Source organism: Meiothermus hypogaeus, from assembly GCF_003574035.1.
GTDB lineage: Bacteria > Deinococcota > Deinococci > Deinococcales > Thermaceae > Meiothermus > Meiothermus hypogaeus.
In genome coordinates this window covers 1-55271 of record NZ_QWKY01000016.1, presented here as the reverse complement: position 1 = coordinate 55271, position 55271 = coordinate 1, and the positions used below count along the sequence as shown (strand labels likewise).

At 60.8% G+C, this 55271-nt stretch carries 66 protein-coding genes, 1 tRNA gene and 1 other RNA gene; 49 read left to right on the top strand and 19 right to left on the bottom strand.

Annotated features, from left to right (window positions below):
- The 9 genes from Mhypo_RS18070 to Mhypo_RS06150 form a co-directional block, all read left to right on the top strand.
- Positions 1-1216 (top strand): phage tail protein (locus Mhypo_RS18070; protein WP_170148226.1); only part of this gene is annotated, 1216 nt, incomplete at its 5' end.
- Positions 1209-1832, top strand: a complete 624-nt coding sequence (locus tag Mhypo_RS06185) for a hypothetical protein (protein WP_119340429.1) — start codon at positions 1209-1211, stop codon at positions 1830-1832. The genes Mhypo_RS18070 and Mhypo_RS06185, both read left to right, overlap by 8 nt.
- Positions 1832-2491: a hypothetical protein gene (locus tag Mhypo_RS06180; RefSeq protein ID WP_119340428.1), complete on the top strand. Its 660-nt coding sequence runs from the start codon at positions 1832-1834 to the stop codon at positions 2489-2491. Before Mhypo_RS06185 ends, Mhypo_RS06180 begins: the two co-directional genes overlap by 1 nt.
- The gene (locus Mhypo_RS06175) at positions 2481-2966 is read left to right on the top strand and encodes a hypothetical protein (RefSeq protein WP_051529430.1); all 486 of its coding nucleotides are present in this window, start codon (positions 2481-2483) and stop codon (positions 2964-2966) included. The genes Mhypo_RS06180 and Mhypo_RS06175 overlap by 11 nt, the downstream gene beginning before the upstream one ends.
- 2 nt (positions 2967-2968) lie before the next feature.
- On the top strand, positions 2969-3337 hold the full coding sequence (locus Mhypo_RS06170) for a GPW/gp25 family protein (RefSeq protein WP_027878159.1): 369 nt from the start codon (positions 2969-2971) through the stop codon (positions 3335-3337).
- Positions 3327-4403, top strand: a complete 1077-nt coding sequence (locus tag Mhypo_RS06165) for a baseplate J/gp47 family protein (protein WP_119340427.1) — start codon at positions 3327-3329, stop codon at positions 4401-4403. The genes Mhypo_RS06170 and Mhypo_RS06165 overlap by 11 nt, the downstream gene beginning before the upstream one ends.
- Before the next feature lie 2 nt (positions 4404-4405).
- Positions 4406-5008, top strand: coding sequence for a phage tail protein (locus Mhypo_RS06160; protein WP_119340426.1), 603 nt, complete (start codon positions 4406-4408; stop codon positions 5006-5008).
- Positions 5009-5016: 8 nt separating this feature from the next.
- Entirely contained in the window at positions 5017-6384 is a 1368-nt protein-coding gene (locus Mhypo_RS06155) for a hypothetical protein (RefSeq protein ID WP_119340425.1), read from the top strand.
- Between the two features lie 8 nt (positions 6385-6392).
- Positions 6393-6866, top strand: coding sequence for a hypothetical protein (locus Mhypo_RS06150; RefSeq protein ID WP_119340424.1), 474 nt, complete (start codon positions 6393-6395; stop codon positions 6864-6866).
- 592 nt (positions 6867-7458) lie between these two features.
- Here Mhypo_RS06150 and Mhypo_RS06145 read toward each other — a convergent pair.
- Positions 7459-8184: a S24 family peptidase gene (locus Mhypo_RS06145; RefSeq protein ID WP_119340423.1), complete on the bottom strand. Its 726-nt coding sequence runs from the start codon at positions 8182-8184 to the stop codon at positions 7459-7461.
- A 21-nt stretch (positions 8185-8205) separates the two neighbouring features.
- On the opposite strand from Mhypo_RS06145, the gene Mhypo_RS18880 reads away from it, so the two are divergent.
- The 12 genes from Mhypo_RS18880 (at position 8206) to Mhypo_RS06085 (ending at position 15617) form a co-directional block, all read left to right on the top strand.
- On the top strand, positions 8206-8469 hold the full coding sequence (locus Mhypo_RS18880; RefSeq protein ID WP_119340422.1) for a helix-turn-helix domain-containing protein: 264 nt from the start codon (positions 8206-8208) through the stop codon (positions 8467-8469).
- Between the two features lie 508 nt (positions 8470-8977).
- Positions 8978-9679, top strand: a complete 702-nt coding sequence (locus tag Mhypo_RS18330; RefSeq protein ID WP_240637139.1) for an integrase catalytic domain-containing protein — start codon at positions 8978-8980, stop codon at positions 9677-9679.
- Positions 9660-10457: a hypothetical protein gene (locus tag Mhypo_RS06130; protein WP_240637138.1), complete on the top strand. Its 798-nt coding sequence runs from the start codon at positions 9660-9662 to the stop codon at positions 10455-10457. Before Mhypo_RS18330 ends, Mhypo_RS06130 begins: the two co-directional genes overlap by 20 nt.
- A gap of 11 nt (positions 10458-10468) precedes the next feature.
- Positions 10469-10711, top strand: a complete 243-nt coding sequence (locus Mhypo_RS06125; protein ID WP_119340421.1) for a hypothetical protein — start codon at positions 10469-10471, stop codon at positions 10709-10711.
- Between the two features lie 378 nt (positions 10712-11089).
- Entirely contained in the window at positions 11090-11392 is a 303-nt protein-coding gene (locus tag Mhypo_RS06120) for a hypothetical protein (RefSeq protein WP_119340420.1), read from the top strand.
- Between the two features lie 33 nt (positions 11393-11425).
- Positions 11426-12430: a phage protease gene (locus Mhypo_RS06115; protein ID WP_222592814.1), complete on the top strand. Its 1005-nt coding sequence runs from the start codon at positions 11426-11428 to the stop codon at positions 12428-12430.
- Positions 12423-12833, top strand: coding sequence for a hypothetical protein (locus Mhypo_RS06110; protein ID WP_119340419.1), 411 nt, complete (start codon positions 12423-12425; stop codon positions 12831-12833). Before Mhypo_RS06115 ends, Mhypo_RS06110 begins: the two co-directional genes overlap by 8 nt.
- An 8-nt stretch (positions 12834-12841) precedes the next feature.
- Complete coding sequence (locus Mhypo_RS06105; RefSeq protein WP_119340418.1) at positions 12842-13741, top strand: Mu-like prophage major head subunit gpT family protein; 900 nt, start codon at positions 12842-12844, stop codon at positions 13739-13741.
- Between the two features lie 11 nt (positions 13742-13752).
- On the top strand, positions 13753-13968 hold the full coding sequence (locus Mhypo_RS06100; RefSeq protein WP_119340417.1) for a hypothetical protein: 216 nt from the start codon (positions 13753-13755) through the stop codon (positions 13966-13968).
- On the top strand, positions 13968-14435 hold the full coding sequence (locus Mhypo_RS06095; RefSeq protein WP_119340416.1) for a phage protein Gp36 family protein: 468 nt from the start codon (positions 13968-13970) through the stop codon (positions 14433-14435). Before Mhypo_RS06100 ends, Mhypo_RS06095 begins: the two co-directional genes overlap by 1 nt.
- Positions 14436-14535: 100 nt before the next feature.
- Positions 14536-15096: a hypothetical protein gene (locus Mhypo_RS06090; protein ID WP_240637137.1), complete on the top strand. Its 561-nt coding sequence runs from the start codon at positions 14536-14538 to the stop codon at positions 15094-15096.
- A complete protein-coding gene (locus Mhypo_RS06085; RefSeq protein WP_119340415.1) occupies positions 15093-15617 on the top strand; it encodes a phage virion morphogenesis family protein in 525 nt (174 codons plus the stop codon). Before Mhypo_RS06090 ends, Mhypo_RS06085 begins: the two co-directional genes overlap by 4 nt.
- Here the strand turns inward: Mhypo_RS06085 and Mhypo_RS06080 are convergent.
- Positions 15594-16745 (bottom strand): RNA-guided endonuclease InsQ/TnpB family protein, encoded by a 1152-nt coding sequence (locus tag Mhypo_RS06080; protein WP_206074896.1) that lies wholly within the window; start codon positions 16743-16745, stop codon positions 15594-15596. The genes Mhypo_RS06085 and Mhypo_RS06080 overlap by 24 nt on opposite strands.
- 134 nt (positions 16746-16879) lie before the next feature.
- On the opposite strand from Mhypo_RS06080, the gene Mhypo_RS06075 reads away from it, so the two are divergent.
- From Mhypo_RS06075 to Mhypo_RS06015, 14 genes are read left to right on the top strand one after another with little or no spacing between them, the layout of a single operon-like run.
- Entirely contained in the window at positions 16880-17152 is a 273-nt protein-coding gene (locus Mhypo_RS06075; protein WP_119340414.1) for an HU family DNA-binding protein, read from the top strand.
- 1 nt (position 17153) lies between these two features.
- Positions 17154-17654 (top strand): hypothetical protein, encoded by a 501-nt coding sequence (locus Mhypo_RS06070; RefSeq protein WP_119340413.1) that lies wholly within the window; start codon positions 17154-17156, stop codon positions 17652-17654.
- A gap of 8 nt (positions 17655-17662) precedes the next feature.
- Positions 17663-17875 (top strand): hypothetical protein, encoded by a 213-nt coding sequence (locus Mhypo_RS06065; RefSeq protein ID WP_119340412.1) that lies wholly within the window; start codon positions 17663-17665, stop codon positions 17873-17875.
- Positions 17872-19299 (top strand): DUF2586 family protein, encoded by a 1428-nt coding sequence (locus Mhypo_RS06060; protein ID WP_119340411.1) that lies wholly within the window; start codon positions 17872-17874, stop codon positions 19297-19299. Before Mhypo_RS06065 ends, Mhypo_RS06060 begins: the two co-directional genes overlap by 4 nt.
- Positions 19300-19309: 10 nt before the next feature.
- Complete coding sequence (locus tag Mhypo_RS06055; RefSeq protein ID WP_119340410.1) at positions 19310-19741, top strand: hypothetical protein; 432 nt, start codon at positions 19310-19312, stop codon at positions 19739-19741.
- 50 nt (positions 19742-19791) lie between these two features.
- The gene (locus tag Mhypo_RS06050) at positions 19792-20169 is read left to right on the top strand and encodes a hypothetical protein (RefSeq protein ID WP_119340409.1); all 378 of its coding nucleotides are present in this window, start codon (positions 19792-19794) and stop codon (positions 20167-20169) included.
- A 16-nt stretch (positions 20170-20185) separates the two neighbouring features.
- Positions 20186-20323, top strand: coding sequence for a hypothetical protein (locus tag Mhypo_RS18065; RefSeq protein ID WP_170148225.1), 138 nt, complete (start codon positions 20186-20188; stop codon positions 20321-20323).
- A complete protein-coding gene (locus tag Mhypo_RS06045) occupies positions 20320-22413 on the top strand; it encodes a phage tail tape measure protein (protein WP_119340408.1) in 2094 nt (697 codons plus the stop codon). Before Mhypo_RS18065 ends, Mhypo_RS06045 begins: the two co-directional genes overlap by 4 nt.
- Positions 22413-22994, top strand: a complete 582-nt coding sequence (locus tag Mhypo_RS06040) for a hypothetical protein (RefSeq protein WP_119340407.1) — start codon at positions 22413-22415, stop codon at positions 22992-22994. Before Mhypo_RS06045 ends, Mhypo_RS06040 begins: the two co-directional genes overlap by 1 nt.
- Positions 22991-23653 carry a hypothetical protein gene (locus Mhypo_RS06035; RefSeq protein ID WP_119340406.1) on the top strand — a complete coding sequence of 221 codons (663 nt, stop codon included), beginning with the start codon at positions 22991-22993 and terminating at the stop codon, positions 23651-23653. The genes Mhypo_RS06040 and Mhypo_RS06035 overlap by 4 nt, the downstream gene beginning before the upstream one ends.
- Positions 23654-23662: 9 nt before the next feature.
- Complete coding sequence (locus tag Mhypo_RS06030) at positions 23663-24124, top strand: hypothetical protein (RefSeq protein WP_240637136.1); 462 nt, start codon at positions 23663-23665, stop codon at positions 24122-24124.
- A gap of 4 nt (positions 24125-24128) precedes the next feature.
- Entirely contained in the window at positions 24129-24503 is a 375-nt protein-coding gene (locus Mhypo_RS06025) for a GPW/gp25 family protein (protein WP_119340405.1), read from the top strand.
- On the top strand, positions 24496-25578 hold the full coding sequence (locus tag Mhypo_RS06020; protein ID WP_119340404.1) for a baseplate J/gp47 family protein: 1083 nt from the start codon (positions 24496-24498) through the stop codon (positions 25576-25578). The genes Mhypo_RS06025 and Mhypo_RS06020 overlap by 8 nt, the downstream gene beginning before the upstream one ends.
- Positions 25579-25583: 5 nt before the next feature.
- Entirely contained in the window at positions 25584-26231 is a 648-nt protein-coding gene (locus tag Mhypo_RS06015; protein ID WP_119340403.1) for a phage tail protein, read from the top strand.
- A gap of 1319 nt (positions 26232-27550) precedes the next feature.
- Here the strand turns inward: Mhypo_RS06015 and Mhypo_RS18325 are convergent.
- The 4 genes from Mhypo_RS18325 to Mhypo_RS05990 all read right to left on the bottom strand — a co-directional run bounded on the left by Mhypo_RS18325 (position 27551) and on the right by Mhypo_RS05990 (position 29628).
- A complete protein-coding gene (locus tag Mhypo_RS18325; RefSeq protein ID WP_206074895.1) occupies positions 27551-28153 on the bottom strand; it encodes an HNH endonuclease signature motif containing protein in 603 nt (200 codons plus the stop codon).
- Positions 28154-28320: 167 nt separating this feature from the next.
- Positions 28321-28666, bottom strand: an RNA gene (rnpB, locus tag Mhypo_RS06000) — RNase P RNA component class A.
- Positions 28667-28676: 10 nt separating this feature from the next.
- Positions 28677-29240, bottom strand: a complete 564-nt coding sequence (locus Mhypo_RS05995) for an NUDIX hydrolase (RefSeq protein ID WP_119340401.1) — start codon at positions 29238-29240, stop codon at positions 28677-28679.
- Positions 29233-29628, bottom strand: a complete 396-nt coding sequence (locus tag Mhypo_RS05990; protein WP_119340400.1) for a GatB/YqeY domain-containing protein — start codon at positions 29626-29628, stop codon at positions 29233-29235. Before Mhypo_RS05990 ends, Mhypo_RS05995 begins: the two co-directional genes overlap by 8 nt.
- A gap of 563 nt (positions 29629-30191) precedes the next feature.
- Between Mhypo_RS05990 and purH the strand changes: the two genes are divergently transcribed.
- A complete protein-coding gene (gene purH / locus Mhypo_RS05985; RefSeq protein ID WP_119340399.1) occupies positions 30192-31700 on the top strand; it encodes a bifunctional phosphoribosylaminoimidazolecarboxamide formyltransferase/IMP cyclohydrolase in 1509 nt (502 codons plus the stop codon).
- Between the two features lie 305 nt (positions 31701-32005).
- Here purH and Mhypo_RS05980 read toward each other — a convergent pair whose 3' ends face one another.
- From Mhypo_RS05980 to Mhypo_RS05970, 3 genes are all read right to left on the bottom strand, one after another.
- The gene (locus Mhypo_RS05980) at positions 32006-32905 is read right to left on the bottom strand and encodes an EamA family transporter (protein ID WP_119340398.1); all 900 of its coding nucleotides are present in this window, start codon (positions 32903-32905) and stop codon (positions 32006-32008) included.
- Between the two features lie 36 nt (positions 32906-32941).
- A complete protein-coding gene (locus Mhypo_RS05975; RefSeq protein WP_119340397.1) occupies positions 32942-33559 on the bottom strand; it encodes a uracil-DNA glycosylase in 618 nt (205 codons plus the stop codon).
- Between the two features lie 83 nt (positions 33560-33642).
- Positions 33643-34011, bottom strand: a complete 369-nt coding sequence (locus tag Mhypo_RS05970) for a hypothetical protein (RefSeq protein WP_119340396.1) — start codon at positions 34009-34011, stop codon at positions 33643-33645.
- A gap of 311 nt (positions 34012-34322) precedes the next feature.
- Between Mhypo_RS05970 and Mhypo_RS05965 the strand changes: the two genes are divergently transcribed.
- Positions 34323-35435 carry a hypothetical protein gene (locus Mhypo_RS05965; RefSeq protein WP_119340395.1) on the top strand — a complete coding sequence of 371 codons (1113 nt, stop codon included), beginning with the start codon at positions 34323-34325 and terminating at the stop codon, positions 35433-35435.
- Between the two features lie 92 nt (positions 35436-35527).
- Positions 35528-37054 carry a glutamine-hydrolyzing GMP synthase gene (gene guaA, locus Mhypo_RS05960; RefSeq protein WP_119340394.1) on the top strand — a complete coding sequence of 509 codons (1527 nt, stop codon included), beginning with the start codon at positions 35528-35530 and terminating at the stop codon, positions 37052-37054.
- 187 nt (positions 37055-37241) lie between these two features.
- On the opposite strand, the gene Mhypo_RS05955 is transcribed toward guaA, so the two are convergent.
- From Mhypo_RS05955 to Mhypo_RS05915, 9 genes are all read right to left on the bottom strand, one after another.
- Positions 37242-37835 carry a protoglobin domain-containing protein gene (locus Mhypo_RS05955; protein ID WP_119340393.1) on the bottom strand — a complete coding sequence of 198 codons (594 nt, stop codon included), beginning with the start codon at positions 37833-37835 and terminating at the stop codon, positions 37242-37244.
- Positions 37836-38269: 434 nt separating this feature from the next.
- The gene (gene secD / locus Mhypo_RS05950) at positions 38270-40549 is read right to left on the bottom strand and encodes a protein translocase subunit SecD (RefSeq protein ID WP_119340392.1); all 2280 of its coding nucleotides are present in this window, start codon (positions 40547-40549) and stop codon (positions 38270-38272) included.
- Positions 40550-40725: 176 nt separating this feature from the next.
- A complete protein-coding gene (locus Mhypo_RS05945; RefSeq protein WP_119340391.1) occupies positions 40726-41046 on the bottom strand; it encodes a hypothetical protein in 321 nt (106 codons plus the stop codon).
- Positions 41047-41076: 30 nt separating this feature from the next.
- Entirely contained in the window at positions 41077-41811 is a 735-nt protein-coding gene (locus tag Mhypo_RS05940; RefSeq protein WP_119340390.1) for a SecDF P1 head subdomain-containing protein, read from the bottom strand.
- Positions 41812-42165: 354 nt separating this feature from the next.
- Positions 42166-43881 carry a translation initiation factor IF-2 gene (gene infB, locus Mhypo_RS05935; RefSeq protein ID WP_119340389.1) on the bottom strand — a complete coding sequence of 572 codons (1716 nt, stop codon included), beginning with the start codon at positions 43879-43881 and terminating at the stop codon, positions 42166-42168.
- Between the two features lie 36 nt (positions 43882-43917).
- Positions 43918-44208, bottom strand: coding sequence for a YlxR family protein (locus tag Mhypo_RS05930; protein WP_119340431.1), 291 nt, complete (start codon positions 44206-44208; stop codon positions 43918-43920).
- A gap of 77 nt (positions 44209-44285) precedes the next feature.
- Complete coding sequence (gene nusA, locus Mhypo_RS05925; protein WP_119340388.1) at positions 44286-45470, bottom strand: transcription termination factor NusA; 1185 nt, start codon at positions 45468-45470, stop codon at positions 44286-44288.
- 60 nt (positions 45471-45530) lie between these two features.
- Positions 45531-46028: a ribosome maturation factor RimP gene (gene rimP, locus Mhypo_RS05920; RefSeq protein WP_170148223.1), complete on the bottom strand. Its 498-nt coding sequence runs from the start codon at positions 46026-46028 to the stop codon at positions 45531-45533.
- Between the two features lie 177 nt (positions 46029-46205).
- Positions 46206-46292 (bottom strand) — tRNA-Leu (locus tag Mhypo_RS05915).
- Between the two features lie 254 nt (positions 46293-46546).
- Between Mhypo_RS05915 and Mhypo_RS05910 the strand changes: the two genes are divergently transcribed.
- The 10 genes from Mhypo_RS05910 to Mhypo_RS05865 all read left to right on the top strand — a co-directional run bounded on the left by Mhypo_RS05910 (position 46547) and on the right by Mhypo_RS05865 (position 54629).
- On the top strand, positions 46547-47689 hold the full coding sequence (locus Mhypo_RS05910; protein ID WP_119340386.1) for an ABC transporter ATP-binding protein: 1143 nt from the start codon (positions 46547-46549) through the stop codon (positions 47687-47689).
- The gene (locus tag Mhypo_RS05905) at positions 47682-48545 is read left to right on the top strand and encodes an ABC transporter permease (RefSeq protein ID WP_119340385.1); all 864 of its coding nucleotides are present in this window, start codon (positions 47682-47684) and stop codon (positions 48543-48545) included. The genes Mhypo_RS05910 and Mhypo_RS05905 overlap by 8 nt, the downstream gene beginning before the upstream one ends.
- Positions 48542-49321: an ABC transporter permease gene (locus Mhypo_RS05900; RefSeq protein ID WP_119340384.1), complete on the top strand. Its 780-nt coding sequence runs from the start codon at positions 48542-48544 to the stop codon at positions 49319-49321. The genes Mhypo_RS05905 and Mhypo_RS05900 overlap by 4 nt, the downstream gene beginning before the upstream one ends.
- Before the next feature lie 19 nt (positions 49322-49340).
- On the top strand, positions 49341-50366 hold the full coding sequence (locus Mhypo_RS05895; RefSeq protein WP_119340383.1) for a polyamine ABC transporter substrate-binding protein: 1026 nt from the start codon (positions 49341-49343) through the stop codon (positions 50364-50366).
- A gap of 177 nt (positions 50367-50543) precedes the next feature.
- The gene (locus Mhypo_RS05890) at positions 50544-50993 is read left to right on the top strand and encodes a c-type cytochrome (protein WP_170148227.1); all 450 of its coding nucleotides are present in this window, start codon (positions 50544-50546) and stop codon (positions 50991-50993) included.
- A gap of 42 nt (positions 50994-51035) precedes the next feature.
- Positions 51036-51467 carry a c-type cytochrome gene (locus Mhypo_RS05885; protein WP_119340381.1) on the top strand — a complete coding sequence of 144 codons (432 nt, stop codon included), beginning with the start codon at positions 51036-51038 and terminating at the stop codon, positions 51465-51467.
- 60 nt (positions 51468-51527) lie between these two features.
- The gene (locus tag Mhypo_RS05880) at positions 51528-52076 is read left to right on the top strand and encodes a PadR family transcriptional regulator (protein WP_240637135.1); all 549 of its coding nucleotides are present in this window, start codon (positions 51528-51530) and stop codon (positions 52074-52076) included.
- A 47-nt stretch (positions 52077-52123) separates the two neighbouring features.
- The gene (gene modA, locus Mhypo_RS05875) at positions 52124-52978 is read left to right on the top strand and encodes a molybdate ABC transporter substrate-binding protein (RefSeq protein ID WP_119340380.1); all 855 of its coding nucleotides are present in this window, start codon (positions 52124-52126) and stop codon (positions 52976-52978) included.
- Positions 52978-53658 (top strand): molybdate ABC transporter permease subunit, encoded by a 681-nt coding sequence (gene modB / locus Mhypo_RS05870; RefSeq protein WP_119340379.1) that lies wholly within the window; start codon positions 52978-52980, stop codon positions 53656-53658. The genes modA and modB overlap by 1 nt, the downstream gene beginning before the upstream one ends.
- On the top strand, positions 53625-54629 hold the full coding sequence (locus Mhypo_RS05865; RefSeq protein WP_119340378.1) for an ABC transporter ATP-binding protein: 1005 nt from the start codon (positions 53625-53627) through the stop codon (positions 54627-54629). Before modB ends, Mhypo_RS05865 begins: the two co-directional genes overlap by 34 nt.
- Here the strand turns inward: Mhypo_RS05865 and Mhypo_RS05860 are convergent.
- A complete protein-coding gene (locus Mhypo_RS05860) occupies positions 54626-54805 on the bottom strand; it encodes a twin-arginine translocase TatA/TatE family subunit (protein ID WP_119340377.1) in 180 nt (59 codons plus the stop codon). The genes Mhypo_RS05865 and Mhypo_RS05860 overlap by 4 nt on opposite strands.
- Positions 54806-54941: 136 nt before the next feature.
- Between Mhypo_RS05860 and Mhypo_RS18320 the strand changes: the two genes are divergently transcribed.
- Positions 54942-55271 (top strand): hypothetical protein (locus Mhypo_RS18320; protein ID WP_206074894.1); only part of this gene is annotated, 330 nt, incomplete at its 3' end.

The following is a 55271-nucleotide window of genomic DNA, read 5'->3' as shown; positions in this document are numbered from 1 at the left end:
CCTCACGGCGGGGCTGGGTGGGGTGGTGCTGGCCGCTGGTGGGGGCATCGCCGCCCTGGCCGGGGTAGGTATGGTGGCGGGCCAGGCTCGGATGGGCCTGCTGCTGCTGCGGGAGGGCATGAGCGCCCTGGCTTTGAGGGCGTTTGACCTGGCCGGGGCGCTGGATCGGGCCATCCTGCGCCTGCGGGCCCTGGGCGGCCCCATTCCGGCGGCCCGTGCGGCGGTGCTGGGGCTGGCCGGGGCCTTCCGGGCCCTCACAGCGGCGATGCTGGCCAATCCGGTGGGGGCTTTGCTGGCCGGGCTGCTGGCGCTGGGCGCGGCGTTTGTCTGGGCCTGGCAGCACGTGCAGCAGTTCCGCGATCAGGTGCGGCTGGCCCTGGTGCCCTTAGTGGCGGCGTGGAATGGTTTTCGCCAGGCCATCGCCGGGCTGGCCCTGCAGTTCGGCCCGGTGGGCGAGGTGATCGCAGCCGCTCTAGGGCGGGCCTATGGGGCGCTGGATGCGCTGGGCTATGCCTTTGGCTTCGTGCTGGGGTTCATTATGACCCTCACCATCAACGTCTTCGCCCGCATTGGGGCCAGCATCGTCAGCGCCCTCACCGGCCTAGTGAACCTGGTGCGGGGGCTGCTCGAGGTGCTGGTGGGCCTGTTTACGGGTAATTTCGAGCGGGCCCGGGCGGGGGTGGAGCAGATCATGCAGGGGGTGGTGCAGGTGATCACAGCCCCGCTTGCCCTGTTGGGCCAGCAGGCTGTGGAGTGGGGCCGCAACATCATGGGCGGCCTGGCCCAGGGCCTCTCCGCCGGGCTCTCGGGGGTGGCCGAGCGCATCGCCCAGGGCGGCGAGGCCATCAAGAACTGGTTCCGCAGCCTGTTCCAGATCAGAAGCCCCTCGCGGGTCTTTGCGGGCTACGGCCTGATGCTCTCGCTGGGCCTGGCCCAGGGCATCGAGGCCGGGATGCCGCAGGTGGCGGATGCGGTCGCCGGAATGGAGCAGTCGCTCCAACCCCGGGTGGAGCTGCCACAACCGGGCCTCACACCCCCACCGGCTCAGGCCCGCCCCAGGGCCGAGCGCTCAATCACGGTCAGCATCAACATCGAGCAGATTCAGATCGGCAGCGGCCAGCCGCGCCAGGTGGTGCAGGAGTTGCAGCCGGCCATCAAAGAGGCGGTGCTGCTGGCGCTGGAGGAGCTGGCGCTGGAGGAGGGCGTGGATGGCTAAAATCCCCAGTCCCTGGGAAGCGCCGGAGGTGTGGGAGACCCTGACCCTGCTGGGCCCGCAGGGCCGGGTGGCCATCCCCAACGTCACCGTGAATGTGCGGGGGGGCGGCCTGGAGGAGGATTCCGCTCCCATCGCGGGCGAAAACGGGGCCGAGCGCACCTTTCTGCGCTACCGCGACGCTGAGGTGGAGGTGGAGGCGGTGGCCGATTCCAAGGCCGAGTTTGAGCGACTCCTGGCGGTGCTCAACCTGTACCGCAACCGGCGCGATAAGAAGCCGGTAATTTTGCAGGCCGCCCACCCCAACCTGCAGCTTCACGGGGTGCGCTATGTCTACCTATTTGATCTGGAGAGCCCGGACTTCAGCCGGGAAAGCGGGTTTGTGCTGCGCTTCAAGCTGAGGGAGTGGCAGTCCAAGGAGCGCCGGAGTGGCACAGTGGAAAAGCTCGACGGCCCCGCGCCGGGCAGCCTGGCCGGCAGCGGCAGCGGCGGCGCTGGCGGAGGCAAGCCCAGCGCGCAGAAGGCGGGCGAAAACAGGCCCAGCACGGTGGGGCTATGGTCCGTGGCGCGAGGGCTTCCGGATGGCTCCGTGACGGCGAATCGGATGGTAGGTAGATAATGGCGCTGCTCTCGATCAACTCCAGCAAAATCTCGGATGGGCAGATCAGCCTGCCCCGCACGGGCCGGTGGGTCGCCGCGCTGCGGGCCACCGAGCCGGTGCCGCTGGGTGAGCTGCTGCAGATGGAGTTTGAATCTGGCGAGCGCCTGGCGGCTACCTGCGTGGCTGCGGGCCGGCAAGGGGGCTTCTGGAGCCTATCCCTGGTGGGCGGGGCGGGCCGGCTGGATCGGGCGCTGCGCCCAAAGTATTACGAAGGGGTGCCGGCCTACCTCATCATCCGCGACCTGCTGACCGAGGTAGGCGAGGCCGCAGGGGAGATCGACGGCCCCGAGGTTTTCCTGCGCTACACCCGCCTGGGGTATCCCGCCTGGCAGGAGTTGCGCCGGGTGCTGCTGTTGCTGCCGGAGCGCAGCTGGCGGGTGCAGCCGGATGGCCGGGTCTGGGTGGGGCGTGAGGCCTGGCCCTCTTACCCAAAGCGGCTAGCCTCTATCGAGTTCGACTTTGCACGGGGGCATTTCTGGTTCTCTTTGGAGCCCGGCCTGCAGCCCGGCGTGCGCCTCGAGGGCCGGGCGGCTGGGGCCGACGTGGTGTTCGGCAACGTCGAGCGCGTGGTGCACCACATCGGCCAGTATCGCACGGAGGTGTTTTGTGCCCGGTGAGCGACTGAAGCGCCGCCTGCAGCAGCTAATCTGGGATGGCCGCCTGGACACCCTGGCCCTCTACCCCTGCCAGATTCTGCGCGACCACGGCGATATGCGGCTCGATCTGCAGCCGGACAAGCCCGATCTGCCCCTGCTCACGCGGGTGCCCCTGCGCACCATGCTGCCCGGGGTGGAGGTGCGGGTGCAGGTGGGCACGCGGGTGCTGCTGGGCTTCGAAAATGGCGATCCGGCCCGCCCGGTGGCGTTGTTGTTCGACGCGGGCAGCCTGCGGGAGCTGATAATTCACGCCACCGTAAAGGTGAACCTGGTGGCGCCGGAGGTCAATGTAAATGGAGATGTGGTCAATCTCGCCGGCGGGGGCCCCGCGGTGGCCCGGGTGGGCGACCAGATTCGCATCACCGGCGTGGCCGCAGGCTCGGCTACCCTCACCGGAGAGATCATCAGCGGCTCCGGCAAAACATTTTCGGGATAACTATGGTGGACCTCGGAACCGACTACAGCCTGATCGAGCGCCGCCGCAAGAGCGGCCTGGAAAACCTGCTGGGGGCTTTAGTGCGGCGGCTACAGACCCCACGCGGGGGGCTCTTTTACGACCCGGCCTACGGCTTTGACCTGCGCGAGATGGTGCAGGCGCCCTGGAATGCCCAGACCCAGTACGAGCTGGAAACCTTCGTGCAGGCCGCGGTGGAGCAGGACCCGCGGGTGGCCGAGGTGGAAGTGGAGGCCGAGCAGATGGATTTGAATCGAGTTCGCGTCAGCATTCGCGGCCTGACGGCCCAGGGCCCGTTTGCGCTGGTTTTGGCCGTCAGCGGCGTATCGGTGGAGGTGCTGCGTGCTACTTGAGCAATTACTCCAGCCCCGATCGCAAAGCCAGGTGCTGGCCCGGCTCATCAGTATTTTGCAGAGCAAGGGCTACGCCCCCAACGACTGGATAGCCGGCTCCGAGCAGCGCACACTGATCGAGCTGTACGCCGAGGCCATCGCCGAGCTGGAGGCGGTGCGCCTGGCCATTACCCAGGGCGGATACCTGGAAAGCGCCACCGGCCCATTCCTGGATCTGTATGCCTACAACGTTTATGGCCTCCTGCGCAAAGAGGCCACCTTTGAGCGGCAGCGCTTTACCCTGACCTGCAGCAGCGGGTTTGGCCCCTATACCATCCAGCCCAACCAACTTTGGGCCGGGGTGGGTAATCTGCGATTTAACAATGTGGCCGGCGGTGTGCTCAATCCGGGCGGCACGCTGTCGCTGGAGTTCAGGGCCGAGAGCCCCGGCACGGCCTATCGGCTCGCGCTGGGTAGCGGCACAACCCTGTTTACCCCGCTGCCCGGCGTAACCATCGTTAACGACCAGGTAATCGAGGCTGCGATTGATCAGGAAACCGACGCGCAGCTACGCGAGCGCTGCCGCCTGCGCTGGGCAGAGCTGGGCTATGGCGGCACCGCCGCCGCTTACCGCTCCTGGGCGCTCTCGGCTGACCCCAGCATCACTAAGGTGCGCGTTTTGGATCAGAATCCGCGCGGCCAGGGAACAGTCGATGTGGTCGTGTGGGGTGAGGGGGGCCTGGGCAGCGGGGCGGTAGCGGCGGCCAACAACATCATCCAGCAGAAAAAGCCGCTCACGGCGGATGTGCAGGTATATGCAGCCACGGCCGTCAACGTCACTATTACCGCCACCATCCGGGTACGCACGGGATTCCTGAGCCAGGCGCAGGGGCAGGCCGCAGCAGCCCTGGCGGCTCTGCAAGCGGGTGTGCCGATTGGCGGGATAATCTACAGATCGGCCATCATCGAAGCGCTGTTCGTGCCCAATGTGATTGATGTGGCGTTGTCGGCTCCTGCAACCGATGTCACCCTGAGCAGCGTGCAGGCCGCGCAATTCAACGCAAACCTGACCTGGATTGAGGTGTAGCCGTGATTCCGCTATACGAGATTCGCCTGCTGGAGGATTGGTTACGGGATCGGGCTCCGCCCTGGTTTCAAGATGCCCCGGTCGGGCCGGAAATCGAGGCCTATGGAGCGCTTGCCGATGAGCACCTCGAGTATGTGGCTACCGCCTTGCGCGCGAGATATGCCGAGCTGACCCCGGAGGATGGTTTGAACCTGCTTGGGGCTGAGCGCAATTTCGTGCGCTATCCTGCCGAGAGCCTGGACGCCTTCCGGCAGCGCATTATTGGCGCCTGGGAATTTTGGCAATGGGCGGGCACCGAGTACGGCCTGGGCCTGGCCCTCTCTCAGCTCGGCTACAACAGCGCCATAGTGCCGGTGCGCAGCTACGACAACACGCGCTGGAGCGAGTTCGACGTATACCTGTACGCTGGCACCCGTAGCTACGATGGCTCGGTAGAGGAGAAAAACCGCATCCTTGCAATCATTAATCAGGTCAAACCAGCGCATACCCGATTGGCAACGCTGCGATACGTGCCATCAGGGCCGTTGAACTGGAACCCGGCGGGCCTTACCTGGAACCCACCAGGGCAGGTCTGGGGCGCGCCGCCTGTCGTGCTTTATCCGTAGGAGGAACCATGCCCAAAACTCTTAACCCTCAAAACACTTTCCCGACCAACATCCCCAATTTTCCCATATCGGGGAACAACGAGCCCATCGCCATAGAGCCGCTGGAAAACGCCATCCAGGCTGTGCTCAACCGCAGCGAGAACCTGCACGTGCGCCTGAGCGAAGCCGAGACTCAGGGCGTGAAGCGGGTGCGGACGGTGGCCTCGCTGGCCGCGCTCTCAGCGGCAACTGGCTTCAACAATGGCGATGTGTGCGATGTGGAAGGCTATGGGCGCTACCGGCTATACAACCCCTCCGGGCTTACTGCCGACGGCTTGTGGGTGCTCAACGCCGCTGGGGGCGGGCGGTGGGTGCATACCCTACGGGATATGCGGGGCGCTGGCAATGGATTGGCTACGCTGGACTCGAGCCAGCGGCTGGCGCAGGATGTGCGGGATGCAAGCATCCTGACCCAACACATTGCTAATCAGGCCGTGGCTGCGGCCAAACTGGCCCCTGGCAGCGTGGTGGGGCATCTTGGGTACACCCCGCTGAATAAGGCGGGGGATATCATGACCGGACTGCTCAACATCAACAATGAGCGGCTGTTCAATGTGTTTGTGGCCCAATACGATACGACCGTTCGCTACTATTATCTAGGCCGTATTAGCAGCGGAGTCGGAATCCTAAAAATAAACGGCATCTTGGGAGGCCACACCCCTGGTGAGGGTCGAGCCAATGTCGATTTGCAATTTGCATTTCGCGATGGCTTCCGCGCCGATGGCTACATCATGGGCACAGTAGATCGCGCCGACGTATTGGTAAGAGACGGCGGCGACGGCTGGGCGTATGTTTACCTGGTTACTAAACAATATGCATTAGTCAACTTGGAACTCTCTTCATCCCATAATGCACAACAAATAACGTACAACGGCACATATTCGACATCTGCGCCTAGTGGAACTACTCTGTATCAGTTAAGCGACGATTTTACTAACGACACGCATCCCAACACGCTAAAAATGAATGGCGGAGTGCTGCAAGCCCGCTACAACCACGCAAACAGATTTTCGATTAGTGAACATGCCCCCCAGGCGGTAGGCATAAGTCCCGGTGGCATTACAGATTTGGCTAGAGGAAGGATAAATGTTCCCGCCGGAAAGAGTTTGTATATCCGTCGGGTGCGCTATATGTTCTTAGATCCATTGCGATTGAGGATCGGCACTTCTCAAGCTGTTTGGACAGCAAGCAATGCGAATATGGATGCAGACGTAAATTTTGCGATATTTGCGGGTTCAGGAACCACTGATTTAAGTATAGTTGTTACCAATGTAGGGACGAGTAACCAAACTTTGCTTTATGCTCAAGGGGTGTGGGTAGAGTTTGAAATCCGTTAGGAGGCTGCATGAATACTGCAATCAGTAAACTGCTACCCTACTCTGAATCAGGCATCGTCAGCCGCCACAGCGACGACACGCTAATCATCAGCGGCTTCCGCAACGATATAAACCTCGAGGCGCTACAAGCCGAAATCGAGGCCGAATGGCTCGAGCTTGCCAAGGAAGAGGCGGCCATTCAAATCAAAAACGCCCTAACCGCCGCCCAGGAATCCCGTCGCCCAGCAAATTTCTCTGATCTGACTGTCAAACTACAGCTCGGCAGAATCACCCCTGCCGAGCGTGAGCAGTTGAATGCCTACTACGACGCGCTGGATGAGCTGGAGCGGGAGGCAAAGGCGCTGCTCCAGAAGCTGGAAAAGGCCGAAAGCGTAGAAGTGGTAAATAAAATCCCTTGGCCGGAATGGGTAGGGTGGGAGGCGTTGCCGCTCCGGCTCAAGCTGGAGGTGGAGCAAACTTATCCTGAAGCTTCTAATAAATGACTTATTTATCTCATGCGTATTTCACTGGTTGCTAATCCATTCAAAGCCAAAACTGGTGACATTTAGCGTGTTTCTCATCTTTCAAGTGGTGACATTTAGCGTGGCGTAAAATGGGCAAATAGCGTGGCGCGTGACAGGAAGAAAGTGGGGGCATCCGGGACTTTGTGAAAAACGAGACGATTTCAAAATAGAACGACATAAAGGTAAAATTTGAAAACGGTGAGAGCTGAAAAAATAAACTTGTACTAAGTACAAATGGGCATAGATGATCCAAGCCATGCGACTTTGCCCGTTTGAAAAAACGCGTTCCTAAGGCTATTGGCAGGCCAGATGCCCAGCTATACCAGGCCCATCCTCAGATAAACCTGAGCCTCCGTGAAACATTTTTCGACGGTGTTTGGTATACCATGTATTGATTCCATCTTAATGTAACTAAGGGGGGGTGCGGACAAAATTACAAAAATCGTAACGACATGCGGACATCGATTGGCATCGTAAAACTCGACAGATGTAGTTTGTATCACAAATGTCCGCACCCCTAGTGCGGACAGGGGTGCGGACAGGGGTGCGGACAAATAAATATGCAAATCAGCTAAGGGGAATCAGGTGACCTCACCTCAATCACCTTACCGACTATTTCCTGGACAGAAGATGTGGGGATAACAACAGGGTAGGAGTTATCAGAAGAAGGGTTGGTGCTAACTAAATAGTTGCCAGTGGGGCCGTGCTTCAATAGCTTACAAACAAAGCCGCCATCAACCAGGCGAGCGACAACCCTCGAACCAACCCTACCTTTGTTTTGACAATCCACTATGATTACATCGCCATCACATATCGGTTTCGGACCAGCGCACATGGAGTTGCCCTTAACCTTAAAGGCCACCACGTTGCCCCGTAAAGCCAGATTCATATCGACTGGAACATATTTTTCTTGGATATCCTCCTCTCTTCCACTTCCCGCACCTACCCAACCAATAATCGGAACCTGTGGCCAGAGGGCATCTGTGTTATCTAAATCGTCGTAAAACTGCTCGATCAGGTAGACCAATGGGACATCTAGCGCCTTGGCGAGTCGCCACAAAGTCCGAACATCAGGGCGAACCCACGTTCCGGACTGTGATTGTCGTCCCACCATTGCAGTGCGAAGGGCGGTTCTACCTATGCCCCACTTGTCAGCCCACTCGTTGGGCTTAGAGATCCCGTCGCGCTTCATGGCGGCGAAGATTAAATCGTTGACGGGTCCATTTAAGATCGGGTATTTTCTAGGTCTACCCATACCGTTTGCGCCTATTTGACGTCTCTTGACCAAAAGGCTCATAGGAGACTATCATAATCTCCTATGAGAGAACACCCAAACGAAATTGCACAAGCTCTATCTGAGCTGATGGAGCGAAGAAAGATGAGTGCAAATGCGCTTAGTAAGGCATCGGGTGTTGCAAATGGATATATCTACGACCTGCTATCCGGGAAAAAAGGGGAACAGCTTGGCCTGCACGTTTTACGCAGGCTAGCACGAGGGTTGCGGGTGAAAACTAGCTACCTGGTTCACCGTATCGAAAAAATCTCCGTGGAGAGAACTCGTGATACGAACAGTCGAGCGTAAACTTCACACCACTAAAGAGATTGCGGTGGCCTGGGGTCGGAATGAAAGGGTCGTCAGGCGCTTACAATCCACCCCTGGCGTGTATTGCGAACGAGTTATCGAGGGCGGCCGCCCGATTTTACTATTCGATCCCGCCACCATCGAGCAAATCTGGGGCCCCCCTGTTAATCCTCTACCTGAACCGGAGCCCATAACCGACGTAATCCTGCCATCTCCGACGGCAATCGTCCACTATACAGACGCCCCATATACCGCTGAACCAACCCCAAGCGCCCTGGCCAATCGGCCGTTGCTCCCTGACCTGCGCCGGATTGATCCAGAAGTTCGGGCCCTGTGGGAGTGCATTGAGCAACTGCGACAGCAGCTGGCCCAGGCCCGACGCGGCGAGCGCACTGCGATTATCGAGGCATTCGCAAAACATGAGAGCGTATCCACAAAAACCGTTTATGCATGGCTCAAAATGTCGGCCCGCAAATTCTTCAAATCGCACCGTGCTGACACGGGCTCGATGCAAATTCCTACCGAGCTGGTGGAGGCTACCACCAGCCTGTGGCTACACCACCCTAAGGCCAGCGCCTGGATGATCCACCGCTGGCTACAGATAGCGAACCCCAACATCCTTATATACAGACACGGAAACTACGAGCGGCGGTTCAGTGTACGGGGAGTACGCGACATTCGAAAACGCCTCGAGGCCAACCCCATCACACGGGCCGCTCTGATGAATGAGGATGAGCGCCGGGAGTTTATTCGTACCTGGTCGGGCGCAGTAGTGGCCACGTACCCCAATGAACTGTGGCAGATGGACATGACCCGCTGCGATACGTTCGTGTGGGGCTACGCCCGGCCCACAGACACCGAGCCCAGCGCCTTCCGCCTGCGCATCCACGACTGCATCGATCACTACACCGGCGCCATCCCTGCCCTGGTCTTCTCCCGGGAGGAAAGCCGGCGCCCCACTACCCGCCTCCTGATCCTGGGATTGTTCCCCAAACCCGGCGGATGGAACATATACGGGAAGCCCACGCGGATATACCACGACAACGGCTCCGCCTATATCGCCGAGGCCACCCAGCGCGGCCTGGCCACCCTGGGCATCGAGACCAGCACGTCCCCGGCCTGGGTGAGCCACACCCGGGGCAAGGGTGCTGGACTCGGGTACCACCCCCATCTGCCGGGGCCTGAACGGCGTGATTCGACCAGCAGATGACCCCATATGGGAGCGCATCTACCCCCCCAACCACTTCGGCTGCAGGGCGGGGGTGCGGAGCCTGACCGCGCGGGAAGCGGAGGCCAGGGGAGGGGTAAGCCCACTGCCTCCCGGCCTGGAGGTGCCGCCAGGATTCGCCCGGCCCCCCACAGCAAGATGGGAGCCAGACCCAGCCAAATACCCACCCGAGCTTTGGGAAGCCCTGCAAGGCAAGCTAGCCGAGCGGATTGAGATTGGCCGGGAGATTCTGGAGCTGCGGGGGCGGGTAAGCGCCCGGGAGAAAGACCAGATTTTGCGGGGTCTGGAAGGGTTGAGATTAAGCCGCTGGATGGAACAAAATCCTATCAGGACGCTCGAGATTGCCTCAAACCTTGCACAGACGCGCAACCGGATGGGCGACTACGACCGACTTACGCAGAGTATCCGGCTGCTATATCCCAGACCCGAGGGAAGTTGGGCCGACGAAAAGCCGTTGGGCCAACTGCGGGCGGTTTCGACCAAAGGCAGCTCGGCCCTTCAGGCCGCAGCAATCACTCTGGTACACGAGTTCGGGCATCACCTGTACGAAGCGATGCGAGAAGAGACGGAGAACCGACTTTTTGCCAGGTACATTCAAGCCAAAAAGGAGGGCCGATTTGTCTCGCTTCGGGCAAGAGACGGAGTGCTTGAGTGGTTTTCCGAGTCTCTGGCTGCCCACCGGTTCTTTCGCAGGGATTTTCGCAAGTTTGACCCGGCGACATCTGCTATGATTGAGGATGTGTTGGCTCGTCTGCGTTGAGGGGTGCGCCTATGGAACATAAACCGACCGTCGGAGACCTGAACGACGAGATTTACATCCTGCACCGTGAAGGCCGGTATACGCGAGAGGATTTCGAGCGGCTCTGGCCCCAACTGGTAGAGGCGGCGGGGGATGACCTGGAGGCGCTTGAGACGGTATGGATTTTGTCTCCAAAGGATTGGTGGGAAGAGAAGCGCCGCGCCCTGGAGGAACTGAGCTTGCAAAACGCGCTCCCACCCCGAGAGCGCTTTTAAAAACGGTGCCCCAGGAGCAATCCTGAGATCCAAGCGGGCCGCCTGGCGGTGATCGAGCGACCCTACAGGCGCAGGCGTGGATTTTTGTTGTGGGGGGCGGATTAAAAAAGGCGTCCCACCGTGCTCGGTCACGAGGGAGTCGCGTGCGGTATTGGGAGTCCGAGCCCACCGCAGTTGTTTCAATAATAAGTATACCACAAAAAACACCCGGAGCAATCCTGAGATCCAATCGCTTCCCGGCTCAGCCCACCCGTCGGGCAATCAGGGCCAGAATCTTGGCCTGCTGGCCAGCAAAAAATCCGCTATAATCACCGTAGTATCGGCAAACTACCCCCGACCCCGGTCGGGGGTTTTGTTTTGCCCTGAAAGGAGGTGTACGTGGACACGTGTAAAGTTCTGGGCTTCGCCGCCTGGCTGCTGGGCCAGGGCCCGGTGGTTTCATTTCTGGTAGACGCCCTCAAGCGCATCGCCTGGGTGCAGCAGAACCCCCGCAAGGCGGTGGTGATTCTGAACGCGGTGGCGGCCCTGACCACGGGGCTGACCCTGTGCGGGCTGGGGATCGAAAATCTGCTGCTCCAGATGGCCGCCGGCATTGCCGGCTCGGTGGCGACCTACGAGTTTATCAGCAAGCCCCTGGCCGAACGGCTGGCTCATCCCGAGCGACCGGAGCCGCTCGAGTAGCTCCGAAAATCCACCCCGAGGAGGACGCGCCGTGTGAGACGAAGATACACCGGATTCAACATATTCCCATCCCAGGAGCCGCCCAGGGAGTTTTTGATCTGGCCCTACGGCCCGGTGACCTTCCGCTGGGCGGACGGCACCCAGATCGACCTGCTGTTTACCCCGGAGGACGCCCAGGAGGTGATCCGGCGGGCCCAGATGCCCGAACTGCCCATCGACTACGAACACCGCAATCAGAACCCAGTGGACAACGGCCCTGTACCGGCCGCCGGCTGGTTCCAGCTGGAGGCCCGCCCAGACGGACTTTGGGCGATCAACGTGCGCTGGACCGAGACCGCGGCTAACCTGCTGCGGGCGGGCGAGTACCGCCACTGGTCGCCGGTGTTCTGGGACGAGGACGGGCACATCCGGCAACTGGATATGATCGGGCTGACCAACCAGCCCGCCACCGTCAACCAGATGCCCCTGGTGGCATCAGCATTAGGAGACCCCATGCGAGAAAAACTAATCACCCTGCTCGGTCTGGCGGCCGACGCCAGCGACGAGCAAATCGAAAACGCCCTGACCGAGTTGCAGAACCGGGCGGGGCAGCTCGAGCAGGCCCAGGCCCTGCTGGCCGAGGCGGGCATCCAGGCCCCCATCGGGAGCGTCGAGGCCCACGGCCAGGCGATGGCCGCCGCGGCCAACGCCCTGCTGGCGGCCCGGGTGAGCGAGCTCGAGGCCGAACTATCCACCCTGCGGGCCCAGACAGTGGACGCTGAGGCCGAGCGCACGGTGGATGCCGCGCTCAGCGAAGGCCGCATCCACGCCGCCAGCCGCGACTACTGGCTGGAGAAATTTCGCAAAAACCCCCAGGCCGTTCGGGCGCACCTGGCCAGCCTGCGGGCGGGGGCGGCCGTACCGACCGGGCCCATTGCCCCCCCGCAGGGGCCGAGCGATGCCCTCAGCGAGCTCGAACGCGCCATCATCGCGCAAACCGGCGTGAGCGCGGAAGCCTACCTGGCCACCAAACGCCGACGGGAGGAACACCATGCCTGAACGCAACACGCTTCAACGGGGCCTGGGCCCCATTCTGGAATACCTCGACCTGCCGGTGGAGGCCAACACCCTGATCGAAGCCGGCAACCTGGTGGTGCTGAACGCTGCCGGCTACGCCGTGCACGGCAGCACCGCCACCAACCTGCGGGCTGCAGGCCGGGCTGAGCAGACCGTCAACAACCAGGGCGGGGCCCAGGGGGCCCGCCTGGTGCGGGTGAGCCGGGGGGCCTTCAAGTGGCAGAACTCCTCGGCCGCCGATCAGATCACCCAGGCCGACTGTCTCAACGACTGCTTCATCGTCAACTCGACTACCGTGGCCAAGACCAACGGCAGCAATACCCGCAGCCGCGCCGGAAAGGTGGTCGGCGTGGAGGCCGACGGGGTCTGGGTCGAGACCTATTAAGGAGAGCCATGCGAATCACGACTGCTGCACTACAAGCCCTGCGGGTCTCCTTCGAGACCCGCTACAACCAGGCCTACGAGGCCGCTCAACCCCTGTGGAACCGCGTCGCCACCGAGGTGCCCAGCACCACCAAGGAAAACACCTACGGCTGGCTGCTGAAAATGCTCAAAATGCGGGAGTGGCTGGGCGAGCGGGTCTTCCAGAACCTGGCCGAAGCCTCCTACACCATCCAGAACCGCAACTTTGAGGCTACCGTTGCGGTAGATCGCAACGATATCCAGGACGACAATCTGGGCATCTACAACATGCAGTTCGACCAGATGGGCCAGGCCGCCCGCATGTACCCCGACGATCTGGTCTTCTCACTGCTGCTGAATGGCCAGTCCAATCTCTGCTTCGACGGCCAGAACTTCTTCGACACCGACCACCCGGTTTCCACCGTGGACAGCAGCCTCGGCGTATACAGCAACTACGCCACCGGCCGGGCCCTGACCACCACCAACTACGAGACCACCCGGGCCGAGATGATGGCCTTCCGGGGGGACGATGGCCAGCCCCTGGAGGTGATGCCCACCCTGCTGGTGGTTCCGCCGCAGCTGGAGGGCGCTGCCCGCCGCATCCTCAACGCCGACTTCATCGCCGGCGGGGACACCAACATCTGGAAGGGTAGCGCGGATCTGCTGGTGGTGCCCAAGCTGGCCAGCCAGCCCACCGCCTGGTACCTGCTGGACACGAGCCGCCCCATCCGGCCCTTTGTCTTCCAGAATCGCCAGAATCCCGAGTTTGTGAGCAAGGACGACCCCACCGACGACAATGTATTCATGCGCCGCCAATTTGTTTATGGCGTGGACGCCCGGGGGAATGCGGGCTACAGCCTGCCCTTTCTGGCCTACAAGTGCGTCGGCTAGGAGGTGCGGCGATGACCTACCGCGTCAAAGTCAGCACGCCGCAGCAGCGGGGTCGCTGGCGCATCGGTCGGCAGTGGTGGCCCGCGCCGCAGGAGGCCGAGGTCTCGGCCGAGGAACTGGCCCGCCTGCAGGCCGATCCCCTGCTCAGGGTGGAGATATTGGCGCTCGAGCCCGCCGAAGGGGCGCCCGAGGCGGAGACAGCCCGGCCCAGGCGCAGAGGGAAATAATGCCCTACCTCAACACTGCCGAGCTCAAAACCCGCAAGCGGGAGGAGGCCATGCGCTACGCCCTGGATCCGGAAGCCAGCACCTGGACGGCGCTGGCCGAGGAGCGGGCGCAGGCGGCCCTGCAGGATGCCGCCGATATCATCGACAGCTTCGTGGGCCAGCGCTACACCCTGCCCCTGCCCCCAGTGCGGGCCCTCAAGCGCATCAACGCCGACATCGCGTTTTATCTCATCCTGGCCCGCCGGGGCTTCCAGGAGGGCACGGCCGACGACGTGGTGGTGCGCGACTACGAGGAGGCCCTCAAATGGCTGCGCCTGGTGGCGGAGGGCAAGGCGCAGATCCCTGCCGACGATGGTTCGCCCATCCCCCCCGGGGCCACCCAGGGGGGGGTGGTGGTCTCGGAGGCCCAGCCGGAGATCGAGTCTGCAGGCCGGGTGTTTGGAAGGGACAAACTAAAGGGCTGGTAAGCGAGCCAGTGGGGTCAATTTTGCGCAGCCCCGCCCTTGCCATACCCACGGATAGGGGGACGGCCTCAAACAGCCGTAAAAGCGATTTTACAAGGAGGAGGTGAATAATATCACAAACACCAGTAAAGTTACTGAAATCGCCCTGCAGGCCGTCCGCCGGGAACTGCCCGGCTTTGTGACTGCCCCGGGCTGGTGTGTGGCCTTCGCCTTCGAGGCCATTGCGCGGGCCTACCAGACCAACCGCTGGCTGCTCTATAGCCGCATCCTGGACTCGGTGCGGGCCGACCCTGACCGCAGCCGCTGGGCGACGGCAGTGGAGCGGGCCATTGACCGGCTGGACTGGGATGTGACCGGCGTGGATCGGGACCCGGCCCGGGCCGCCGAACGTGCGGCCCTCCTCAAAATCATCAAGCCGGGCGACCTGCTCTTCAGCAGCCTGCCCTATGACGAGGCGCCCCGATCCCCCCGCACCGCCCCAGACCGCGAGGGGCACATCGGGATTTACGTGGGCGAGGTGGACGGGGTGCCCAGTGTGGCCGAGAATACCCGCGCCGATCGCGGGCGCTGGTTCGTAAGGAAAACAGCTTTGCGCCTGACCCCGCTGCAAAACTGGGACACCGTGACCACCGTTGGGCGCATCCCCTCCCGCTGGCGGCCATGAGCATCACCGGGTCTTTCCGCGAGCTGGATCGGCTGATCCGATTTGCCGATAGGCTGCGCCAGCCGCAGTTTGCCGAGGGCCTGGCGAAGAACCTGGGCCAGGCGGCGCTGAACCAGATCGACGAGTCCTTCGCGGGGCAAAAAGACCCCTGGGATCGGCCCTGGAAGCCCTCGGCGCGGGCTGAAGCCACCGGAGGCCAGACCCTGCGCAAGACCGCCCGGCTGCAGCGCTCCATGACCTCGCAGTCGGCCCTAAAAACCGATCCCCAGGGCTTCGAGATCGGCACCAACGTGGTGTACGCGGCCACCCACCAGTACGGCGCCACCATCACCCCGCAAGAGAAAAAGGCCCTGCGCTTCAAAGCAGGCAAACGTTGGGTGACGGTCACAAAGGTAAAGATTCCTGCCCGGCCCTTCATGCCCGAGCCTGAACTCTCCCCCAGGTGGGAGCAGGCCCTGGAAGAGGCGGTGCGGGCCTACCTGGACAAGGAAATCCCGTCAACTACCCCTACCAAACCCTAACGGGCTCTGGTAGGGGCTTGCAGGGACAGAACCATGCAGAACACGATTCGCTTCCCCCACGTTCGGCGGGTTGACAGCCGCCCAGCCCCGAACCCTAAGGTTCAGGGCTGCCACCTTGTCCGCATGGTCAGCGAACCCGCAGACTCGGCATCTAAATGTGCTTTGGTCGGGACGATTGGCCTTCTCGGCATGCCCACAGCAAGGGCACTCCCGGCTGGAGTTCCGGGGGTCTACGAACACCACCCTGACCCCGGCCCTCTGGGCTTTGTAGGCCAGTTTTTGTCCCAGGTCGTGGAACGCCCAACTGTGCAGCGTGGAGCGCTGAGGCCGTCGAACCCTGACCCTCTGACGGATGCCCTTGAGGTTTTCCAGAGCAACCGCCCGATTCGTGCGTTGGGCCTTCTCCACAATGCGCTTGCTGATGGTGTGGTTCACATCATTGGCAAACCTCCATTCCTTACCCGAAAGTTTCTTCAAACGGCGTTTAGCCCCCTTGGTGCCTTTCTTCTGCAACCTCCGGCGAAGGCGGCGGTGGCGGTGCCTGACCGAGTTGAGGTGGCTACCCGAGTAGGTCTCGCCATCCGAGTCGGTGGCGATGTTGACGATGCCCAGGTCCACCCCCAGCACATCCTTGACCTCCACGGGCTCGGGCTCCTCAACGTTGACCGTGGCGAAGAGGTAGAACTCACCCCCCACGTAGGCCAGGTCGGTCTCCCTCTGCCGGGTCCGGAGCAGCCTGCGCTGGTACTCCCCGGCGGCGAAGGGGATAGTTTGCCGTCCTTGAAGCGTCCAGATGGACACGGTGGAAGCCGTCAGCTTCCAGGAGAGCACCCGGTCGTCGTAGGTGATGGCCCCCAACTCCCGAAAGGAGCGTGGCTTTTGTCTGTCCAGCTTGTAGGCATCCACCACCTTAGCGTTGGCTCGCACCGCCATCTGCGCCGAAAGGTCGAAGCGGTCTTTGACCGTGTGGTAGACCCAGTGGTGCAGGGGAATCTGCTTGAAGGTTCGGGTCTCCCAGGCCACGTCCGAGATGTAGTTGCAGGCCGCGTTGAAGCGCCGCAGGGTGTCCAGCAAATACCCCCGCTGTTCCGGCGTAGGCAGGAGCTTGACCTTGGCGGTGAGCTTCACAGAAGCAGAATAGCCCAAACTCTTCAACTCTTGAAGGAGGTGAGTGGGTACAGCCGCCTGATGGCGGCCTGGGGCTCTACCTCCTTGACCAAAACGAAGTTTGGTCAAGGTCTCACACCCCAGACCCCGATTCGATGAATAAAACTCAAATCGTTGAGCATATCCAAACTCAAACAGGCCTGAGCAAGAAGCAGGCCCATCTTGCCCTCGAGGCGACCCTGCTCGCCATCAAAACCAACCTGAGCGAAGGCAGGGAAGTACAGATTTCCGGATTTGGGACGTTCTATACCAGGGCACGGGCTGCCCGCGCGGGTACCCACCCGGGCAGCGGGGAGGCCATTCAAATCCCCGCTCAAACGGTGGCGCGCTTCCGCCCCGGCAAGAGCCTGCGGGAGGCGGTGAGCTGACTTGACCCAGGCCCTGTTCGAGCGGCTCCGGGCCGAGCTGCCGCCCCAGGTCAAACTCGAGCTGGGCCCGGAGGCCCTGAACCAGCTGGATGCGCCACTCAAGCTGGTGCTGGTGCCGGGGCAGGACACCTTTACCTCCCCCGATGGCCGGGCCACCTCGAGCGAGGCCCTGGCCGGAACCCCGCCAGCCGAGCCCCGGCCCCGACCGCCATATACCCGGCTGGCCGGCTACACCCTGCACATCTGGGGAAAGAGCTACCCCGTGGTGGAGGACGTTTTATCCGATTGCGTGGCGGCCTTGCGGCGCATCTGTGGGAGCAGCCTCGAGCTCTTCCCCAGCGGCTGGGACGAGGACGAGACCGGCCAGGCCGCGGCCCTACCGGCCGATAAGCGGCGCTATCAGCTGCGTTTCCGGGTACTGGCCGAGGTGGGGGCGGCGGAGCCCGGGGTATATGTGCGGCTCGAGCGGGCCCTGCTGGACCAGACCGAAATTTTGCCCTAGGAGGATCAATGGCAAAGAACGAGACCAACAACCCCGAGCCGAAGCGGCTGCACACCGTGGAGGAGCTGGCCGCCGAGGCCGGCACCCCCGACTGGCTGCTGGCGGCGGCCCGAGCCAAACACCGCTGGGTGGTGGGCCAGGAGCTGACCAAGGCGGCATTCGACCGGGGCATTGCCGAGGCCGCCAACGAACCCATCGGATCCGAAGGAGGTAGCCGATGACCGGCCTGCCCCGCGTAGAAGTTAAACCGCAGGATTTTGGCATCGGCTCCATACCTGGTAGCGGCGAGGGCGTCCACGTCAAAATCGGCGTGGCGACCCTCCTGGGGGCCAATCAGATTGTGACCATCACCAGCCCCCAGGGGGCCAGGGAGCGCATCGGGGGCAAACTGGCCGAGGCGGCCGCCCTGGCCTTCGGCGAGGGCACCCAGGCCGTGATCTGTGTCGCGGCCAACCCCAGCATCGCCGGGGTGGCCGGGACGGTCACCCAGACCGGTACCGGCACGGCCACGCTGGCCCTGACGGGCAGCACCCCCAAGGACGACTACAAGCTGCGCATTCGCATCACCCGGGCCGCGGCCAATCTGGCGGCCGCCCAGGCCGCATTCGAGTATTCGCTGGACGGCGGCAACACCTATAGCCCCGAGACGGCCGTGCCGGTCTCCGGGGTGTACGTCATCCCCGACACCGGCCTGACGCTGACCTGGGCCGACGGCACCTTCGTGGTGGGCGATACCTACACGGCGAACTGCACGGCCCCGGGCTACACCATCGCTGACCTCATCGCCGCCCTGGACGCCCTATTTGCCCGCACCGAACTCTCCTACCGCTTCATTCACGTGGTGGGGGTGGCCAGCGCGACGGTGGCGGCTGCGGTCAACACCGCCCTGGAAACCCGGGCCAACGACCCCAATAACCCCCGCTTTATCCATGCCATTCTGGATACCGCCGACGATACCGATGCCAGCCTGATCACGGCCTTCGCCAGCTTTACCAGCGTGCGGGTGGGGGCCGCCGGCCGGTACGCCGATGTGGTGAGCCCCATCACCGGGCTGGTGATGAAGCGCCCCTCGACCTGGGTGATTGCAGGGCGCTACAGCGGGCGGCCGGTGGAGGAGCACCCCGGGCGCTACGCCTCGGGGGCCCTCAAGACGGTGGTCAAGCTATACGGGGACGAATCGGTGACGCCCGGCCTGGATGCCGCCCGCTTCGCCACGCTGCGCACCATCGACGGCGGCTTTTATATCACCCGGGGGCGCCTCTTCGCCCCGCCCGGCAGCGACTACGAGCAGGTGCAGCTCCGCGAGGTGATGGACGTGGCCTGCGAGACGGCCTACCGGGCCTGGCTGCGCTGGCTGAACGAGCAGATCCAGGTCTCGGCCCAGACCGGGCGGATCCTGGAGCGGGAGGCCTTGCGCATCGAGGCCTATGTGCAGGGGCTGGTGCGCACCGCCCTGCGGGGCAAGGTCTCGATTGACGAGATCACCGACCAGCCGGCGGTATATGTGCGCATTGACCGGGCCGAAAACATCCTCAGCACCAAGACCATCCCCTACGACATCAGCATCGTCCCGCTGGGCTACGCCGAGCGGATCACCGGCAAGGTGCGGTTCTTCAACCCGCAACTGCAGCCGGTAGCGGCCTAGGAGGTGGCGCGTGGCGATTACTGTACGCAACGGTAAGGTGTACGACAACTCGAGCATCCAGCTCGACCTTGACGGCGAACGCATCCCCGTGAATGTCGAGCTGGAGTACAACACCGGCGAGGTCTCCGAGGAATACATCTACGCCGGGGGCAAGCCGGTGGGGCGAACCCCCGGCCAGATGGCCCCGGCGGACGTGACCATCAAGATGCCGGTGGATCAGTGGCACCAGTTCCGGGCCAAGCTGGGGGCTAAATATAAGCGCAAATCGTTCAATGCGACGGTCACCTTCGTGGACACAGAAGATAACGTCATCATCGACAAGCTGAACGACCTGCGCATCCTCAACGACGCCCTCTCGGCCAGCCCTGGCGCGGAGGCCCTGATGGCCGAGCTGACCTGCAAGGCGTTGGACGTGGTGCCCGGCGACCTGGCCACCTTCTGAGTTAACACCGGGCCCCGCCGAAACGGGGCCCGCTTTTTTAGAGGCAAAACATGGGAAAACCCGAAATTTTATCGGACGAGCTCGAGGGCCTTTTGCCCCCTACCACCCTCAACAAGTTAATTGAAGCCCACGGCGAACGCCTGTTTGCCCTGGTGCGCCAGGGCCGGGTGCTGGTGTTTCGCCCCCTATCCAAGGGCGAATACCGGCTCATGCGGGCCGACCTGGACAAGGCCGCCAGCGGCCAGAAGCTGGCCCTGGATACCTACGCCATCGGGGAAAAATATGCCAAGGTGGCCCTGGTGTACCCCGACAAAACCGAGTTCGAGCAGATCCTGGAGGACTACCCCGGCCTGGCCGACGTGATCAGCCAGGACCTGGCGGCCATCGCCCAGATGGCCGAGACGGAGTTCCTTCAAAAAATCCGCTGAACTGCTGAATGAGGCCATGAAGCACCGCGATCGCCCCCTGTTCGCGGGCCAGCTGCTGCTGGCCTATCGGCGGGGGGAGGATAGCCCCGAGGCCCTGGCCGGGGCCGCGCTGGAGGCGGCGGTGCTGCTGGGCCATTTCGAGGAGAAACCATGAGGCGCCTGACCTGGTTTTTTGGGCTGCGTAACAACTTCGTGACCCAGTCGCGGGCCATGTCGGCGGGGTTGAGCCGCATCCGCACCCAGCTGCAGGGCTCGGGCCGAGACAGTGCGGCTGCAGCTCGGGCCATCTCCAGTAGCTTCGGCATATCGACCGCTGCCGCGCGGCGCCTGGTGGGGGCCCTGGCAGCGGTGGGGGCGGCCGGCCGCCACCTGGGCAGCATCCGCGCCTACGCCCAGAATGCCTATTCATCGCTAAGCGGCCTGGTTGGCCGCCTGACCAGCCTGCCCAACCTACTCATCGCCGGGGCCGCCGGGCTGGCCACCAAGAGCGTGTTTGACGCTCTGGGTTTCAAGGAGCAGCAGCTTATCAGCCTGCGGGTGATGCTGCGGCCCCAGTTCGGTGCGGACGCCGGGCGCATGGCCCAGGAAACCTATGCCATGCTGGCCCGGTTTGCGGCCCGGACGCCCTTCGAGACCCAGGAAGTCCTGGCCGGTGGTAAGCAACTGCTGGCCGCCGGGGTGAATGTCAAAAATCTGCAAGGGCTGCTCAAGGACGCCGGCGACCTGGCCTCGGCGATGGGGGTGCGGCTGGAGGACGCCATCAGCCCCCTGACCCGCCTGCGCTCAGGGAACTTCGGCGAGGCCTTTGAGCGGCTGCGGGAGCTGGGCATTAGCCGGGAGCTGCTGGAGGCCCAGGGGCTCAAGTTCGACAAGAGCGGGAGTTATGTCGGTAGCGTGAACAAGGCCATGCTGGCGGTGCGCCAGATCATCCAAAAGCGATTTGGCGGGCTGATGGAGGAGCAGAGCGTTAGTATCTTCGGGCTGATTTCGACCCTCAAGAGCCGCCCCTTCGAGCTCTTCAGCCAGATGGACGTGGGCGACGGCGGCCCGCTCAAGCCCTTCAAGCAGATGCTCAGCAACCTGGCCGCCCTGACCGACTTCAGCCAGGGCCCCGGGGCGGCTATCGCCGCGAGATTCAAGGCCGGGCTCGGAGGCCTGATGCAAGCGGCCTTCGGGCCCCTGGCCCGGGCTAGCGAGCCTAAACAAGCGGGCGAGGCCATCCTGGCATTCCTGAACCGGGCCACAGCACTGGTGCAGACCGCCCGGGCCTACTTCCCGGTGGCCCTGGGGTATGCAAGGCAATTTTTTGCCGGGATGCAGGCCGGATTTGCCATGCTACAAGGCATCTGGAGGGCCCTCGAGCCGGGCATTGCGCTGCTGGGCAGCCTGGCCCGGAGCCTCTCGGCCAACCAGGCCGGCCTGGCCGGAACCAACGCCGGGGGGCTGGCCCTGGTGGGCACCCTCCTGGTGCTCACCGCCGGGCTCCGCCTGCTCAACGCCCTGACCTTCGGCCTGGCCGGCACCCTGCTGCGCCTGGGCCTGGTCTGGGTAGCCACCGCAGCCCGGATGGCAGGCTGCTGGCTGCTGGCGATGGGGCCGGTGGGCTGGGTGATCACTCTGGTAGGGGGCCTGGTGGCGGCTGTGATTTTGGCCTACAAGCGCCTGGGCTGGTTCCGCGATGGGGTGAACGCCGTATGGGGGGCCATCATCACCAAGGGCGGGGAGCTGGTTGCCTGGGCCAAAGGCTTACCGGAAACCATTCGCAGCGCCCTGGCCAACCTGCCGGGGCTGATGCTGGAGATTGGCCGCAATGCGATGACCGGCCTGTGGAACGGCCTCAAAGCCGCGCCCGGCAAAATCTGGGAGGCGGCCAAGGGGCTGGCGCTGCAGGCGGTGGGCGGGGCCCGGGAGGGCCTCGAGGTGCGCTCCCCCAGCCGGGCCCTGACCCGCATCGGGGAGCAGGGTGGGTTGGGCCTGCAGCGCGGCCTGCTGGCTATGCGCGGGGCGGTAGCCGGCGCGGGGCTGGCCCTGGCCACGGCGGCCATTCCGGCCGCCCCCCAGATGCCGGCGGCCGTTATCGCCGCGGGTGCAGGGGCTTCGGCTGCCACCGTTACCCGCGAGGTGCACGTTCATATCGGCAATATCGTGCTGCAGCAGGCCCAGACCCCCAGCGAGGCCAGAACCCTGGTGGTGGAGGCCATCCTGGAGGCCCTCGAGCGGGCCGCCATTGAGGAGGGTGCCTGATGGAGCGCGACCAGATTGTTTTTGTGGGTCCGGCAGGTAAGCGCATCGCTGTCAGGCCCCGGGCCCGGGGCCAGAACGAGATCGAGGGTGTGGTGCAGGTATCGGTGCGCCGAACGCTCAAGGAGGAGAGCACCGAAATTCCGAAGAAGGGGGTTGAGTACACCTACCTAGGATTTGATTATGCCGAGGTCACGGTGGAAATCCGGGTCTGGAAGGAGAGCGAGTTCAACAAGCTCCAGAAGCTGATCCAGCTCTTCCGCCCCAAAGGCAAGGAGCAGAAAGCCCCCGACGTGTACCAGCCGGTGCACCCCACCCTGCGGCGGCACGGGATCACCCACCTGTACATCTTCGGCATCGAGGAGCCGCCGTATGATCCTGTGAAGGGATGGACGGCCACCCTGCAGATGCGGGAGTGGCGGCCCAGCTACAAGAAGGTGAAGGCCGAAGCCACCCAGGTGGGCAGGCAGGGCGGGGGGCAGGGAACCGATGGCGACACCGGCGGGGCCGACCGGGATGGGACGCCCATCCCCCAGCAGCGGGCATTGGCCAATCCGCCCAGCGCAAAGGGGGTGCGGCCTTGAGCTTTCTTTTTGCAAACGACATTCCCGTCAGCAGCGGGATTATCACAATCCCCCGCATAGGCCGGCCGCTGGCCGAGCTGAGGCTGGGGGAGGAAGCCCTGGAAATTGGCGAGGCGGTAACCCTGAGATTTGAGGACGGCACCACCTACCGCACCACGGTGCGGCGGGGCGGTCCCAGCGCAGGTATAACCGAGGTTTTTCTGGTCGGCGGCTACGATGGGCTATCCAAAATCCTGCCCCCTAAGGATTACCAGGGCGTGCCGGCCTCGCTGGTGGTACGGGACCTGCTAGCCGAAGCAGGGGAGCAGCCGGGGGAACTGGATCTGCCCACCGTATTCGTACGCTGGGCTCGTCGCGGCGGTACTGCCGCAGAGGCCCTTAAGGCGGTGATGGAGCGGCTGCCCGACCGAGCCTGGCGGGTGCTGCCCGACGGCACAACCTGGGCCGGGGCCGAGGCCTGGCCGCAGGGGCCGGAGGGGGCGGTGGTGGCTGATGCCGCCCCCCAGCGGGGCTGGTTTTCACTACTGCCGATGCCTGCGCTCCGGCCCGGAGTCGTGCTCAGGGGCCTCTGGGACGGCCAGGTGCGGGAGTTGGGCCGGGTGGAGCGGGTGATTCACCAGATTGGAGCCAAGCTGCGCACCGCCATCTATATAGGTTAAGGAGGCTGGATGCAAGAACGACTGACCAACGCCATCAAACAACTGGCTCGCCCGGCGCACCTCGACTACCTGGCCCTGTACCCCGGCAGCATCCTTAAAGACTACGAGGACATGCACGTGGATGTGCAGGTAGACGATCCCCGCCTGGGCGCCCTGACCCGGGTGCCCATCTGGCTGGGCCTGCCGGGGGTTAGCGTCAAGGTCTCGCCGGGGGCCCGGGTGCTGGTGGGCTTCCACCGGGGCGATCCCGAGCAGCGCTACTGCGACCTGTGGCGGGGGGAGGGGCTGCGGGAGGTGCGGCTGGCCGCCAGTGTGAAAGTGATGGTGGACGCTCCTATCGTAGAGCTAGCCGGCGGCGGCCCAGCGGTAGCCCGCGTGGGGGATCAGATCCAGGTGTCCGGCGTGCAGCCCGGCACGGCTACTGTGACAGGCACCATCATCAGTGGATCGTCGAAGACCAGTTCGGGGTAAGCATATGGCCGATTTCGGAACCGATCTATCCGCGCTGCCCGACCTATCCTGGACGCTCAAAAGCGGCCTGGACAACCTGGCCGAGGCAGCAGCGCGCTGCCTGATCACAGCGCCCGGCAGCCTGTTTTATGCGCCGGAGTACCGGCTCGACCTCAAGCAATTTTTGAACCAGGAGATCACCCCCGAAACCCTCTTTGAGATCGAGGTGCGGGCGACGAACGCCCTCGAGGCTGACCCCCGCATCCTGAGCGCCGAGGTGAGCGCCAGCCAGCCGCAGCGGAACCAGCTCGATCTGGACATCCTGCTGCAGACTGAGGAGGGCCCCTTCAGCCTGGTGGTGCGCATCAGCGACCTGAGCGTGGAGGTGCTGCGTGCCTGACTTACAACAGCTTTTACAACCCCGTTCTCGCGACCAGATCATGGCCGCGCTGATTACCTACCTACAAGGGAAGGGATATGCCCCCACCGACTGGGTGGAGGGAAGCGTCCAGCGAACCCTGGTGGAGTTGCAGGCTGCCGGGATTGCTGACCTCGAGGCGCTGCGGTTGCAAATCGCCAAATCGGGATTTTTAGATTTAGCCGAGGGCGACTACCTGGACTTGCTGGGCCAGAGCGCCTACGGCCTGAGCCGCAAGCAGGCCACATTTGCGCGGCAGACCTTCCGACTCACCGCCCAGGCCGGCTTCGGCCCCTACAGTATCCAGCCCGGACAGCTCTGGGTGGGGAACGCAGCAGGCCTTCGCTTTAACAACTTAAGCGGTGGCACCCTGCCGCTTGGAGGCACGCTCGACGTGGAATTCCGGGCCGAGCAGCCTGGGGCGGCCTATAACCTTACGCTTGGATCAGCCAACACACTCTTTACACCCCTACCCGGCGTGACCACGACCAACATCGCAATTTCGGAAGCGGCGATTGACACAGAGAGCGACGAATCCTACCGCAACCGCTGCCGCCTGCGCTGGGGAGAACTGGGCTATGGCGCGACCCGCGCGGCCTACGAAAGCTGGGCCCTGAGCAGTACGCCCAGCGTGACTAAGGTACGGGTTCTGGATAACCACCCCCGAGGGCAGGGCACGGTGGACGTGGTGCTCTGGGGCGAGGGGGGCCTAAGCAGCGGCGCAGTGGCCACCGCCAACACGCACATACAGCAGAGAAAACCCCTTACCGCGGACGTGCAGGTCTACGCTGCCACGCCGCTCAGCATTCTTATCACAGCTACTATCCGCCTCCGGGCCGGCTTCCTCAGCCAGGTTCAGGCCGAGGTGGCCCAGCGTTTGAGCGCATTTCAACGGGCCCTCCCTATCGGCGCTGTGGTTTATCGCTCGGCCCTGATAGAAGCATTATTTACTTCGAACGTGTTGGACGTGGCTCTGAGCGCGCCGGCCACAGATCAGACCCTGGCTGCGATCCAGGTAGCCAGCTTCAACCTAAACGCCACCTTTCAGGAGGTATAGGAAGAATGGATCTTGTGCCGGTACAACTTTACGAATCCTGGCTACCCGAGCTGGCCCCGCCCTGGCTGCAGGGCCCCAGAGGTCGGGCATTGTTGGCTGGATGGGGCAAGGCGCTGGACGAATATGCTGCGCTCGTCAGCACAGGCCTGCTGGTCCGCGTGGTGATGCGGGCACCCGAAGACGCCCTTACCCTGATTGGCACCGAGCGTGGACTGACCAGGTACCCAGGGGAAAGCCTCGAGGCATTTAGGGCACGAGTGCTCGCGGCCTGGGATTTCTGGCGGTGGGGCGGAACAGAATACGGGATGCGCCGCTGGATCGAGGCTGCGGGGTACGATGTTTTTATTTACGAGCATTATAAAAACAATCCTGCTATTTGGGCGGAGTTCTCCGTCTGGGTCTGGCCCAGGATCCCCGCTTACACCACCGACCGCTGGGACGACGGGGGAGCATGGGACGATGGGACGCCCTGGGAATATAGCCTATCACTCACGGAGTTATCTCGGATTCCTGCCCTGATTCAGGAGGTGAAACCGGCGCATGCCAAACTACGAACAGCTTTTTACATACCCGGCTTTAAGGACGTTTGGGATGACAGCACGCTCTGGGACAGCGGCGGAGCGTGGAATCCCGAACCTACTGTAATCGTATAGGAGGAAAAAATGCCCAAGAACCTAACGCCGCAAGATCAATGGGAAACAGATTTTCAGGTGCCGCTACCCGGCGAGCCGCGAAACATTGGCCCCCTGGAGCTGCTGTTTCAGCGCATTTTGAATCGGAGTGAGCGACTCAAGTCTCGAGTCGACAACCTCGAAACTGCCCAGGGCGGCACCACCCTTTCCACCCACCGCACCGCCAGCACTTTGGATCATCCCGATGGCAGCGTAACGGCGCAGAAACTGGCCCCTATTCGGAATGCGCCTACAATCACTCCCGCTGGTGGGGATTGGCTGCTGGGAGGCCAGCAATCGGGTACGGGAGTCGGGAAGATTTTACTTGGATCCTCAGGAGGGGTACCGCTGCTAACTGCTGGCAGCGTGCTCGCGTCGCCCTCGTTATACAGCGATCGCGGAACGATTAACGTAGCGACAGACTGGAATACACTAGCCAACGCGGGTGGATATCAAATCCAGTCGGCGGCGCTGGGGGGAGGCTCAAATGCGGCGCCTCCCACTACTTCACCTGGGCTACTAGTAGTCCATAGAGCTGGAGCACGGACGCAACAGATTTATTACCCAGAGACTGAGCCATATATATATTACCGGATGTTGGCTGGTGGCAGTTGGACCGCGTGGGCTGCCACAGGCCAACAATATATATCGAATGCCAATGGCGCAGCATACCGATTTGGCGATGGGACGCAGATTTGTTGGTTAATCGAGGGACTGGCGGGAAGTAGCCCTCAAACTTGGACATTCCCTGCGACATTTATTGCGAAACCTATTGTTTCGTTTATTTCCCACGACCCGGGCTACATACATACCAACGATTTTACGCTTTGGTCCACGACCCAAGCCCGTGTGCGGAAATACCAGATTGGTAGTGGAGATGAGTATACGGGCTCGGGCTTAACACTAGAAGCCATCGCCATCGGAAGGTGGAAATGATGCAAATCAGTTACTCTGAAAAAGCTCTACCAGCCACAGGCTCCGTCACCGCTGACCTGCATAACAATACAGTTAATCTGCATAACAATACATGAGAATTTGAAATTTATCTCGTTTCTCATTTTGAAATTTATCTCGTTATGCGACACTCTGGCGTGTTTGTGTTGTTTGGGACGTAGAAAACGTCCCATAATAGATGCACCATTGTTGCGCCACAGGCAGGTTCCAGGCAGAATCACCTGAAGGGACTTAATACTTGGAGTTGCCTTCTTCCAATAGATTCCGGGGATGGGCCGGGCCGGAATCTTTAGGGAGCGCCTGCGCCCGGCTCAACTTGGGTGGGGGTCTGGTGCTGCTCTGGGTTGTTATCCTGCAACGGCCCTATGCTTTTTGCGTTTGGCCGCAAGCGCCCGGGTGCTTTGTTTATGGCAGGGCTGACAGAGGGTTCGCAAGTTGCTGGGCGCATGGGTGCCGCCCTCCACTACCGGAATTATGTGGTCAGCCTCCCACAGGTCCGAGGGGGTCTTCCAGGCTTTGCGGGGCCGCCAGCTTCTGGGTAGTTCGGGCAGAAAGCCATGAAAGCCACGCTCGGTAAGCTGCCGGGTCAGTTGGGCGTACTGCAAAGCCAGCGTGCGGTAAGCCTCGAGGTGATACAGATTTGGATGTAGCCGGTTTTCACGTGCAATTTGCACCGCCGCCTTCCACAGTTTCATCAGGGCGCTTTTGATGGGGCGGGTGTTGATTCCGCATACCTGACAAACGCCTTTCTCGCGCTTTCGCAGATGTTGCCGGGCATAGCTCCAGTGGGCCTGAAGGCGGTACTGGTGTACACATACGTCGCTACACCAGGTTCGTCGACCCGGCGGTACCTCGTTGTTGCAATGCACGTATCGGCACAGTCTGCGACCGTTGGGGCCGCGCTCCTCGGCTGGGCGCAATAGCTCTTTGCCGATAAGGCGGCGGTTCATAGCTGGGATTGTACCGCTCTAAACCACGCCATCGGCATTGCTGCCTGCCGAGACAACCGCAAGGCTAGTGGATATGTGCCGCCAAAGTTGGGCGAATGGACGTAACCTTTGCAAAAGTGAAGCCACCCTCAGCTTTTTGAATCGCCAAAGGTGGCCACAACGTCTCTGGTGAGGGAAGGGGCGTAAGCCGGGTTCTGTTTTCGCAGCCATCTCTCTGGGATGAGCGTCGCCGCTCACCTCGAGCGTCCCCGCCGCAGGTCGTAGCGAACCGGGTCAGTTCTGCCTGTCGGACTTACGGGACTTGCAGCAGATGGGGTTTGCCTAGCTGCCCCTGTTTCCAGGGGCACTGGTGCGCTCTTACCGCACCGTTTCACCTTGACCGGGTTGCCCCGGCAGTCTGCTTTCTGTTGCACTATTCCGTCGGGTTACCCCGCCCAGCCGTTAGCTGGCATCATGCCCTGTGCTGCCCGGACTTTCCTCTGGTGAAGCACCAGCGGCTGCGCCCCCTTCCCACACTCATATTTTAGCTCAGATAACCCATTTCGGTAAGGATGGGCCTGGCCCGCAGCAGGGTGATGACATGGGTGGCCTCGTTCAACAAACCCCGGTCCAGCATCCCGTACACTTCGTCCAGGGAAAACTCCACCACCTCAATCAGCTCGCCGTCCTCTGGTTCGGCGGGCCGTACCACCTGGCTATGCAGGGCAACAAAGGGATGAATGGTAGCGGCCACGATGCCCGCCAGGGGTCGGAAGGGCTGGATGGGAAGCAGCGCCCCGGCTTCGGCCCCTAACTCTTCGCGCAGCTCGCGCCGGGCTCCTTCTTCGGGGGTTTCGCCCGGCTCGGCCGAACCCCCTGGAAGCTCGAAGAAGTACTCGCCCCACACGTGTCGGTATTGGTGCACCAACAGCACGCTTCCTTGCTTTGTGATGGGCAGAATGGAGACCCACTGGTGCTGCCCTGGCACATACATAAGCGTTACCTCGCGCCCGTTGTGGGTGCGCAGCTGCTCGCGCACGATGGGGTAGGGCTGCTGGGTGAGGGCCTCGAGGGCTAGCCGGGTCCAGGGATTGGCTGGCTTATCCATGGATGATTCTCTCGACGACCCTCTTCACGCGGTCCCCCGGCGCTACCGGCCCCAGCGCCCTGGTCACTATGCCGATGGCTGCCAGGGGGGACTTGAGCGAGCTGAAATCCACATTGGCCCGTACCCAGGCTTCAATTTCGGCCTCGCTCATCTCCTGCGGCAGATATTTGTCCAGGAAAGCCATCTCAAACGCGTTCTGGTTCTCTTCCGCCGTGACCCGCAGGGCCTTGAGAATCTTCACGGCGTCGGCGTCGGGCAGGGGTCGGCCGTCGCCTTTGCGGTCGAGCTCGGCCTTGACCACCCGGGCAAAGTCGCGGCTGGCGGTGTCGCCGCGCTTCATGGCCTCGACAATTTCCTTCTTGATTCCGTCGTAAATAGCGGTGCTCATACCCTTAGTCTAGCCGGCCTTGGCTTTTCACACCGTTGTAAAAGTGCCAATGGATGGTTGCTGTGGATAGCTTATATCGGACTCAAAAAGACAGTTTACAAAACCAAAAAATCCGTAGGCTGTCTTTTTGAATTCTAGAGCACACCCTTCCAAGGGGCGGTATCGCCCTCCGCTACGCGGATAACTTCGGCCCTGTTGATTCGTTACCGAACGGTAACGAATCAACCGAATCTGGCATTTGTGAGGCGCGAGCGCGGGGTATATGGTTCGTTGGCTTTGAGCCCACTCTTCAGATGCTTCTGGCTTTCGGTTTTGGCCGGACTAGCCGCAGGGTGTATCCCTGTTTCAACCAAAGTCAAAACTAACTTGTGGATTGGGTCAGTCGACTTGAAGAAGCCCCCTCTACGCAAACGGTTTTTGTGCTGGAGCTCGGTAACTCGTTGGTGATAACCTCGAGGGAGGTTGGGGGATTTGCTGTTTGGGTTTATTGGTTGATTTTGGGACCCACCCCTAGCCGCAGCCCTGGTCGGAAGCTGTGTTCAAGGAGGGTATGATTTTCAGGTATGCGCGCACTCCTGTCGGTATCAAACAAGACGGGCCTGGTGGAGTTTGCCCAGGGTTTGCTGGACCTGGGCTTTGAGCTGGTCTCAACCGGTGGAACCCACAAAACCCTCGGGTCTGCGGGGCTGCCCGTAACCTACGTATCCGAGATCACGGGCTTTCCGGAAATCCTGGATGGGCGAGTCAAGACCCTGCACCCCCGCATTCACGCGGGCTTGTTGGCTACCAAAAGCCCCCATCACGAAGCCGAGTTGCAGGCCCACAACCTGATCCGCATAGACCTGCTTTGTGTGAATCTCTATCCCTTTCGGGAAACCCTGGCCCGGGGGGCTTCTTTTGAAGAGTGCCTCGAGAACATAGACATCGGCGGGCCGGCCATGCTACGGGCTGCCGCCAAGAACCACCAGGCCGTGCTACCGGTCTGCGACCCCGCCGATTATGGCGTAGTCCTGGAAGCCTTGCGGACGGGGATCAGCAGCCAGTTCCGCCGCCGCCTGGCCCACAAGGCCTTTGCCCATACCGCCGCCTACGACGCAGCCATTGCCGAGTTTTTGGCCTTCGAGCAGTTCCCCCAAACCAAACTGCTTACCTTGGAGCGCCTGCCGGGGGTCGAGCTGCGTTACGGGGAGAACCCCCACCAGGAGGCGGCCTTGTATGCCCTCGAGGGCCAGACCGGGCCGGTGCTGCACGCCGAGGTGCGCTCCGGCAAGCCGATGGGCTTCAACAACTACGCCGATGCCGATGCGGCCTGGGCTTTGGTCTCGGAGTTCGAGCTGCCGGCGTGTGTGGCGGTCAAGCACGCCAACCCGTGTGGGGTAGCCCTGGCCGACAACCCTAAAACCGCCTGGGAGCGTGCCCGCGATGCCGATACGCTCTCGGTGTTTGGGGGGGTGGTGGCCTTCAACCGCCCGGTGGATCTCGAGACGGCGATGGCGACCCGGGGAACGTTCCTCGAGGTACTCATCGCCCCAGAGGTCAGCGAGGAGGCTCTGGACTGGTTTCGGAACAAAAAACCCGACCTCCGGGTGCTGGTCGCAGCCCGCCAGTACGCCGACCATCTGGAGTTTCGCCCCCTGGTGGGGGGCTTTCTGGCCCAGGAACGGGACTTGCGCCGCTGGGAGGAACTGCACCTGACCTATGTAACCGAGCGAATCCCCACACCCCAGGAGCTGCTCGACCTCAAGTTTGCCTGGTATGTGGGCAAGCACACCCGCTCCAACAATGTGGTGCTGGCCAAAGGCGGCGTGACGGTGGGCATGGGTACAGGTGCGGTCAGCCGCATCTGGGCTGCTGAACGGGCCATTCAGAATGCCGGCGAACGGGCTAGGGGTGCAGTTCTTTCCTCCGAAGCCTTTTTCCCCTTTGACGACGTGGTACGCGCAGCAGCGGCTGCTGGCGTTACGGCCATTGTGCAGCCCGGTGGAGCCAAACGCGATGCAGAGGTGATTGCGGCCTGTAACGAACTGGGCGTTGCGATGGTTTTTACGGGCTCGAGGCACTTCAAGCACTGAGCTATCCCGTGGGGTATGCTCCTAAACCGAAGTTGCTTCCCTCAGCAGCGCACAGCTTTCGTAAATACAAAGTGAGGTTGCATAAAAAGCGATGGTTGCGCTGTGAGCCGCTCCTGGGGTGCGGCGGGGTAATACCAGCTTTTCCTGGATAGTTATCTTCGAGAGTTGTTCCCAAGCCCCCTCATTCCAGGAAAGTACTATCTATTTGGTTCTGTTCTGCCCGGGAATCCTCGGCGATGAAGAAACCAAATAATTTCTTCACAAACATTATATCGTGAAAGTATGTACATAGTTCTATACCGGGTCTAGGGCGTGGTTTGCACAACAGGCCTCATGCGGCTGCGAAAAACCAGCCCCACCCCCAGGAGCACCAGGGCCGCGCCCACCCAGGTCCAAACCCCCAGCGGTTCTTGTAAAAAGGCCCAACCCAGCAGCAATGCGATCACCGGGTTTACGTAGGCATAGGTGGTGACCAGGCTCAGGGGCAATAGCCGTACTGCAAAAATGTAGGAGGTGTAGGCAATCAGGGAGCCAAAGATGATCAGGTAGAGATTGGCCGCCCAGCCCAGGAGCGTTGGGGTATGCCACTGCTCTCCTAGCAAAGGCGAAAGAACCAGGAACCCCAGCCCGCCAAAAAGCTGTTGATATGCCGAGATCACCACGGGCTCGAGCCGAGGGCTTTGGCGCTGCGTGTAAATAGTTCCACTGGCCCACATAAGCGGGGAGATGAGCAGTAGCGCAAAGGCCAGCAGGTTGGTGGGGGTGCCTTCGCCCAGTTTGGGGACATTCAACGCCAGGATACCCAGCAAACCAATCAAAAGGCCCAGCATCAAGAGCACGGGGGGCCGCTTACGATCGAGCAGGCCCTCCAGCGTGGCCGTCCATATTGGCGCAGTGGAAATCATCAGCGCTACATAGCCGGAAGGGACGTACTGGGTGGCGATCAGAATCAGACCGTTACCGCCTAGCCATAGCATCAGCCCCGACAAGGCCAGCATTCGCACCTCCGCCCAGGTTAGCCGTACCCTGAAGCGCTGCCAGACCGCAAACCCCAGCAGCAGTAAGGAGGCCGGAATAAAGCGGGTAGCCCCCATCCAGAACGGTTCAAAGCCATGGATGAGGCCAAGCTTGAAGGCCAGATAGGTGCTGCTCCAGACCAGGTAGACCACCAGCAGGTGGAATAGGCCAGCGCGGGAGAGGGGCATGTGGGGTCAGGAAAGGAAGCCGCAAAGTTCAAGTTCTCAGAACAAAGATTCCTGCTGGATAGTTTTGATTTCCACGCCCTGCTTGGGGCCGAGTTGGTCGAGGGTTTTTTTGACCAGTTGAATATCTTGCCAGGTCAAGTGTTTGGGGCTGCCCGGTTCTCGGGAGGGGTTTCGCAACAGATAGGCCGGATGGAACATGGGGAATATCTGGATGCCCTGCCACTCGAAAAACTTGCCCCGCACCTTGGTGATAGAGAGTTTCTCCCCAGCAAAGAACTCGAGCGCTGTGGCACCCAAGGGAATAATGATTTGGGGCTTGATGAGCTGTATTTGTTTAAGAAGCCAAAGCGAGGTACAGGTTTTGGCCTCGAGCGGCTCTGGAACACGATTCCCCGGCGGGCGACACTTGACGATGTTGGCAATATAAATGCTCTGGCGAGGAATTCCGGCGGCCTCGAGGATTTTGTCCAGCAGTTGTCCGCTGCGTCCCACAAAAGGCCGCCCCTGCAAATCTTCGTCCTCGCCGGGGCCCTCGCCCACAATCATCAACTTGGCATCAGGATTACCTTCGCCGAAAACCACGTGGGTACGGCTTTTGGAAAGGCCACAGGCTACGCATGTTCTGGCTTGGGCAGCTAGCAGTTCAAGATTCATAAGGAGTGGATAAAGTCCAGAAGTAAACCATTAGCTTTGGGGCACGGCTTTCCCATGTCCCCTGTCGCCTGTTTCCGTTTTCTCTACTGCACGGGCTTACGCGCCTTGCGGGCCTCCCGGCGAACCTTGGGGTCGAGGCCAATCATCAGAAAAAAGTTCTCGAGGGCATTTTCCTGCCCCTTGATCTCAGGGTGTGCATCCTCAGCAGTCCCGGTCACGAAGGGCAGTTCCTGATACAGCGCCAGAGCTTGACTGACTACAGCGTCAGGGCCTTCGGCCTCGGCTACCTCGGCCAGTTTGGCATAAATTTCACGCCGGGCTTCGGCGTGCTGGCGGAAGATATCGGGGTTCGGTGTCTCCGGCGCCCGAAGAACATCCTGCTTGGCAATGCGGCGATAGTGCTTGAGGCCTCGCACTATTTCTTCGGTGGAGAGTGTCACCTTGTACTCCATCCTTGCTCCTTTCAACACAAAACCCTTCTGGGGATAAAGGTCGTTATACCTGCTTGATTATAGGATTTATAAAAATGGGGTGTCAACGAGATGTTATTTTGTACCGCATCTGAAGTAGCTCTAACGATGATCACTGGCATTTAGCCCAGGGTCTTTAGCCTCAACCCTTTTTTGAGGCTTGCCTAGCAGCAGAGGTATTCTTATGGGGCCGCTATGGTTTTTAACATGCGGCTAATATCACTGCGCTGGACGCGCATGGTTGCTTTGGATTAGCCACAAAAACAGATGATTGGTACTCTATACTACAGGTTATGGAAAGCCTGGGGCACTACTTGTTACGGGGACGTATTGCGCTGCCTGGGGGAGGTGCCACAGAGGTCTATGAGGGACAAGATATTCGAACCGGCATCGAGGTATTGGCCTTCAAGCCCCTGCTCGAGGAACCACCCAAACTATCCATCCCCCACACCCTTTCCTGGATAGACCGGGAGGAGGATGCCTGGATTGCGGAGATTCCCGTGGGCGCGGTGCAGACCTCCTGGCTGGCGGGGCGGGTAGAGGTAGCCCGGCTGGTGCAATGGGTCAAGCAACTGCTGGGTGTGCTAAAGCAGGCCCAGGAGAACGATATTCCTGTTGGATACATCATCCCGGAGCTGGTCTGGGCCAGGGGCAGCCGGGTATGGCTGGGTGGGGTAGGGGTAGCCAACCCTGAGCAGAAGTGGGATTTTGCGGGCTTGCTCAACACCGTGCGGGTAATTGCGGGCGATAGCTATCCGGCCCTGCCCTGGAGGGAAGCCCTGGAAAACTACGTAACGGGGCAGCTCGACTATGCGGCCCTAATCGAGCAACTTGAGGCCGCTGCCCTTGTGTTGCCCCCGGTGTCGGTCGCCACGCCTGCGTTGCCGATACCCACCGAACCAGCTCCAGAACCTATCCCCGCCAAGCCTGTGGCCAGCAAGAGCTTGAAGGTACAGGTGACCGAACCGACTGTACCCTTACCGACTACCACCCCACCGCGCCGTATTCGCATTGAGGATCGCCTCGAGCCGCCCTTCGAGGTGCTCGAGCCGCCGCCTGCCAGCCGCCGCACACTGATCCTCTGGCTGCTAATTATTCCGCTTATGTTGCTGGCGGGGGGGATTGGATTGTGGTTGCGCTCGAGGGCACCTTCAACGGGGCAAACTGCAGTCTATCCGGTCGAGTTTCGGCTGCAGCCGCCGGGCCCAAGTGCAAGTGTGGTTATTTTGGAAATACCCGAAGGCTCTAAAATGCCCCTCAACGTCGAGGTCGCCCAGCTACCCGGAAAGGTAGAGTTTGATCAACCCGGAATCTATCGCATTCGGGTTCGCGTGCAGGGCCGGGCCCCGGTAGAATCACTAATCGAGGTGCCCAACCCGGGCGGTGTAACCATCAGCCTTAGATAAAAAAGCCGTCTGGGTCAGGGCGCAGCAAAAGCACTGTTGATGCTGGCATCCTTCGGCTTGGAGCTTATGGCCTCGAGCCTTATGCTGCTGGCATGAGCGTGGTTATTCTCGACTATGGTTCGCAGTACACCCGTCTGATTGCCCGCCGAATCCGGGAGCTCAGGGCTTATTCGGTGATTTTGCCGGGAACCGCCAGCCTGGAGCGTATTCGGGCCGAAAACCCCCAGGCCATCATCCTGTCGGGGGGGCCGGCCTCGGTGTTCGACCCCTCCAGTCCGCGGCCTGCGCCGGGGGTGCTCGAGCAGGGCTGGCCTACCCTGGGCATCTGCTACGGCATGCAGTACCTGGCCCAGCACTACGGAGGTCGGGTAGAGCGGGCCGGGCGGCGCGAGTACGGCAAGGCCAGCCTGGTCTTTCACAGCGGCCCACTTTTTGCAGGTCTGGAAGGCGAATTGCAGATGTGGATGTCCCACTCCGACGCCGTCACCGAGTTGCCTCTGGGCTGGAGTGTGATTGCCAGAACCGAGGAGAACCCCGTGGCGGCCATCGCCGCGCCGGATGGGCGCACCTTTGGGGTACAGTTTCACCCCGAAGTGGTGCATAGCCCCAAGGGTATGCAGGTACTGGAGAATTTCCTCAAGCTCGCCGGGGTCACCCGCGACTGGACGCCGCAGCACACCCTGGAAAGCCTGGTCGCCGACATCCGCGCCCGGGTGGGTGACGAGAAGGTGATGCTAGCGGTCTCGGGGGGCGTGGACTCCTCGACGCTGGCCCTCTTGCTGGCCCAGGCCATTGGCGACCGGCTTACTGCGGTGTTCGTGGATCATGGTCTGCTGCGCCTGGGCGAGCGCCTCGAGGTCGAGCAAGCCTTGAGCCCTCTGGGTCAGGCCCTACGAGTAGTAGATGCCTCCGGGCAGTTTCTGGCTGCTTTGCAAGGGGTGACCGACCCCGAACAGAAGCGCAAGATTGTGGGCCGGGAGTTTATTCGGGTTTTCGAGCGCGAGGCCCGACAGCTATCCAGCCAGGGCTATAGGTGGCTGGCCCAGGGGACGCTTTACCCGGATGTCATCGAGTCGGCCGGCAGTGGTGAGGGCAGCGCCAACATCAAGAGCCACCACAACGTGGGGGGCTTGCCCGAGGATTTGCAGTTTGAGCTGCTCGAGCCCTTCCGCTACCTGTTCAAAGATGAGGTGCGCGAACTGGCCCTCCTGCTGGGCCTGCCCGAGCCCATCCGCATGCGCCATCCCTTTCCGGGGCCGGGACTCTCGATTCGCATTCTGGGAGAGGTTACCCCCCACAAGCTGGACATTTTGCGCCGTGCCGACGATATTTTTATCTCGAGTTTGCGCGACTGGAACCTCTACGACCAGGTTTCACAGGCGGCCGCCATCCTGACGCCCATACAGAGTGTGGGGGTGATCGGTGATGAGCGCAGCTACGGCTATGTGCTGGGCTTGCGGGCGGTGAGCACGGTGGACTTTATGACCGCCGACTGGGCCCGCTTGCCGCTGGATTTTCTGGACGAAGTGGCCCGCAAAATTACCCGCCAGGTGCCGGAAATTGGGCGGGTGGTCTACGACATCACCAGCAAGCCCCCGGCCACTATTGAGTGGGAGTAGAGCGTTTCTCACGAATGCGCAGTGCAGCCAAGCATGGCCGGGATAGCCCATATCGGCATAGACCACGACCAAGGGTGCTTACCGATGAGACAGGCATAGCCCTCAGCAGATTTCGTTGTTCTGGGCGCATTAACGAGTATTGGTGGGAGGCGGCGATAGAAATATATTTCGAAGAAGAGTAGCCGTTCTAGCTACGGTTAGAGCCTTTACTCTGCTCCTCGAGCCAGCTCACCGCCGCCGATTGCAGGATGCGGGGGTTGGCCCCAGATTGCTGCTCTAGGCTTTGTAAGTAGGCTTCCAGGCGCTCGTCGGCTGCCATAGCCTTGATGGAGTTGGCCAGGCGCATCCAGGCCATTGTGAGCTGGTCGGCTTCGTCTATAGGCAAGCTAATGTGGGATAATTGCCAGATTTGCTCGGTGAGCCAGCCCCACATCACCATTACCTGGCCTTTGGAGATGCCGCGGGTCTGGTGCACCTGGCCGACCAGGATCTGCCAGGCGAAGTACTCGAGGTTGAAGGGCCCTGTAATGGTGCGCCGGTACCAGTGGCGCAAAACCTGTTCGCGCATCGCACGCTCACCCTCACGGAACACCGACCGGGTAGCCGGATGGCTGAACAGGGTGTCGTAAAAGCCGTTAATAATCGGATCTTCCCAGCGCTGCAACTGCGGTAGGTAGGTTTTTAAGGTGTGCTGGTCTAGTGCGCCAAAGCGGGTGACAGGGGGCAACCCCTCCCAAACGGCTTTGGCTGCTTGAAAATACCCTTGTAAAGATGGGTTCATGTCACCAGGGTAGCGTAGCTCGAGAGGGCAATTTGCCCCACAGAAGTGCTTGCACCCAGCGGTTTGGCCATGCTGGATACATATCGCGCCCTTCACAGACGTTGCCGCTGTTCTGTCTCGGATAGAGGATTCTATATTCTCGGGAGGCTCATGCTATGTGAAGAGCGCTCTATGGCGAACGCCGTGCGCCGAATAGGCGATACCAGATTCGCTTGATTCGTTACCATTCGGTACGAATCAACAGGGCCGAAGTTATCCGCGTAGCGGAGGGCGATACCGCCCCTTGGAATGGTGTGCTCTAGGATTCAAAAAGACAGCCTCTGGTGTTTTTGGATTTGTAAACTGTCTTTTTGAATCCGGTATGAGGTGTGTGGTCTTTATGAAATCAAAAAACCTTCCCTATTCCAGGGAAGGTCAAGACGCGATGGAATGTGTCAGGCCGAGCGGGCTTTGGTAGCGGTTTTGCGCTGTTGTTCGCGGGTTTTGTACCAGACCACCAGCGCCGAGACCACATAGATGGAGGAGTAGGTTCCTACGATAAAGCCCACAAAGATAGCCAGAGAGAAGTCGCGCAGCACCGGCCCTCCCAGGAACAGCAAGGCCAGGATGGGCAGCATGGTCGAGAGCGAGGTCATGAGGGTGCGGGAAAGCGTCTGGTTGATGGAGGTATTCACGATTTCGTAGTAGGTGCGACCCCGCATGAGTTTGAGGTTTTCCCGGATGCGATCCGAGATGATGACCGAGTCGTTGATAGAGAAGCCCACGATGGTGAGCAAGACGGCTACTGTCGGAATCGAAAACTCCAATCCCAGCAAGCTGTACATCCCGGCCACAATTGCCACATCGTGGCCCACCGCAATCACGCTGGCTACCCCAAATACCCAGTCGAAGCGGAAGGCCACATAAATCAAAATAAGCGCCAGTCCCACCAGCACAGCAAAAATGGTATTTCGCCGCAGCTCGGCCCCAATGGCCGGGCCTACTGTTTCGGACTGCAGAATGGTGGCCTGTAAGCCTTCCTGGAACTTCTTCTCCAGCTCGATGCGTTGCTCCTCGCTCACCTGCCGCACGCGTACCGAGTACTCGTTACCACTCACGCTGGAAAGCGAGGTGATGACCGACTCGGCCCCACGCACCTCGGTGATACCGGTATTGTCCAGGAAACTGCGAATCTGGTCGGCCCGGATACTCTCGGGCACCCGGATGGTAAAAGCAGTGCCGCCGGTGAAGTCGATGCCAAAGTTGAAGCCCTTTACGAAAACAACACCAGCAGCAACCAGCGCCAGGGACAGCGAAGCGGCGGTCACGTAGCGCGAGATGCCCAGGAAGTTGATTTTGGTGCCCCACAGCCAGTAGGGGGGCTTCACTTCCCGCCGGTCGCCAATGGTTTCCAGGAGCCAGCGGCTAAAAATCAGGTTGGAGAAGACCGAAGTTACCACCCCCAGCGCCAGCATCACAGCAAAGCCCCGCACCGGGCCGGTGCTGTACTGGTAGAGCGCGGCTGCGGCCAGCAGATGGCACATGTTGACGTCCAGAATGGTGATGATGGAATGGGAGAAGCCACCCGGAATGGCCTGGCGGAACTTCTTGCCCATCTTGAGCTCTTCCTTGATGCGCTCAAAGGAAAGCACGTTGCCGTCTACCGCCGCACCCAGAGTCAGAATCAGGCCGGCAATGCCCGGCAGGGTCAGCGTTGCGCCCAGCAAGGAGATAGAGGCCAGCAGCAGGATGGAAGTATAGATCAGGCCCAGTGCGGCGACCAGCCCCATCCAGAAGCCGTAGTAGGCGAAAATCAGGGCAAAAAGCAAAACCGTGCCGATAATCCCAGCCTGAATACCGGCATTGATGGCATCCTGGCCCAGGGTGGGGCCAATGGCGCGGGTCTCGGCCACTTCCAGCTTGACCGGCAGCGAACCCGAGCGCAGCACCAGGGCGATGTCGGAGGCTTCCTGCACGCCCGAAAGCCCTTCGATGACGGCTCGCCCACCCGCGATGGCCTGGCGGATGTTGGGGGCAGTGTAGACCTTGTCGTCCAGCACTACAGCCAGCTGGCGGCCCACGTTGGCCCGGGTGGCCTCCTCAAACTTTTTGGCCCCCTCAGGGGTGAACTCCATATCTACCTGGGGTCGGCCAAACTGGTCGAACGAGGCATTGGCGGTGCGCAGGTCGGTGCCGGTGAGGAGGGGAGGGCCCAGATCCTCGAGCTTGTACAGGTTTTTCTCGAGCTCGGCTCGACGCGCCGCCAGGGCGGCCCCACTCAGGCCTGAGCTGCGTAGTTGCTCGTTAATTTGGGCGACCGTGGTGCCGGTAGCCCCCTGGTTAACGATGCGGAACTCGAGCCTGGCGGTCTGGCCAATCAGGCCCAGGGCCCGCTCTTGCTGATCCTGCTTCAGACCCGGCAACTCAACGATAATGCGGTCGTTGCCCTGCACCTGTACCAGGGGTTCTGCAACCCCAATGGCATTGACACGATTCTCGATGACGGTGCGGGCTACGTCGAGTTCGGTTTTAGCAACAGACGGGTCGGGGTTGGGGTTGACTACCTTGAGCGTGATGCGCAGGCCCCCTTGCAGGTCGAGGCCCAGGCGAATCAGGCCGTCGCGCGGTAGCAAAGGGTTTTGCGGGTTGCGGGCTTCCCAGGGGCGAAAAAGCCCCACAATGGCCGCAATGAGCAGCCCTATCAGAAAAACGGCTTTCCACAAACGATTGGTCATGTTGGTTCCTCAGCTGGGGTCGAGGTTTGAGCGACCTCGAGGGTTAAGAGCTCATGTCCTGGGCGTCAACTTGAAGATGTTGCGCATGGCTTGTCTGCAGACCATCGGCTTTGTAGCGTTCTGGCCTTTCGCATTTAGCCAGGGGGTTTATGCATAGCTAAGAGAGGGCTCGGGTGCTAGCCACCGTCGGTTTGTAGACGGGCGTACACCAGGTACAGCCGCCCATGGGAGGTCGGATTTGAATATGAAGGAATCTGAGAATAGACCGGGATAGGGCAGTTGCGGGTGGTTGGCCCAGGGGCTACGGCCATCAGGCTGGCACCCAAAGGGTTGAGTTTGGTTTTAGCCTCGAGCAGTGGTTGGGGCAGGGGAACGGCAGTCCAGCCCTGACTTAGGCCACTTCCAGCCTTGACCTTGCTGGGCGACCAGAAGAGCCCTGGCCCCAGGGCCAGCAAGGCCAGGGTAGCGAGGGCCGTCCAGCGTTGCCAGTGCTTCATAAATACAGCTAGATTACTTTATAACGCAGCTTAGGGTTTGACCACTTCAAGTCGCACCGGCAGGGGGGCTGTTTGCAACAGGTCGCTGAGGCGCTCCGTCTCTTGAGCTGTGAAGCCCTGGATGGACACGGCGCCGCCGGTGATGGGGCCCCGAATGGTGGGGGCAATCAGGATACGTCCATCGACCACGATGGCCACCCGGCGGCCCACATTCGCTGAGGTAAGGCGGGCGAACCTGGCTGCTCCCTCCCGATTCAGACGCAGGGTCAGGGCCGGACGGCCCGACTCCCCCTGGCCCGCTTGTACCCTCTCCAGGTCACGGTTGGTAAGGGCGGGTGCCTCCAGATCGGTGGGCCGGATTTGAGCGACGGAACGGTTATTGGCGCTTGTTTTGACCAGCTGAAGGGCCAGATTTCCCCGTTGCGTAAGTAAAGCATTGACCCGGTTGCGCTCCGCCGCCTCGAGCTTTGGTAAGCGCACGGTTATGGTGCTGTTCTGTACCTCGATCCGAAAGCCCCGCACCCCAATGTGTTGCAGCCGCTGCGTTAAGATGCGACGGGCTTGTTCCAGGGTTTGGGTATTCACATTCCCCACAGCCCGCAACTGAACAGCTTCAAGGCGGGCCAGCTCGGCCTGGGCCTGCTTGGCGCGGTATTCGTTCAGGTCGCGAAAAAACGTAGACAGGCTCACGAAGAACACTACCAGCAGGATCACCGGAATCAGGGTGAACAACAGATTGAAAACCCACCGCGCGACGTTTCCCATGGACACCACCGTTGCTGAAGGGGGCTCGAGGGTATGGGCCGCAGACAACTAACAGGGGAAACGGCGAATACCCTATTGGTCACACCCTCTATTACCGGATTCAAAAAGACAGTTTACAAAACTAAAACCCCCATAGGTTGTCTTTTTGAATCCTAGAGCACACCCCTCCCTTGAGTACCGGCGCTAGCCGGGGGCCGATGGCCCTTCACTGACGGTCGGCGAAGAAAGCGTCTCCCTTTCCAAGGGGCGGTATCGCCCTCCGCTACGCGGATAACTTCGGCCCTGTTGATTCGTTACCGAACGGTAACGAATCAAGCAAATCTGGTATGACAACAGAACAGTCTGCATAGCGTTCTAGTCCGTGGCCACCTCGACCTGCTGGGTGGCCTCGAGGATATCGCCCTCCTGGAACTCGGTGAAGCCTTCCAGCAAGATCCCACACTCGAAACCCTGAGCCACTTCGCGCACGTCGTCCTTGACGCGCTTTAGGCCCTCAATCTTGCCTTTCCAGATTTCCTTGCCCTTGCGCAACACCCGTATATCGGCGTTGCGGGTGATCTTGCCCGAGGTGACCATGCAGCCCGCGATGGTACCCCTCGAGAGCTTAAAGATGGCCCGCACCTCGGCGGTGCCTAGGATTTCTTCCTTGAATACCGGTTCGCGCTGCCCCTTGACCATCTTGCGAATCTCGTCAATCAGCTCATAGATGATGCGGAAGGTTTGCAGCGGCACCCCCTTTTGTTCGGCCATTTTCTTGACCGAGCCGCTGGGGTTGACGTTGAAGGAGAGGATGGCCCCATTGGCGGTAGAGGCCAGCAGCACATCCGATTCGCTGGGGGCTCCGACCCCGGCCAGCAGCACGTGAATCTTGACTTCTTCGGTGGACTCCTTGGCCAGGATGTTTTGAATGGCTTCTAGAGAACCCTGGGTGTCGGTACGCAGGATCAGGTTGATTTCTTTCTGCTCGGCTTCGTGCATGGAGCGCATTAAGTCAGCTAAATTGCGGGCCCGGCCCAGCTCAGCAACCTCCTGGCTGGCCTTGCGCTCAAGGATGCGTTCCTCCGTGATTTCCTTGGCCGCGACCTGATCGGGCACCCAGGTGAAAGTGTCGCCAGCCACCGGCAAATCCGAAAAACCTAACACCTGTACGGCGCTGCCCGGCCCGGCCTCGCTGCGCCGGGCGCCCTCGGCATCGGACATGGCCCTGATTTTGCCCCAGTGTTCACCGGCTACCACAAAATCGCCAATCTTCAGGGTGCCTTGCTGTACCAAGAGGCTCACCAAAACCCCCGCTTGCTTGTCTACCCGCGCTTCCAGGATAACCCCCTGGGCCTCGGCTTTGGGGTCGGCCCGCAGGTCTTCGAGCTCGGCTGTCAGCAGGATGGTCTCGAGCAGATCTGGAATCCCCTGGCCCGTCTTGGCCGATATGGGCAGCACTTCCACGTCCCCCCCGTAAGCCACCGGTACCATGCCGAGTTGCATAAGGTCCTGGTGAACCTTATTTATGTCGGCTCCTGGCAAGTCCATCTTATTCGCAGCAAAGATAACCTTGGCCCCGGAGGCCCTGGCGTGGGCGATGGCTTCCCTGGTCTGGGGCATGACCCCTTCGGTGGCCGCAATGACGATAACCGCTATATCCGCGACCTTGGCCCCCCGCTGGCGGATGGTGGTGAAGGCTTCGTGACCAGGGGTATCGATAAAGACCACCGTGCCGCCGGGGGTTTTAACTTCAAAAGCCCCCACATGCTGGGTGATGCCCCCGGCCTCCTTCTCGGCAATGCGGCTTTTGCGCAGGTAGTCCAGCAAGCTGGTCTTGCCGTGGTCAACGTGCCCCATAATCACCACCACCGGAGGGCGGTGGGGAATGGACTTGCGGGCTTCCTCGGCTTTTCGCTTAGCTTCGGCTACTTTTTGCTCGCCGATAAGTTCCTTGATGGCCTCGGCGGTGGTGTCCTCGAGGGTGCTGGCATGGGACTTATAGGCCACCCCCATATCGTCGAGGATTTTCAGCAGCTCGTCGTTGGTCATGCCAAGCTCTTTAGCGAGCTGATAGATTCTGATTTTTGCCATGCTGACCTCCTATGTATATGTCGCAGGTCGCATGTCTCAGGTCGAAGGTTTACCGACCTGAGGCGCCTGACTTTCGACCCTTCCAAGAACGGTTTGTAAAGCCTGCGAAAGTTCCTGGGCCTTGGCCCCAGCAAAGCGACGCAACTTTTTCTCGACCCAGCACTCGGGTTTGTCGGGGCACACATAAGCACCGCGTCCGGGCTTGCGTCCGGTTGGGTCGAGGACGGGGCCTGCCTCCGTAAGCACAATCCGCAACAATTCGTGCTTGGGCCTGCGCTCACGGCAAGCAATGCACTGACGCATAGGGATGTGTTTAGCCGTTGGCATCCTGCCTCCGTTGCGGAGCACGAAGCTCAGGTCCTGGGCCAAAGCAATCTTCGACTGACCTGAGCCGTGCGACATGACTACTCACCTTCCTTGAAAAGGCTCTCGAAGCGGCTCTTGGCGTCTTGCGAGACCTTTACACCCTCTTCCTTTTCGGCAGCCTTGAGGATGGCGGCGTCGAGGTCGGTGATCTCCTCGGCTTCCTCAAAATCAATCTCGTAGCCAGTTAGCTTAGAAGCCAGGCGCACGTTTTGACCGGCCTTGCCAATGGCCAGTGAGTGTTGGTCCTTGGCCACTACCACGGTGGCACGGTTTTTACCATCCTCAGTGGTAGCAGGCTCGATCAGGATTTCACCTACGGTAGCGGGCGAGAGCGCATTGCGAATGAACTCCTTGGGGTTTGGGCTCCACTGGATAATGTCCACCCGCTCACGGCCCAGCTCAGCCGACACCGCCTGAATGCGCTGGCCTTTGTGCCCGATGCAGGCTCCGATGGGATCTACGTTGGGGTTGTGGCTCATCACTGCCACCTTGGAGCGGCTGCCGGGTTCGCGGGCCACAGCCTTGACCTCCACGATGCCCTCGGCAATCTCGGGCACTTCCTGGCGCAGCAAATAGCGCAGGAGCTCTTCATTGGCGCGGGAGACCACCAGGCTGGGGCCCTTGGCTGAGCGCTGCACCTGCTTCAAATAGACCTTCACCCGCTGACCGGGGTGATAGCGCTCGGTGGGAATTTGCTCTTTTGGGGGCATCAGGGCTTCGCCTCGTCCGAGCTCCACATACACGTTGCCCCGGTTGTCCACCCGGGCCACGCTGCCGGTCACCACCTCGCCTTCTTTATCTTTGTATTCGTTGTGAACGCGGGTGCGCTCGGCTTCCTTGAGGCGCTGGGTGAGCACCTGTTTGGCAATCTGCACCGCAATGCGGCTGAATTCCTCCGGGTCTACCGGGAACTCCATCTCCTCGCCCACGGCCACTTCGGGGTCGTATTTTTGTGCGGTAGCCAGGTCGATTTCCTTATCGGGATCCTCGACGGTTTCCACCACTCGCTTGATTTCCAGCACCTCGAGGTTACCCTCCTGGGTGTCCAGGTGTACCTCCACAATGGGGCCTTTGCCTTCTTCTTCCACTTCTTTCTGGCGAAAACCCTTCTGCCGCAGATAGGCCAGCCGCAGGGCCTCCTCGAAGTTAGAGATCAACTCTTCGGCAGTAACCCCGCGCTCGTGGGCTACCTGGGAAAGGGCGTCTACAAATTCTTTGTTCACGGATTTTGCCTCCTTTTTGTGTTTTAGGGCTTATAGCGATAAGGCTGTGAGCCAAATGGCTCACCTTGGTTTGTCCGGCCACTCTGCCAGATGGGCCTTGAAGGTGCCCAGCTTGAGGGTGCGAGTCTCATCTTTCTCGAGCAAGAACTCCACCGCATCGCCCCTGACCGGCCCCACCCGCCCGGTAAAGTTGCCTTCTGGGCTACGCACCCTGACTTTTAGCCCCACAAAGCGCTCAAAGTGACGGGCGGTATAGAGCGGGCGGTCGGCGCCGGGCGACTCGACCTGGAGCAGGTAATGCTCAGGTAACAGGGCCTCGAGCTGATCCAGCCGGGCCCCCAGGGCACGGTTGGCCCGTTCCAGATCCGAGACCGAGACGGGTACCTCGTCCTTACGCTCGATGCGTACCAGCAGCACCCGGCTCTTGCCGCCCTTGAGGCTGGCCTCGAGTACGTCGTAGCCGAGTGGCGACAAGACGCTTTCGGCCAGTTGATCCCACTGGAGCACACGGCTGCTTTCGGCAGCAGTCCCTTCTGTCTGAGGATTATCTGGCTCCACTCGATCACCTCCTTCCCAAGAAAGAAGGGTGGGTTTGCACCCACCCCCCTTTGAATCTCGGGAGAACTTAGCCAATATGAGTCTAGCACCCTTTGATGAGAGAGAAAAGTGGGGTGGGTCGCCTTGTATGAGCAGGAAGACCCCAGCAAAAAAACCCCTCCAGAAAGAGGGGTTGCTTGGTGCCGGGAACAGGACTTGAACCTGCACACCCTTGCGGGCGCATGACCCTGAATCATGTGCGTCTACCAATTCCGCCATCCCGGCTCAGGGCAAAAAGAATAGTAGCCAGTTCTGGTCTCTTCGTCAAGGGGTACTGGCCGGTGGTCATCCAATAGGGTCGCATTAGGCTTTGTTCTAACCCAAGACCAGACTGGCCTGAAGCCTTGGGCATCCGGTTGGCTCCAGTGCTTCGCTTTGCGATAGAACTCGAGTTCACTGGTTTATCCCAGATGATGGCCAACTCTTTTGCCAGAGTCTGAGCTTGCTAATAACCTTTGCCAGAGCGTACACTCTGCCCTGTGGAACCCACCCTATTTCGCGGCAGACGCGAGCGAAAGCTGGGCCAGAATTTGGCTGTGCGCCTCGAGGGCATCACCAAGCGCTTTGGCGATCAAAAAGCTGTGGACAATGTAAGCCTCGATATTCGGGATGGTGAGTTTTTTAGCCTGCTGGGGCCCTCGGGCTGTGGCAAGACCACCCTGCTGCGTATGATTGCGGGCTTCGATACCCCGGATGAGGGCCGGGTCATCATTGGCGGCAAGGACATGACCGAAGTACCGCCCTACCTGCGCCCGGTCAACACGGTATTTCAGAACTACGCGCTTTTCCCCCACATGACTGTTGAACAAAACATCGCATTTGGGCTTCGAATGAAAAAAATGCCCCGCGACGAAATTGCCCGGCGGGTGCAGTGGGCCCTCGAGCTCATCAACCTGCCGGGCTACGAAAAACGCCGCACCGACCAGATGTCCGGCGGGCAACGCCAGCGCATCGCCCTGGCGAGGGCCCTGGTCAACGAGCCGGAAGTGTTGTTGCTCGACGAGCCGCTCTCGGCCCTCGACCTCAAGCTGCGCCAGGAACTGCGGGTAGACCTGATGAACCTGCAAGAAAGGTTGGGTATCACCTTTATTTTTGTCACCCACGACCAGGAAGAGGCCCTGGTGATGTCGGATCGTATTGCCGTAATGAACAAGGGCCGCATCGAACAACTGGGCCCCACCGAGGAAATATACGAGCTACCAAAAACGGCTTTCGTAGCCAAGTTTATCGGCGACTCCAACCTGATTCCGGCCCAGGCCCTGGAGCCCCGCAAGGTCAGGACGGCCCTGGGCGAGTTTGTTCTCGATGAAGAAGACGCCCTTACCCCTGGCCAGGAGGTACTGCTCTCCATTCGCCCTGAGAAAATCCGCCTGTTTCGCGATAAACCCAATCTGCCCAATGTCTTCCGGGCCAGGATAGACGACATCATCTACACCGGTTCGGAGAACCAGTACGTGCTGCTGGCCGACGGCCAGCGCCTGATGTGCGAGACCCTCAACCAGGATATCCAGGAGCCCGGCCATGAGGAGTTCACCTACGACGAGGAGGTCTGGGTGGCCCTCACCCCGGAAAAACTGGTGGTGATTGAGGGTGGGGTGGAAGGGAGCAACCCCTATGCGTGAGGCCGCAACCCCCTGGGAGCGCTTGCGCCAGATGCTCATAACCGTAGGGCCCGGTGCGTTGTGGCTGGGGCTGTTCGTTCTGATTCCTACCCTGATTATGCTGGTGGCCTCATTGATGAGCCGGGGCAGCCTGGGTCAGCTGGTGCCACCTTTTGGCCTGCACAACTACCTGCGCTTTTTCTCCGACCCGCTTTTCCTTGAGATTATCGGTCGTAGCCTTTGGATTGGCCTGTGGTCTACGGTCTTCATCATGCTTTTGGGCTACCCGCTGGCCTTTTACATTGCTCAGAGCCGCCACAAAGAGGTTTTGCTCCTGCTGGTGGTGATTCCCTTTTTCACCAACTTTCTGATTCGGGTGTATGCCTGGATTGTGATCTTTCAGAAAGAAGGCTTGCTCAATGGCCTCATTACCGCCTTTGGCCTCCCGCCCGCCGAACTGCTGCCCTCTACCCTGGCGGTGTACGTGGCTACGGTCTATACCTACCTGCCTTTTTTTGTCCTGCCGCTATATGCTGCCGTTGAGCGGATTGACTGGAGCCAGCTCGAGGCCGCCTACGACCTCGGCGCCCGGCCCATCCGGGCCTTCTGGGAGGCCATCTTCCCCCAGACGGTGCCGGGCTTGTTTGAGGGCTTTTTGTTAGTGTTCATCCCGGCGGTGGGCACCTTCGTGATTGCCGATTTGCTGGGCGGGGGCAAGGTTACACTCATCGGCAACCTGATCCAGCTACAGTTTGGCTCGGCGCAAAACTGGGCCTTTGGTAGCGCCGCCAGCATGGTGCTCATGGCCATGGTGCTGCTCGGCCTCTGGCTTTACGCCCGTACCCAGGGCGAGAAAGGACTGGACAAGCTGGTATGAAACGCCTGCTCTCCATCCACGCCTGGCTGGTGTTTGCCTTCTTGTATCTGCCGATTGCGGTGATTGTGGCGCTATCTTTCAACCAGAGCCGTTTTGGGGTGCGCTTCACCGGCTTCACCTTTGACTGGTATGTCCGGCTTTTTAGCAACGAGCGGATTTTAGAGTACCTTACCAATACCCTGATTGTGGCGGTGGTTTCTACCGTGGTGTCCACTGTTTTGGGCACCCTTTTAGCGGTGGGGCTGGTGCGGCATCGATTCCGCTGGCAAAACGCTTTGCGCTACTTGCTTTATGTGCCGGTGGTGGTGCCGGATGTGGTGATGGGTATCTCGCTGTTGTTGCTGTTTGATGTGGTGCGCGATGCCATCGGTTGGCCCCGGCTGTCGCTTTTTACTATCATTCTGGCCCACATCAGCTTCCAGATTGCCTACGTGACCCTGGTGGTGCGGGCCCGTCTGATGCTGCTGGACCCTAGCTTAGAAGAGGCCGCCAAAGACCTGGGGGCGACCCCCTGGCTCACCTTCCGCGAGGTCACGTTGCCGCTCATCATGCCGGGGGTGGTTTCGGGGGCCCTGCTGGCTTTTAGCCTGTCTCTGGACGATTTTGTGGTTACCTTTTTTACCGCGGGCCCAGGCTCGACCACGCTGCCGCTTTACATCTACTCTTCGGTCAAGCTGGGGGTCAGCCCCGAGATTCACGCTCTCTCTACCTTGATGGTGGGGATTACAATCCTGGTGCTGTTGTTGGGGACACTGTTCTGGAGGAAGCGGGCCTAGCTGTAAAGGGAGGTTGAGTGTGAATAGATTTTTGCTAGTGGCTTTATTGGGGCTCTTGATTGCGGGTTGCGGCCAGCAGAAAAAAGAGCTACGACTTTTGAACTGGTCGGATTACATGCCCAAGGAGGTGCTCGAGGCCTTCGAAAAGCGCGAGGGCATCAAGGTGGTGGAGGATACCTACGACTCCCCCGAGGCCATGCTTTCCAAGCTACAAGCTGGTGGTGACGCCGAATACGATGTGCTGATTACTGCCGACTATACCGTGGGGATGCTGGCTCGAGCCGGGAGTTTGCAGGAGCTCGACAAGGGCAAAATCCCCAACCTGAAGAACCTCGATCCCCAGTTCACCGATCCGGCCTTTGATCCCGGGGCCAAGCATAGTGTGGTCTACCAGTGGGGAACTACCGGGCTGGCCTACCGCGAAGACCTGGTCAGTGGGCCTGTAGAAAGCTGGGCGGTGCTGTTCGACCCGGCCCGTCAGGTGGGGCGGTTCTTGCTGTTGGACGAGATGCGCGAGATGATGGGGGCGGCCCTCAAATACAAGGGCGAGTCGGTTAACACCACCGACCCGGCAAAACTAGCGGAGGTGCAGGCGCTTTTGCTCGAGGCCAAGCGCCGCTCCCAGGGCTTTGCCGGAGGCACCAGCATCCGCGACCGCCTGATTGCCGGAGACATTGCAGTGGGGCCCGCTTACTCGGGCGACATCCTGGCGGCCCAGCCCGAGAACCCCAAGCTCAAATACGTTATTCCGCTGGAAGGGGCTACCCTTTGGACCGACAACCTGGTGATTCTGAAAAAAAGCCCCAACCACGAGATGGCCTATAAATTCATCAATTTCTTGCTTGAACCCGAGATTGCTGCGCAAATCTCTAACTCGATTGGCTACGCTACACCGGTAGCGGCCGCCATGGATCAAATCGAAGAAAAAGACAATCCCATCATCTACCCCAGCGAGGAGAAAAGAGCCCGCCTCGAGCTGCTTGCCGACCTCGGAGACCAGGCCGAGCTGTTCAACAAGGTGTGGTCAGAAGTTAAGTCGCGATAAGGCCCTCTTCGTAAGGACGGTGCTTTCCCAACAGCCGGGCGCCCACAAAAGCTTGGTAGGGTATGCAGCACTACTGGTCTTAAACCCGACGGATGTTTAGGATCCGTTAACCAAAGCGTTTGTCCGGCAAGGTCTTACTTTTGTCAGAAAGGGTGGGGCTATACTCGAGGCGTGAGAATGCTCCTGGGGTTTCTGACCCTCTTCAGCCTGGCCCTGGCCCAAACCGGGCCCCAGCTTTACCAGCAGAACTGCGCGTTCTGCCATGGAGAGAATGGGCAGGGAAGGGTGGGCGCCTTTCCGCCTCTGGCAGGACACACCACCGAGCTGATCAAAACCCCTGAGGGCCGGGCTCACCTGATCAACACCCTGCTTTTTGGCATGCAAGGCCCCGTTCGGGTCAAGGGCAATACCTACAACGGGGTCATGCCAGCTTTTGGACAGCTTACCGATGAGCAGATTGCAACTGTGCTTAATTACATCCTCAACGCCTGGGGTAACGACAAGCTACTGCCGCGCGACCACCGGCCCATTACGCCAGCAGAGGTCGCCAACGCTCGCAGTGTAAGCGGTAGCCGTCCAACCCCCCAGCAAGTCGGCAACAATCGTGCGCGTATAAACGTCCCGTAGGGTGTTAGCCTGGAATCTCTTGTGGAGGAGTCTAAATGAAGCATCTTCTTGCGTTGGTGTTTGATATTCTCTGCTGCCTTTGCGCAAAGTGGGCCTACCCTGTACCAGCAATGCCAGGGGTGTCACCAGCCCACCGGTATGGGGATTCCTGGGGTGTTTCCCCCGCTGGCCGGACACGTTCCCGAAATTTTGGCGGCCAAGGGGGGGCGAACCTGGCTTGTCCAGTTGCTGCTGTGGGGCATGAGCGGTGAGATTACGGTCAAAGGGGCAAAATACAACGGGGTTATGCCCGGTTATCGCCAGCTCAGCGATGCCGACCTTGCCGCCCTGCTGAACCACATCTCGACCCAGTGGGGCAACAAATTCCCCGCAGGCCAACGGCCCTTCACGGCGGCAGAGGTAAAAGCGCAAAGGGCCAAGACCCTGACGGCAGCTCAGGTCAACGCAGCCCGTAAGGCGCTGGGACTAAAGTAATCGGGCTGGGATTTTTTTCGAGGGCACCCGAGGGTGCTCTCGTTTTGTTAGGCTGTGGGTGTGAAGAGCGAAGCAAACCCGAAGCTTTCGACCACCGACTGGGCGGTTTTGGCGGCTTTGCTGAATCAGCCTTCGCATGGGTTTCGCATTGCCTCGCTCTTTGCCCCAGAGGGCGAACTGGGGGAAATCTGGCGCATCCAGCGCACCCAGGTGTATCGGGCGCTAGAGCACCTGGAGGCTCGAGGTCTGATTGAGGCGGTGCGACAGGAAGAGGGCGATGCCGGGCCGCCCCGAACGCTTTTTGTCGCCACCGCTACTGGTCAGGCGTCGGTGCTGCGCTGGCTGCAGACCCCGGTGACACGGCTGCGATATGGCCGCTCCGACCTGCGGCTCAAAATAGCCTTTTTGATGCGTCTGGGATACGACCCGATGCCGCTGCTCGAGGCTCAAAAGCGTGTTTTTGTGGAGATTCTCGAAAGCTTGCAAAAGCAACCCCTGGAAGCCGAGGGCATACACCTGGTCTCGGTTCTTTGGCGCTTGGAGATGGCCAAGGCCAGCCTGCGCTTCATTGAGCAGCTTCTGGGCCGCAGTGTGCCCTTGGCCAAATAGGCCCTTTCCCATATAGTTACACTGTAACTAATGGAGGGAGGCCGTTCATGCTTCGATTCCTAAGTCTGTGTTTGCTGCTAATTGGGGTGGGCCTAGCCCAGACTAACACGATTCGGGTGGTTGCCGCAGCAGATTTGCAATACGCGCTGGCCGAGATTGCCCGGGATTTTGAGCGCCAGAACCCTGGAACCAGGGTTGAGATCAACTTCGGTTCTACGGGAAAGTTATATACCCAGCTCATGCAGGGCTTGCCCGCAGATATCTATTTTTCTGCCGATGAGGTCTTCCCCACGCTGCTGGAACAGGCCGGCCGGGCCGAGCCGGGCACTGTGAAACTTTATGCCGTGGGCCGTATGGTGATATGGGCCTCGAACAGCTTGGTACAGCAAGGGCTTGATCCGCGCAAGCTGGGGCCGCGTATCTTGCTTGATCAGAGAATTACCAGGGTCGCCGTCGCAAACCCTGTTCATGCACCCTATGGACGCGCCGGAGTGACCCTCCTGGAGCGCTTTGGTCTGCTGCGTCAGACCCAGTCGGTCAAGTGGGAGGAGATGACCGCGGGTATTCCTGCTTATTACGACACTGGACCGCTACGGCGGGGTAAGCCCAGTTTTGAGTTCGTGTACGGCGAGAACATCTCCCAGACGGCGCAACTGGCCCTAACCAGCACCAATATCGGCCTGATTGCCCTTTCCATTGCCAGAAGCGAGGCCATGGAGCGGGCCGGGGTATTCTGGCTGGCCCCCCTGAGCAGCCACCTCCGGCTCAACCAGACCTACGTGATCATGCGGGGCCAGGATCGCCCGGCGGTACGGCGCTTCTACGACTATATAGCCACCCCTGAAGCCCACCGGGTGTTGCGCAAGTATGGGTTTTTGTTACCAGGAGAGAAACTGGAGTAATGGACGACCCGGTTTTCTGGAGAACCATGCGCCTGACCCTGGAGGTCAGCCTGGTCACCACGGCAATTTTGCTTTTGCTGGGGGTGCCACTGGGCTGGGTGCTGGCCCACAAACGCTTCTGGGGCAAGCGGGTGCTGGAATCCATTGTGCTCCTGCCCCTGACCCTGCCGCCTACTGTGCTGGGTTTTTACTTGCTCTTGTTACTGGGGCAAAACGGCCCCATCGCCCAGACCTTTGGCTTCACCTGGGCTTTTCGCTTCGAGGGGCTGGTGGTGGGGTCGGTGCTCTTTAGCCTGCCTTTTGCCCTCAACGGCTACCGGGAGGCCTTTCGCAGCCTGGATTTGGACTTGATTCAGACCGCCCGCACCCTGGGGGCGGGCTGGCGGCGGGTCTGGCTCGAGGTGATTCTGCCCATTACCTGGCCGGGTATACTTTCGGGCTCAATTTTGGCTTTTGCTCACACCCTGGGCGAGTTTGGGGTGGTGCTGATGGTGGGGGGCAGCATTCCCGGCAAAACCCAGATGGTCAGCATCTACATCTACGACCAGGTGCAGGCCCTTCAGTTCGGGCGGGCGGCAGAGGCCTCGGCTATTTTGCTGTTGGCCAGCTTTGCCCTTGTGTACCTGGTGCGAACCCTGGAGGACGTGTGGAGATCGCGTATGCCCTCGAGCACCCGGTGAAGCTCAAGCTCAACCTGCATGTGCAGGGCTTTACGGTCTTGCTGGGGGAGAGCGGGGTGGGCAAGACCAGCCTGCTGAAGGCGCTGGCCGGTTTGATTCCGGCAACCGGGCAACCTTTTGCCGGGTTGCGGGCCGAAGAGCGTCCGGTGGGCTACCTGCCCCAGCACTTCGCCTTATTTCCTCACTTGCGGGCCTGGCAGAATGTAGCCTTTCCGCTGGCCCATCTACCGGCCGCTCAGCGCAAGCAAAAGGCCCTGGCGTACCTCGAGCAGATGGGTATAGCCGAGTTGGCCGAGCGCTTCCCGCGCCAGATGTCCGGTGGGCAGCAGCAGCGGGTTGCGCTGGCCCGCGCCCTGGCCCGCGAGCCCCAAATTTTGCTGCTGGACGAACCGACCAGCGCGCTGGATATGGCTACCCGGGAGGAGGTTTTTGGAGGGGTCCTCGAACGCCTCAAATCCCTCCAGATACCCACCCTGGTGGCCTCGCACGACCAGTGGTTGGCCCAGCGGGCCCACCAGGTCGCCGTGCTGACCCGCCGGGGACTCGTTCAGCAAGGCCCTGCCGATGAAGTGTTTACCCGTCCGGCCACCCTCGAGGTGGCCCGGCTGGTGGGTTTTCGCAACCTGTTCGAGGGTAGGGTGCGGGGCCTGGAAGGGGACTGGGCCTGGGTAGAGTCGCCTTTGGGGGTGTTTCAAGTGGCCCGGCCCGACTGGTCGATGCTCGGACAGAAGGTCTGGCTGGGCCTGCGCTCGGAGGAGGTATTCACCCTGGATGGGCCGCAGAATCGTGTGCAGGGCAGGGTGCGCCGGCTTAGCTGGCAGGGCTTGCGGCTGCGCGGTCAACTGGAGGTAGGTGGGGCAGTGCTGGACTTTTTGCTGCCCCGATACAAGCAGGCCCAGCTTGGTCTGGCCGAAGGTCAACAGCTCGAGGTCGCCCTCGAGCCGCGCTTTTTGCACCTGATGCCGAGCTAGGATTGCTTTTGCTCGGGCTTGCTCTCCTCCGGCTTCTTTTCGTCCTCGCTCAGGCCTTTGCGAAACTCCTTGGCCGACTGGCCGAGTCCTCGAGCCAGCTCCGGTAGTTTGCGGGCACCAAACAGCAAGACCACAATCAACAGGATGATAATGAGTTCAGTAGGGCCTAGTGGCATACACTTCCTCCTTATCGTCAGTATACGCTGACTGACTTAGACCAAGAGATTGACCCGCCCCTGAAAAGGTCGTCATAAAGAAGAACCGTGCCGAGAGTCCTTGCAAAGGATCCGGTCAGCACGGTACTTCTGTACGATGTTTGAAGACGTACAGTGTAGTTTATCGCGTTTGCAACAATGGGAACAAGGCTATGTGTTGGGCTTGCTGCAATCAGCCCATAAAACCCCCAGTGCGATAGCAGCCAGTGGAACGATAGGGTATAGCCCCAGCTATAGCTGTCGCCTGCTACGACAAGAAGCCAAACCCCACCAGTCCAGTCGAGAGCGACGGTTGGAAGTAGCCCCCAAGGGGATGTACCTGGGGGTGGACTTGGTTCCCGTAGCCCATCAAGGATGTTGGATCGAGGGCGTGGATCGGGTGTACTCCAGCAGTGATAAAGCTCCGGTGTGGGGACATAACCTGCTG

Bases quoted from the DNA above. Each gene is read 5' to 3' on its own strand.
- Mhypo_RS06075 (WP_119340414.1), top strand. From the start codon at position 16,880: ATGAATAAAACTCAAATCGTTGAGCATATCCAAACTCAAACAGGCCTG.
- Mhypo_RS06150 (WP_119340424.1), top strand. From the start codon at position 6,393: ATGAATACTGCAATCAGTAAACTGCTACCCTACTCTGAATCAGGCATC.
- Mhypo_RS06180 (WP_119340428.1), top strand. From the start codon at position 1,832: ATGGCGCTGCTCTCGATCAACTCCAGCAAAATCTCGGATGGGCAGATC.
- infB (WP_119340389.1), bottom strand. From the start codon at position 43,881: ATGGCAAAAATCAGAATCTATCAGCTCGCTAAAGAGCTTGGCATGACC.
- Mhypo_RS06170 (WP_027878159.1), top strand. From the start codon at position 2,969: ATGGTGGACCTCGGAACCGACTACAGCCTGATCGAGCGCCGCCGCAAG.
- Mhypo_RS05980 (WP_119340398.1), bottom strand. From the start codon at position 32,905: ATGCCCCTCTCCCGCGCTGGCCTATTCCACCTGCTGGTGGTCTACCTG.
- Mhypo_RS06045 (WP_119340408.1), top strand. From the start codon at position 20,320: ATGAGGCGCCTGACCTGGTTTTTTGGGCTGCGTAACAACTTCGTGACC.
- Mhypo_RS05890 (WP_170148227.1), top strand. From the start codon at position 50,544: ATGCTCCTGGGGTTTCTGACCCTCTTCAGCCTGGCCCTGGCCCAAACC.
- Mhypo_RS06060 (WP_119340411.1), top strand. From the start codon at position 17,872: ATGACCGGCCTGCCCCGCGTAGAAGTTAAACCGCAGGATTTTGGCATC.
- secD (WP_119340392.1), bottom strand. From the start codon at position 40,549: ATGACCAATCGTTTGTGGAAAGCCGTTTTTCTGATAGGGCTGCTCATT.
- Mhypo_RS05860 (WP_119340377.1), bottom strand. From the start codon at position 54,805: ATGCCACTAGGCCCTACTGAACTCATTATCATCCTGTTGATTGTGGTC.
- Mhypo_RS06105 (WP_119340418.1), top strand. From the start codon at position 12,842: ATGCGAATCACGACTGCTGCACTACAAGCCCTGCGGGTCTCCTTCGAG.
- Mhypo_RS05940 (WP_119340390.1), bottom strand. From the start codon at position 41,811: ATGGGAAACGTCGCGCGGTGGGTTTTCAATCTGTTGTTCACCCTGATT.
- Mhypo_RS18330 (WP_240637139.1), top strand. From the start codon at position 8,978: ATGCAAATTCCTACCGAGCTGGTGGAGGCTACCACCAGCCTGTGGCTA.
- Mhypo_RS06125 (WP_119340421.1), top strand. From the start codon at position 10,469: ATGGAACATAAACCGACCGTCGGAGACCTGAACGACGAGATTTACATC.
- Mhypo_RS18065 (WP_170148225.1), top strand. From the start codon at position 20,186: ATGAAGCACCGCGATCGCCCCCTGTTCGCGGGCCAGCTGCTGCTGGCC.
- Mhypo_RS06030 (WP_240637136.1), top strand. From the start codon at position 23,663: ATGCAAGAACGACTGACCAACGCCATCAAACAACTGGCTCGCCCGGCG.
- Mhypo_RS06185 (WP_119340429.1), top strand. From the start codon at position 1,209: ATGGCTAAAATCCCCAGTCCCTGGGAAGCGCCGGAGGTGTGGGAGACC.
- Mhypo_RS06025 (WP_119340405.1), top strand. From the start codon at position 24,129: ATGGCCGATTTCGGAACCGATCTATCCGCGCTGCCCGACCTATCCTGG.
- modB (WP_119340379.1), top strand. From the start codon at position 52,978: ATGGACGACCCGGTTTTCTGGAGAACCATGCGCCTGACCCTGGAGGTC.
- Mhypo_RS06100 (WP_119340417.1), top strand. From the start codon at position 13,753: ATGACCTACCGCGTCAAAGTCAGCACGCCGCAGCAGCGGGGTCGCTGG.
- Mhypo_RS05975 (WP_119340397.1), bottom strand. From the start codon at position 33,559: ATGAATCTTGAACTGCTAGCTGCCCAAGCCAGAACATGCGTAGCCTGT.
- Mhypo_RS06145 (WP_119340423.1), bottom strand. From the start codon at position 8,184: ATGAGCCTTTTGGTCAAGAGACGTCAAATAGGCGCAAACGGTATGGGT.
- Mhypo_RS06085 (WP_119340415.1), top strand. From the start codon at position 15,093: ATGAGCATCACCGGGTCTTTCCGCGAGCTGGATCGGCTGATCCGATTT.
- Mhypo_RS06095 (WP_119340416.1), top strand. From the start codon at position 13,968: ATGCCCTACCTCAACACTGCCGAGCTCAAAACCCGCAAGCGGGAGGAG.
- Mhypo_RS05955 (WP_119340393.1), bottom strand. From the start codon at position 37,835: ATGAACCCATCTTTACAAGGGTATTTTCAAGCAGCCAAAGCCGTTTGG.
- Mhypo_RS06065 (WP_119340412.1), top strand. From the start codon at position 17,663: ATGGCAAAGAACGAGACCAACAACCCCGAGCCGAAGCGGCTGCACACC.
- Mhypo_RS06015 (WP_119340403.1), top strand. From the start codon at position 25,584: ATGGATCTTGTGCCGGTACAACTTTACGAATCCTGGCTACCCGAGCTG.
- Mhypo_RS05995 (WP_119340401.1), bottom strand. From the start codon at position 29,240: ATGGATAAGCCAGCCAATCCCTGGACCCGGCTAGCCCTCGAGGCCCTC.
- Mhypo_RS05930 (WP_119340431.1), bottom strand. From the start codon at position 44,208: ATGCCAACGGCTAAACACATCCCTATGCGTCAGTGCATTGCTTGCCGT.
- Mhypo_RS06155 (WP_119340425.1), top strand. From the start codon at position 5,017: ATGCCCAAAACTCTTAACCCTCAAAACACTTTCCCGACCAACATCCCC.
- Mhypo_RS06050 (WP_119340409.1), top strand. From the start codon at position 19,792: ATGGGAAAACCCGAAATTTTATCGGACGAGCTCGAGGGCCTTTTGCCC.
- guaA (WP_119340394.1), top strand. From the start codon at position 35,528: ATGAGCGTGGTTATTCTCGACTATGGTTCGCAGTACACCCGTCTGATT.
- Mhypo_RS06040 (WP_119340407.1), top strand. From the start codon at position 22,413: ATGGAGCGCGACCAGATTGTTTTTGTGGGTCCGGCAGGTAAGCGCATC.
- modA (WP_119340380.1), top strand. From the start codon at position 52,124: ATGCTTCGATTCCTAAGTCTGTGTTTGCTGCTAATTGGGGTGGGCCTA.
- Mhypo_RS05905 (WP_119340385.1), top strand. From the start codon at position 47,682: ATGCGTGAGGCCGCAACCCCCTGGGAGCGCTTGCGCCAGATGCTCATA.
- Mhypo_RS05970 (WP_119340396.1), bottom strand. From the start codon at position 34,011: ATGGAGTACAAGGTGACACTCTCCACCGAAGAAATAGTGCGAGGCCTC.
- Mhypo_RS05900 (WP_119340384.1), top strand. From the start codon at position 48,542: ATGAAACGCCTGCTCTCCATCCACGCCTGGCTGGTGTTTGCCTTCTTG.
- Mhypo_RS18880 (WP_119340422.1), top strand. From the start codon at position 8,206: ATGAGAGAACACCCAAACGAAATTGCACAAGCTCTATCTGAGCTGATG.
- Mhypo_RS05965 (WP_119340395.1), top strand. From the start codon at position 34,323: ATGGAAAGCCTGGGGCACTACTTGTTACGGGGACGTATTGCGCTGCCT.
- Mhypo_RS05990 (WP_119340400.1), bottom strand. From the start codon at position 29,628: ATGAGCACCGCTATTTACGACGGAATCAAGAAGGAAATTGTCGAGGCC.
- Mhypo_RS05945 (WP_119340391.1), bottom strand. From the start codon at position 41,046: ATGAAGCACTGGCAACGCTGGACGGCCCTCGCTACCCTGGCCTTGCTG.
- purH (WP_119340399.1), top strand. From the start codon at position 30,192: ATGCGCGCACTCCTGTCGGTATCAAACAAGACGGGCCTGGTGGAGTTT.
- Mhypo_RS18325 (WP_206074895.1), bottom strand. From the start codon at position 28,153: ATGAACCGCCGCCTTATCGGCAAAGAGCTATTGCGCCCAGCCGAGGAG.
- Mhypo_RS06110 (WP_119340419.1), top strand. From the start codon at position 12,423: ATGCCTGAACGCAACACGCTTCAACGGGGCCTGGGCCCCATTCTGGAA.